The sequence below is a fragment of the Pseudomonas sp. GW821-FHT07B01 genome (assembly GCF_059419065.1).
The window spans coordinates 342,533-400,203 of the sequence record NZ_JBWKRA010000001.1; the positions used below are offsets into that span (position 1 = coordinate 342,533).

At 61.0% G+C, this 57,671-nt stretch carries 49 protein-coding genes and 1 other RNA gene (2 of these 50 running past the window's edge); 24 read left to right on the plus strand and 26 right to left on the minus strand.

Features of this window, described 5'->3' with window-relative positions; genetic code table 11:
• Positions 1 to 522 carry the 5' portion of an alpha/beta family hydrolase gene (locus AC07S6_RS01595; RefSeq protein WP_495111550.1) on the minus strand. The gene continues 171 nt to the left of window position 1, outside the view, so only the first 522 of its 693 coding nucleotides appear in the window; it begins with the start codon at positions 520 to 522; its stop codon lies beyond the left edge, outside the window.
• A gap of 79 nt (positions 523 to 601) precedes the next feature.
• Here AC07S6_RS01595 and ccoN (AC07S6_RS01600) point away from each other — a divergent pair, with 79 nt between their 5' ends.
• The 14 genes from ccoN (AC07S6_RS01600) (at position 602) to hemN (ending at position 14,943) form a co-directional block, all read left to right on the plus strand.
• The gene (gene ccoN / locus AC07S6_RS01600; RefSeq protein WP_495111551.1) at positions 602 to 2,026 is read left to right on the plus strand and encodes a cytochrome-c oxidase, cbb3-type subunit I; all 1,425 of its coding nucleotides are present in this window, start codon (positions 602 to 604) and stop codon (positions 2,024 to 2,026) included.
• A gap of 10 nt (positions 2,027 to 2,036) precedes the next feature.
• Complete coding sequence (ccoO, locus tag AC07S6_RS01605; RefSeq protein ID WP_003193159.1) at positions 2,037 to 2,645, plus strand: cytochrome-c oxidase, cbb3-type subunit II; 609 nt, start codon at positions 2,037 to 2,039, stop codon at positions 2,643 to 2,645.
• A 3-nt stretch (positions 2,646 to 2,648) separates the two neighbouring features.
• Positions 2,649 to 2,849: a cbb3-type cytochrome oxidase subunit 3 gene (locus tag AC07S6_RS01610; protein WP_003193161.1), complete on the plus strand. Its 201-nt coding sequence runs from the start codon at positions 2,649 to 2,651 to the stop codon at positions 2,847 to 2,849.
• Positions 2,846 to 3,793, plus strand: coding sequence for a cytochrome-c oxidase, cbb3-type subunit III (gene ccoP, locus AC07S6_RS01615; protein WP_495111552.1), 948 nt, complete (start codon positions 2,846 to 2,848; stop codon positions 3,791 to 3,793). The genes AC07S6_RS01610 and ccoP (AC07S6_RS01615) overlap by 4 nt, the downstream gene beginning before the upstream one ends.
• A gap of 417 nt (positions 3,794 to 4,210) precedes the next feature.
• Positions 4,211 to 5,653 (plus strand): cytochrome-c oxidase, cbb3-type subunit I, encoded by a 1,443-nt coding sequence (ccoN, locus tag AC07S6_RS01620; RefSeq protein WP_014719443.1) that lies wholly within the window; start codon positions 4,211 to 4,213, stop codon positions 5,651 to 5,653.
• Positions 5,653 to 6,261: a cytochrome-c oxidase, cbb3-type subunit II gene (gene ccoO / locus AC07S6_RS01625; protein ID WP_003193167.1), complete on the plus strand. Its 609-nt coding sequence runs from the start codon at positions 5,653 to 5,655 to the stop codon at positions 6,259 to 6,261. Before ccoN (AC07S6_RS01620) ends, ccoO (AC07S6_RS01625) begins: the two co-directional genes overlap by 1 nt.
• 5 nt (positions 6,262 to 6,266) lie before the next feature.
• Positions 6,267 to 6,452, plus strand: a complete 186-nt coding sequence (locus AC07S6_RS01630; protein ID WP_003193169.1) for a CcoQ/FixQ family Cbb3-type cytochrome c oxidase assembly chaperone — start codon at positions 6,267 to 6,269, stop codon at positions 6,450 to 6,452.
• Entirely contained in the window at positions 6,449 to 7,426 is a 978-nt protein-coding gene (gene ccoP, locus AC07S6_RS01635; protein ID WP_014719444.1) for a cytochrome-c oxidase, cbb3-type subunit III, read from the plus strand. Before AC07S6_RS01630 ends, ccoP (AC07S6_RS01635) begins: the two co-directional genes overlap by 4 nt.
• A 586-nt stretch (positions 7,427 to 8,012) precedes the next feature.
• Entirely contained in the window at positions 8,013 to 9,416 is a 1,404-nt protein-coding gene (gene ccoG / locus AC07S6_RS01640) for a cytochrome c oxidase accessory protein CcoG (protein ID WP_034128398.1), read from the plus strand.
• Between the two features lie 14 nt (positions 9,417 to 9,430).
• Entirely contained in the window at positions 9,431 to 9,970 is a 540-nt protein-coding gene (locus AC07S6_RS01645; RefSeq protein WP_014719446.1) for a FixH family protein, read from the plus strand.
• Between the two features lie 125 nt (positions 9,971 to 10,095).
• A complete protein-coding gene (locus AC07S6_RS01650; protein ID WP_495111553.1) occupies positions 10,096 to 12,546 on the plus strand; it encodes a heavy metal translocating P-type ATPase in 2,451 nt (816 codons plus the stop codon).
• Positions 12,547 to 12,568: 22 nt separating this feature from the next.
• A complete protein-coding gene (gene ccoS / locus AC07S6_RS01655) occupies positions 12,569 to 12,781 on the plus strand; it encodes a cbb3-type cytochrome oxidase assembly protein CcoS (RefSeq protein ID WP_014719448.1) in 213 nt (70 codons plus the stop codon).
• The gene (locus AC07S6_RS01660) at positions 12,774 to 13,457 is read left to right on the plus strand and encodes a sulfite exporter TauE/SafE family protein (protein WP_060764192.1); all 684 of its coding nucleotides are present in this window, start codon (positions 12,774 to 12,776) and stop codon (positions 13,455 to 13,457) included. Before ccoS ends, AC07S6_RS01660 begins: the two co-directional genes overlap by 8 nt.
• A gap of 103 nt (positions 13,458 to 13,560) precedes the next feature.
• On the plus strand, positions 13,561 to 14,943 hold the full coding sequence (gene hemN / locus AC07S6_RS01665; protein ID WP_127881121.1) for an oxygen-independent coproporphyrinogen III oxidase: 1,383 nt from the start codon (positions 13,561 to 13,563) through the stop codon (positions 14,941 to 14,943).
• Here the strand turns inward: hemN and AC07S6_RS01670 are convergent, their stop codons facing one another.
• Positions 14,944 to 15,411: a FlxA-like family protein gene (locus AC07S6_RS01670; protein WP_127881122.1), complete on the minus strand. Its 468-nt coding sequence runs from the start codon at positions 15,409 to 15,411 to the stop codon at positions 14,944 to 14,946. It abuts the gene before it with no gap.
• Between the two features lie 152 nt (positions 15,412 to 15,563).
• Between AC07S6_RS01670 and fnr the strand changes: the two genes are divergently transcribed.
• Both fnr and AC07S6_RS01680 read left to right on the plus strand, forming a co-directional pair.
• Positions 15,564 to 16,298 (plus strand): fumarate/nitrate reduction transcriptional regulator Fnr, encoded by a 735-nt coding sequence (gene fnr / locus AC07S6_RS01675; protein WP_005790290.1) that lies wholly within the window; start codon positions 15,564 to 15,566, stop codon positions 16,296 to 16,298.
• A 76-nt stretch (positions 16,299 to 16,374) separates the two neighbouring features.
• On the plus strand, positions 16,375 to 16,923 hold the full coding sequence (locus tag AC07S6_RS01680) for an adenine phosphoribosyltransferase (protein WP_003193191.1): 549 nt from the start codon (positions 16,375 to 16,377) through the stop codon (positions 16,921 to 16,923).
• Between the two features lie 109 nt (positions 16,924 to 17,032).
• On the opposite strand, the gene AC07S6_RS01685 is transcribed toward AC07S6_RS01680, so the two are convergent.
• From AC07S6_RS01685 to AC07S6_RS01710, 6 genes are all read right to left on the minus strand, one after another.
• Positions 17,033 to 18,181 carry an acyl-CoA dehydrogenase family protein gene (locus AC07S6_RS01685; protein ID WP_197881174.1) on the minus strand — a complete coding sequence of 383 codons (1,149 nt, stop codon included), beginning with the start codon at positions 18,179 to 18,181 and terminating at the stop codon, positions 17,033 to 17,035.
• Positions 18,182 to 18,392: 211 nt separating this feature from the next.
• On the minus strand, positions 18,393 to 18,995 hold the full coding sequence (recR, locus tag AC07S6_RS01690) for a recombination mediator RecR (RefSeq protein ID WP_014719453.1): 603 nt from the start codon (positions 18,993 to 18,995) through the stop codon (positions 18,393 to 18,395).
• 66 nt (positions 18,996 to 19,061) lie between these two features.
• Complete coding sequence (curA, locus tag AC07S6_RS01695; protein ID WP_073843759.1) at positions 19,062 to 20,096, minus strand: NADPH-dependent curcumin/dihydrocurcumin reductase; 1,035 nt, start codon at positions 20,094 to 20,096, stop codon at positions 19,062 to 19,064.
• Positions 20,097 to 20,236: 140 nt separating this feature from the next.
• Positions 20,237 to 20,575 carry a YbaB/EbfC family nucleoid-associated protein gene (locus tag AC07S6_RS01700; protein ID WP_003193199.1) on the minus strand — a complete coding sequence of 113 codons (339 nt, stop codon included), beginning with the start codon at positions 20,573 to 20,575 and terminating at the stop codon, positions 20,237 to 20,239.
• A 43-nt stretch (positions 20,576 to 20,618) separates the two neighbouring features.
• Positions 20,619 to 22,694: a DNA polymerase III subunit gamma/tau gene (gene dnaX, locus AC07S6_RS01705; protein ID WP_495111554.1), complete on the minus strand. Its 2,076-nt coding sequence runs from the start codon at positions 22,692 to 22,694 to the stop codon at positions 20,619 to 20,621.
• Between the two features lie 77 nt (positions 22,695 to 22,771).
• The gene (locus tag AC07S6_RS01710; protein WP_197881180.1) at positions 22,772 to 23,713 is read right to left on the minus strand and encodes a DMT family transporter; all 942 of its coding nucleotides are present in this window, start codon (positions 23,711 to 23,713) and stop codon (positions 22,772 to 22,774) included.
• A 99-nt stretch (positions 23,714 to 23,812) separates the two neighbouring features.
• On the opposite strand from AC07S6_RS01710, the gene AC07S6_RS01715 reads away from it, so the two are divergent.
• Positions 23,813 to 24,676: a LysR family transcriptional regulator gene (locus AC07S6_RS01715; RefSeq protein WP_197881182.1), complete on the plus strand. Its 864-nt coding sequence runs from the start codon at positions 23,813 to 23,815 to the stop codon at positions 24,674 to 24,676.
• Between the two features lie 18 nt (positions 24,677 to 24,694).
• Here AC07S6_RS01715 and AC07S6_RS01720 read toward each other — a convergent pair whose 3' ends face one another.
• From AC07S6_RS01720 to AC07S6_RS01760, 9 genes are all read right to left on the minus strand, one after another.
• Positions 24,695 to 25,285, minus strand: a complete 591-nt coding sequence (locus AC07S6_RS01720; protein ID WP_198862212.1) for a hypothetical protein — start codon at positions 25,283 to 25,285, stop codon at positions 24,695 to 24,697.
• Position 25,286: 1 nt separating this feature from the next.
• On the minus strand, positions 25,287 to 26,333 hold the full coding sequence (locus AC07S6_RS01725) for an N-acetylmuramidase family protein (RefSeq protein WP_034128386.1): 1,047 nt from the start codon (positions 26,331 to 26,333) through the stop codon (positions 25,287 to 25,289).
• A 158-nt stretch (positions 26,334 to 26,491) separates the two neighbouring features.
• Positions 26,492 to 28,453: a hypothetical protein gene (locus AC07S6_RS01730; RefSeq protein ID WP_495111555.1), complete on the minus strand. Its 1,962-nt coding sequence runs from the start codon at positions 28,451 to 28,453 to the stop codon at positions 26,492 to 26,494.
• Between the two features lie 150 nt (positions 28,454 to 28,603).
• Positions 28,604 to 28,700, minus strand: an RNA gene (gene ffs / locus AC07S6_RS01735) — signal recognition particle sRNA small type.
• A gap of 98 nt (positions 28,701 to 28,798) precedes the next feature.
• Entirely contained in the window at positions 28,799 to 29,965 is a 1,167-nt protein-coding gene (locus tag AC07S6_RS01740; RefSeq protein WP_495111556.1) for a zinc-binding metallopeptidase family protein, read from the minus strand.
• 160 nt (positions 29,966 to 30,125) lie between these two features.
• The gene (gene ligA / locus AC07S6_RS01745) at positions 30,126 to 32,492 is read right to left on the minus strand and encodes an NAD-dependent DNA ligase LigA (RefSeq protein WP_197881189.1); all 2,367 of its coding nucleotides are present in this window, start codon (positions 32,490 to 32,492) and stop codon (positions 30,126 to 30,128) included.
• Between the two features lie 87 nt (positions 32,493 to 32,579).
• A complete protein-coding gene (zipA, locus tag AC07S6_RS01750) occupies positions 32,580 to 33,443 on the minus strand; it encodes a cell division protein ZipA (protein WP_197881190.1) in 864 nt (287 codons plus the stop codon).
• Positions 33,444 to 33,702: 259 nt separating this feature from the next.
• Positions 33,703 to 37,191, minus strand: coding sequence for a chromosome segregation protein SMC (gene smc, locus AC07S6_RS01755; RefSeq protein WP_495111557.1), 3,489 nt, complete (start codon positions 37,189 to 37,191; stop codon positions 33,703 to 33,705).
• Between the two features lie 2 nt (positions 37,192 to 37,193).
• Positions 37,194 to 37,853 carry a GntR family transcriptional regulator gene (locus AC07S6_RS01760; RefSeq protein WP_034128379.1) on the minus strand — a complete coding sequence of 220 codons (660 nt, stop codon included), beginning with the start codon at positions 37,851 to 37,853 and terminating at the stop codon, positions 37,194 to 37,196.
• A 280-nt stretch (positions 37,854 to 38,133) separates the two neighbouring features.
• Between AC07S6_RS01760 and xdhA the strand changes: the two genes are divergently transcribed.
• From xdhA to guaD, 4 genes are all read left to right on the plus strand, one after another.
• Complete coding sequence (xdhA, locus tag AC07S6_RS01765; RefSeq protein ID WP_495111558.1) at positions 38,134 to 39,582, plus strand: xanthine dehydrogenase small subunit; 1,449 nt, start codon at positions 38,134 to 38,136, stop codon at positions 39,580 to 39,582.
• On the plus strand, positions 39,575 to 41,974 hold the full coding sequence (gene xdhB / locus AC07S6_RS01770; RefSeq protein ID WP_495111559.1) for a xanthine dehydrogenase molybdopterin binding subunit: 2,400 nt from the start codon (positions 39,575 to 39,577) through the stop codon (positions 41,972 to 41,974). Before xdhA ends, xdhB begins: the two co-directional genes overlap by 8 nt.
• Before the next feature lie 123 nt (positions 41,975 to 42,097).
• Positions 42,098 to 42,937 (plus strand): xanthine dehydrogenase accessory protein XdhC, encoded by an 840-nt coding sequence (xdhC, locus tag AC07S6_RS01775; RefSeq protein ID WP_495111560.1) that lies wholly within the window; start codon positions 42,098 to 42,100, stop codon positions 42,935 to 42,937.
• A 12-nt stretch (positions 42,938 to 42,949) separates the two neighbouring features.
• Positions 42,950 to 44,254, plus strand: coding sequence for a guanine deaminase (guaD, locus tag AC07S6_RS01780; protein WP_495111561.1), 1,305 nt, complete (start codon positions 42,950 to 42,952; stop codon positions 44,252 to 44,254).
• A gap of 149 nt (positions 44,255 to 44,403) precedes the next feature.
• On the opposite strand, the gene AC07S6_RS01785 is transcribed toward guaD, so the two are convergent.
• Positions 44,404 to 45,168: a GntR family transcriptional regulator gene (locus AC07S6_RS01785; protein ID WP_014719469.1), complete on the minus strand. Its 765-nt coding sequence runs from the start codon at positions 45,166 to 45,168 to the stop codon at positions 44,404 to 44,406.
• 222 nt (positions 45,169 to 45,390) lie between these two features.
• On the opposite strand from AC07S6_RS01785, the gene AC07S6_RS01790 reads away from it, so the two are divergent.
• A complete protein-coding gene (locus AC07S6_RS01790; protein WP_057976252.1) occupies positions 45,391 to 46,581 on the plus strand; it encodes a benzoate/H(+) symporter BenE family transporter in 1,191 nt (396 codons plus the stop codon).
• Positions 46,582 to 46,618: 37 nt separating this feature from the next.
• Here AC07S6_RS01790 and AC07S6_RS01795 read toward each other — a convergent pair whose 3' ends face one another.
• The gene (locus AC07S6_RS01795) at positions 46,619 to 46,963 is read right to left on the minus strand and encodes a YggL family protein (RefSeq protein WP_003193255.1); all 345 of its coding nucleotides are present in this window, start codon (positions 46,961 to 46,963) and stop codon (positions 46,619 to 46,621) included.
• 236 nt (positions 46,964 to 47,199) lie between these two features.
• On the opposite strand from AC07S6_RS01795, the gene dacB reads away from it, so the two are divergent.
• Positions 47,200 to 48,660, plus strand: a complete 1,461-nt coding sequence (gene dacB / locus AC07S6_RS01800) for a D-alanyl-D-alanine carboxypeptidase/D-alanyl-D-alanine endopeptidase (RefSeq protein WP_197881195.1) — start codon at positions 47,200 to 47,202, stop codon at positions 48,658 to 48,660.
• Between the two features lie 129 nt (positions 48,661 to 48,789).
• On the opposite strand, the gene AC07S6_RS01805 is transcribed toward dacB, so the two are convergent.
• Positions 48,790 to 51,174 carry a sensor domain-containing diguanylate cyclase gene (locus tag AC07S6_RS01805; RefSeq protein ID WP_495111562.1) on the minus strand — a complete coding sequence of 795 codons (2,385 nt, stop codon included), beginning with the start codon at positions 51,172 to 51,174 and terminating at the stop codon, positions 48,790 to 48,792.
• A 224-nt stretch (positions 51,175 to 51,398) separates the two neighbouring features.
• A complete protein-coding gene (rlmKL, locus tag AC07S6_RS01810) occupies positions 51,399 to 53,663 on the minus strand; it encodes a bifunctional 23S rRNA (guanine(2069)-N(7))-methyltransferase RlmK/23S rRNA (guanine(2445)-N(2))-methyltransferase RlmL (RefSeq protein WP_034128371.1) in 2,265 nt (754 codons plus the stop codon).
• Positions 53,664 to 54,195: 532 nt separating this feature from the next.
• Between rlmKL and rmf the strand changes: the two genes are divergently transcribed.
• On the plus strand, positions 54,196 to 54,411 hold the full coding sequence (rmf, locus tag AC07S6_RS01815) for a ribosome modulation factor (RefSeq protein WP_002553055.1): 216 nt from the start codon (positions 54,196 to 54,198) through the stop codon (positions 54,409 to 54,411).
• 127 nt (positions 54,412 to 54,538) lie between these two features.
• Here the strand turns inward: rmf and AC07S6_RS01820 are convergent, their stop codons facing one another.
• The 5 genes from AC07S6_RS01820 to AC07S6_RS01840 all read right to left on the minus strand — a co-directional run.
• Positions 54,539 to 55,558, minus strand: coding sequence for a quinone-dependent dihydroorotate dehydrogenase (locus AC07S6_RS01820; RefSeq protein WP_072447413.1), 1,020 nt, complete (start codon positions 55,556 to 55,558; stop codon positions 54,539 to 54,541).
• A gap of 85 nt (positions 55,559 to 55,643) precedes the next feature.
• Positions 55,644 to 56,111 carry a transglycosylase SLT domain-containing protein gene (locus AC07S6_RS01825; protein WP_034128369.1) on the minus strand — a complete coding sequence of 156 codons (468 nt, stop codon included), beginning with the start codon at positions 56,109 to 56,111 and terminating at the stop codon, positions 55,644 to 55,646.
• Positions 56,098 to 56,487 (minus strand): winged helix-turn-helix domain-containing protein, encoded by a 390-nt coding sequence (locus tag AC07S6_RS01830; protein ID WP_495111598.1) that lies wholly within the window; start codon positions 56,485 to 56,487, stop codon positions 56,098 to 56,100. Before AC07S6_RS01830 ends, AC07S6_RS01825 begins: the two co-directional genes overlap by 14 nt.
• A 163-nt stretch (positions 56,488 to 56,650) precedes the next feature.
• Positions 56,651 to 56,866, minus strand: a complete 216-nt coding sequence (locus AC07S6_RS01835; RefSeq protein WP_034128368.1) for a FliM/FliN family flagellar motor switch protein — start codon at positions 56,864 to 56,866, stop codon at positions 56,651 to 56,653.
• A 14-nt stretch (positions 56,867 to 56,880) separates the two neighbouring features.
• Positions 56,881 to 57,671, minus strand: partial view of a secretin N-terminal domain-containing protein gene (locus AC07S6_RS01840; protein WP_495111563.1) — the 3' portion only. 130 nt of this gene lie beyond the right edge of the window; 791 of the gene's 921 nt are visible here — the last part of the coding sequence; its start codon lies beyond the right edge, outside the window; the stop codon is at positions 56,881 to 56,883.

The window sequence follows — 57,671 nt, forward strand, 5'->3', positions numbered from 1 at the left end:
CGCATCGCGCTCACCCTGCACAATCAACGTCGGCGTTTTCAACCCGGCCAGATGCTCGACCCGTGGTTTCTCCGGTTTACCCACCGCATAGAACGGATAGCCCAGGCACACCAACCCATCGGCGCCCAGTTCATCGGCCAGTAAACTGGCCATCCGCCCGCCCATGGACTTGCCGCCCATCGCCAGTTTCCCAGCGACATGATGTCGCACCTCGGCATACACCTCGCGCCAGCACTCCAGCAGTTTCGGCGCCGGATTCGGGGGGCGTTTGCCGCCGTCCACGCGACGCTGGGCCATGTACGGGAACTCGAAGCGCAACACGCTCACGCCATGCCCGGCAAGGCGTGCGGCCATATCGTTCATGAACGCCGAGTCCATCGGTGCGCCAGCGCCGTGGGCCAGGATCAGCGTGACCGGCTCACCCGACGTCGCACCGGTGGCGACATCCCACAACCAGCCATGTTCCCGTACACACTGCGCCCATTGATCCCCGTCAATACTGGCCTTGTGCTCTTTGCCCATGCTTGCCTCGCTTTTTAGTCTGCCTATAACTCCAGCCCAAGTGCCGCACTTGCTTGGGTTGAACCGTGGATGGGGAACCATGAACACTACTTTAAGTACCGCCTATAACTACAAGGTGGTCCGCCAATTCGCCATTATGACGGTGGTGTGGGGCATCGTCGGCATGGGGCTCGGGGTTTTTCTCGCTGCCCAATTGGTTTGGCCTGCGCTCAACTTCGATTTGCCCTGGACCAGCTTCGGCCGTCTGCGCCCTTTGCACACCAACGCGGTGATCTTCGCGTTCGGTGGCTGTGCGCTGTTCGCCAGCTCCTTTTACTCGGTGCAACGCACCTGCCAGACGCAGCTGTTCGCGCCGAAAGTCGCCGCGTTCTGCTTCTGGGGCTGGCAGCTTGTGATCCTGCTGGCGGTAATCAGCCTGCCACTGGGCTACACCAGCTCCAAGGAATACGCCGAGCTGGAATGGCCGATCGACATCCTGATCACCATCGTCTGGGTCGCCTACGCCATCGTGTTCTTCGGCACGATCATGAAACGCAAGACCAAGCACATCTATGTGGGCAACTGGTTCTTCGGCGCGTTCATCATCACCGTGGCCATTTTGCATATCGTCAATAACCTGGAAATCCCGGTCAGCCTGACCAAGTCCTACTCGCTGTACGGCGGTGCGACGGATGCCATGGTGCAGTGGTGGTATGGGCACAACGCGGTAGGCTTTTTCCTCACTGCGGGCTTTCTGGGGATGATGTACTACTTCGTGCCCAAACAGGCCGAGCGCCCGGTGTATTCCTATCGCTTGTCGATCGTGCACTTCTGGGCGCTGATCACCCTGTACATCTGGGCCGGCCCTCACCACTTGCACTACACCGCCTTGCCGGACTGGGCGCAGTCCCTGGGCATGGTGATGTCACTGGTGCTGCTGGCGCCAAGCTGGGGCGGCATGATCAACGGCATGATGACCCTCTCGGGCGCCTGGCATAAGCTGCGCAGCGACCCGATCCTGCGCTTCCTCGTCGTCTCCCTGGCCTTCTACGGCATGTCGACCTTCGAAGGCCCGATGATGGCGATCAAGACCGTCAACGCCCTCTCCCACTACACCGACTGGACCATCGGCCACGTCCACGCCGGGGCGCTGGGCTGGGTGGCGATGATCTCCATCGGCGCGCTGTACCACATGATCCCGAAAGTCTTCGGTCGCGAGCAGATGTACAGCCTCGGCCTGATCAACGCGCATTTCTGGCTGGCCACCATCGGCACCGTGCTCTACATCGCCTCGATGTGGGTCAACGGCATCGCCCAGGGCCTGATGTGGCGTGCGGTCAACGAAGACGGCACCCTCACCTACTCCTTCGTCGAAACCCTGGTGGCCAGCCACCCAGGCTTCATCGTGCGACTGGTGGGCGGTGCGATCTTCCTCAGCGGCATGTTCCTGATGGCTTACAACACATGGCGCACCGTGCGTTCGGCGCAACCTGCCGAAGTCACCGCTGCCGCGCAGATGGCCTGAGGAGTCGATGATGAAACACGAAACGATTGAAAAGAACGTCGGCCTGTTGATGCTGCTGATGGTGCTCGCCGTGAGCATCGGCGGCCTGACCCAGATCGTCCCGCTGTTCTTCCAGGACGTGACCAACAAGCCGGTCGAAGGCATGAAGCCCTACACCGCGCTGCAACTGGAAGGCCGCGACATCTACATCCGCGAAGGCTGCGTGCAGTGCCACTCGCAGATGATCCGCCCGTTCCGCGCCGAGACCGAGCGCTACGGCCACTACTCGGTGGCTGGCGAAAGCGTGTGGGACCACCCGTTCTTGTGGGGCTCCAAGCGTACCGGGCCGGACCTGGCCCGCGTCGGCGCGCGCTACTCGGACGACTGGCACCGCGCGCACTTGTACAACCCGCGCAACGTGGTGCCAGAGTCGAAAATGCCGGCCTACCCCTGGCTGGTCACCGCCGCCGTCGACAGCAGCCACACCGAGACCAAGTTGAAAGTGATGCGCACCCTCGGCGTGCCGTACACCGACGACGACATCAATGGCGCCGTCGCCAGCCTCAAGGGCAAGACCGAGATGGACGCGCTGGTTTCCTACCTGCAAGTGCTCGGCACTGCCATCAAGAGCAAGAGGTGAGCCATGGGATTTGAATTCGATGCGGGCACCATCCGCGGCCTTGGCACGCTGGTGGTCGCCATCGCCTTTATCGGCCTGTCGCTGTGGGTGTTCAACAACCGCCGCAACGCGGAATTCGAGCAGGCCCGCCTACTGCCGTTTGCCGATGAACCTTCCCCACCCGACGCTCAAGCAGAGCCAGCCACAAGGAGCACTCGGCCATGACTACGTTCTGGAGTACATGGATCTGCGTATTGACCCTGGGCAGCCTGATCGGCCTGACCTGGCTGTTGGTCGGCACCCGCAAGGGCGAAACCAAGGGCAGCGTCGACCAGACCATGGGCCACGCCTTCGACGGTATCGAGGAATACGACAACCCGCTGCCCCAGTGGTGGTTCATGTTGTTCGCCGGCACCCTGGTGTTTGCCGTCGGCTACCTGATCCTCTACCCGGGCCTGGGCAACTGGAAAGGCGTACTGCCGGGCTATGAAGACGGCTGGACCCAGACCAAGGAATGGGACAAGGAAATGGCCAAGGCCGACGCCAGGTTCGGGCCGATCTTCGCCAAGTTCGCGGCCATGCCGGTGGAAGAAGTCGCCAAGGACCCGCAAGCGTTGAAGATGGGCGGTCGCCTGTTCGCCTCCAACTGCGCGGTATGCCACGGCTCGGACGCCAAGGGCGCCTATGGCTTCCCCAACCTGGCGGACAGCAACTGGCGCTGGGGCGGTTCGGCCGAGGCCATCAAGGCCACCATCCTGAACGGTCGCCACGCGGCGATGCCGGCCTGGGGTGAAGTGCTGGGCGAGGACGGGGTGAAGAACGTCGCCGCCTACGTGCGTCACGACCTGGCCAAGCTGCCGTTGCCCGCCGACAACACCGCCGACCTGGCAGCCGGCCAAGCCGCCTTCAGCACCACTTGCGTGGCGTGTCATGGTCCGCAAGGTCACGGCGTGGAAGCCATGGGTGCGCCCAACCTGACCGAGCCTGCCGGGTTTATCTACGGCACCAGCCTGGCGCAGTTGCAGCAGACCATCCGCCATGGTCGCCAGGGCCAGATGCCGGCCCAGGATGTGCTGCAAGGTAATGACAAGGTGCACCTGCTGGCGGCTTACGTGTACAGCCTGTCCCATAACGCTGATGGCGCAACGCCAGACAACCAACCGCAGTAAAAGCTCTACCTGTGGCGAGGGAGCTTGCTCCCGCTGGAGTGCGAAGCGCTCCCACGATTTTGGGGCCGCTGCGCAGCCCAACGGGAGCAAGCTCCCTCGCCACAGACATAAGTCGCGACCAAGTGTCGCACCCCTTCCAAACCCAACTTTCCCCTCCTCCTATTCGGGTCTACGCTTGTTCCCACAGTGGAGCAATTCTGGCGTAGACGACGGTATTCGTTGCGCCCCCTAAAATTCCTGTCCACTTGATCAGCTTTCTATTTCGGTCTTTATCCTTACACCAAACATGGAAAGGGCGCAGAATCTGGCGTGGAACGCATTGATACAGGTCAGCCATTGCGTTGCAATGGCCCCTCGGTTTCTACATACTTGCGGCCGATTTTACCTATAAAAAAACCTAAACCGTGGAACCTTAGAATGAGCACAGCAATCAGTCCGACTGCTTATAACTATAAGGTAGTCCGCCAGTTCGCCATCATGACGGTGGTCTGGGGGATCCTTGGCATGGGGCTCGGGGTGTTCATCGCCTCGCAACTGGTTTGGCCGCAATTGAATTTCGACCTGCCCTGGACGACTTTCGGCCGCCTGCGCCCACTGCACACCAACCTGGTGATCTTCGCCTTCGGCGGATGTGCACTGTTTGCCACCTCCTACTATGTCGTGCAGCGCACCTGCCAGACGCGACTGATTTCCGATGGTCTTGCCGCCTTCACCTTCTGGGGCTGGCAGGCGGTCATCGTCGGCGCCATCATCAGCCTGCCCCTGGGCTACACCACCACCAAGGAATACGCTGAGCTGGAATGGCCGATCGCCATTTTGCTTGCCATTGTGTGGGTGACCTACGGCCTGGTGTTCTTCGGCACCATCGTCAAGCGCAAGACCAAGCACATCTACGTAGGCAACTGGTTCTACGGGGCCTTTATCGTGGTCACGGCGATGCTGCACATCGTCAACCACGCCTCCCTGCCGGTGAACCTGTTCAAGTCCTATTCGGCCTATTCCGGCGCAACGGACGCGATGATCCAGTGGTGGTACGGCCACAACGCCGTAGGCTTCTTCCTCACCACCGGTTTCCTGGGGATGATGTACTACTTCGTGCCCAAGCAGGCCGAGCGTCCGATCTACTCTTATCGCCTGTCCATCGTGCACTTCTGGGCGCTGATCACCCTGTACATCTGGGCCGGCCCTCACCACCTGCACTACACCGCCTTGCCGGATTGGGCACAGTCCCTGGGCATGGCGATGTCGATCATCCTGCTGGCGCCAAGCTGGGGCGGCATGATCAACGGCATGATGACCCTCTCGGGCGCCTGGCATAAGCTGCGCACCGACCCGATCCTGCGGTTTCTGGTGGTGTCCCTGGCGTTCTACGGCATGTCGACCTTTGAAGGTCCGATGATGGCGATCAAGACCGTCAACTCGCTGTCCCACTACACCGACTGGACCATCGGCCACGTACATGCCGGCGCTCTGGGCTGGGTAGCGATGATCTCCATCGGCGCGCTGTACCACATGATCCCCAAACTGTTCGGCCGCGTGCAGATGCACAGCGTCGGGCTGATCAACGCACACTTCTGGCTGGCCACTATCGGCACCGTGCTCTACATCGCCTCGATGTGGGTCAACGGCATCACCCAGGGCCTGATGTGGCGTGCGATCAACGATGACGGCACCCTCACCTATTCCTTCGTAGAAGCGCTGCAAGCTAGCCACCCGGGCTTTATCGTACGTGCCCTGGGCGGTGCGTTCTTTGCCAGTGGCATGCTGTTGATGGCCTACAACGTCTGGCGCACCGTGCGTGCCAGCGACCCTGTAGAAGCCGAAGCCGCCGCCAAGATCGCCGTTGTGGGAGCTCACTGATGAAGCATGAAGTCGTCGAGAAGAACATCGGCCTGCTGGCCTTCTTCATGGTCATCGCCGTGAGCATTGGCGGCCTGACCCAAATCGTCCCACTGTTTTTCCAGGACGTGACCAACAAGCCGGTCGAAGGCATGAAGCCGCGCACCGCCCTTGAACTGGAAGGCCGCGACGTCTACATCGCCAACGGTTGCGTGGGCTGCCACTCGCAGATGATCCGCCCCTTCCGCGCCGAAACCGAACGCTACGGCCACTACTCGGTCGCCGGTGAAAGCGTGTGGGACCACCCGTTCCTGTGGGGTTCCAAGCGCACCGGCCCGGACCTGGCCCGTGTGGGTGGGCGTTACTCCGATGACTGGCAGCGTGCGCACCTGTACAACCCGCGCAACGTGGTACCTGAGTCGAAAATGCCGGCGTACCCGTTCCTCGTGGAAAACAAGCTCGACGGCAAGGACACCGCGAAGAAGATGGAAGTCTTGCGCACCCTGGGGGTGCCCTACACCGACGAAGACATCGCCGGTGCGGCCGCCGCCGTGAAGGGCAAGACCGAAATGGACGCATTGGTGGCCTACCTGCAAGGCCTTGGCACCATCATCAAAAGCAAACGGTGACCTACATGGATATCGGGATGATTCGTGGCCTGGGCACCGTTGTGGTGATGGTGGCCTTTATCGGCCTGGCGTTGTGGGTGTTCAGCCCACGGCGCAAGTCGGAGTTTGACGACGCGACCATGCTGCCCTTTGCAGATGATCCCGAAGCCATCAAGCACGTCGAGCAAGCTTCTAGGAGTAACAAAGAATGACTACGTTCTGGAGTCTGTACGTCACAGTCCTCAGTCTGGGTACCATCTTCGCCCTGACCTGGCTGCTGCTGTCGACCCGCAAGGGCCAGCGCACCGAGCAGACGGACGAGACCGTCGGCCACTCGTTCGACGGCATCGAGGAGTACGACAACCCGCTGCCCAAGTGGTGGTTCATGCTGTTTGTCGGCACCATCGTCTTCGCCCTTGGTTACCTGGTGCTCTACCCTGGCCTCGGCAACTGGAAGGGCCTGCTGCCAGGCTACAACTACCTCGACAACGACAAGCAAACCCCGTTCGCCAACGGCCAGACCGGCTGGACCGGCGTGCACGAGTGGGAAAAGGAAATGGCCAGGTCGGAGGCCAAGTTCGGGCCGATCTTCGCCAAATTCGCGTCGATGCCGATTGAAGAAGTCGCCAAGGACCCGCAAGCCTTGAAGATGGGCGGCCGCCTGTTCGCCTCCAACTGCTCGGTGTGCCACGGCTCCGACGCCAAGGGCGCCTACGGCTTCCCCAACCTGACCGACGCCGACTGGCGCTGGGGTGGCGAACCCAACACCATCAAGGAAACCATCATGAAGGGCCGCCACGCGGTGATGCCAGGCTGGGCCGAAGTCATCGGCGAGCAAGGCGTGGCTGACGTAGCAGGCTTTGTGGTGACCCAACTCGATGGCCGCAAACTGCCGGAAGGTGCCAAGGCCGATGTGGCCAACGGTGAAAAGCTCTTCGCCGCCAACTGCGTGGCCTGCCACGGCCCGGCCGGTAAAGGCACCCCAGCCATGGGCGCGCCCGACCTGACGCATCCGGGTGCGTTCATCTACGGTTCAAGCTTCGCGCAACTGCAGCAGACCATCCGTTATGGCCGCCAGGGCCAGATGCCGGCGCAGGAGCAGTTGCAAGGCAATGACAAAGTGCACTTGCTTGCGGCGTATGTGTATAGCTTGTCTCATGGGGATAAGAAGGCTGAGGAGCAGTAAGACCTCTGAAACAATAATGGAGCCCCGCGCAGCGAATGCTGGCGGGGCTTTTTGTTTATTGCTCTGAAACACAGCAGGCATTAAGTTTGAGCGCTGACGCTTACAATCGGGCTGATGCGTGAACGAAGACAACATCGACTTTCTCCCTGGGCGCACAACCATTATTACGAGGGCACAGTTCGATGATTGAGTCATTTAAACGGCCACAGTTCTAAAAACGCCGGGATTCAAATGGGGGGCTTGCTCGCTAATACGGAGTACCGGCTACGATTTTCATTACTGGAGACATCGCATTCGCGAGCAAGCCCGCTCCCACATCTGGACTGCTTTGTTCAAAAAAACCGGGGCTCTCAAGTGAACGCCTTTCGGACCTGCCCGACCACCACAGCGACAAAAACCGTCCATACTTGCCAAGTCAATTGATCCAGGTCATGTACACCATCAATTGATTTCCCCCAACGCGACCAAAGGTCGCACCCTTTGCGCACCATCGGGGGCGTATCATTAGGCCACTGCAACACCCTTAATTTGACCCCGGCTGGCACGTACTGGCCGAGGCAAATCTCCACCGCCGTGGGATGCAATGATGAGCGACCAGATACCGGTACATGACGTTACCCCGCCTGCCAAAACCGTCGACCTCTACGCTTCGCGTGAGAAGATTTACACCCGCGCCTTCACTGGCTTGTTCCGCAATCTGCGCATGGTCGGCGGTGCCGCTCTGTTTCTGCTGTACTTCGGCACCGTGTGGCTGAACTGGGGGGGGCACCAGGCGGTGTGGTGGAACCTGCCGGAGCGTAAATTCTTTATTTTTGGTGCAACGTTCTGGCCTCAGGATTTCATCCTGCTGTCGGGCATTCTCATTGTCGCGGCCTTTGGCCTGTTCTTTATCACCGTATACGCCGGGCGCGTGTGGTGCGGCTATACCTGCCCGCAAAGCGTGTGGACGTGGATCTTCATGTGGTGCGAAAAGGTCACCGAAGGCGACCGCAACCAACGCATCAAGCTCGACAAGGCGCCCATGAGCGCCAACAAATTCCTGCGCAAGTTCAGCAAGCACAGCCTGTGGCTGCTGATCGGCTTTGCCACCGGCATCACCTTCGTCGGCTACTTCTCACCGATTCGCGAACTGGTATTCGATTTCTTCACGGGCCAGGCCGATGGCTGGTCGTATTTCTGGGTGGGTTTCTTCACTCTCGCCACCTACGGCAACGCCGGCTGGCTGCGCGAACAGGTGTGCATCTACATGTGCCCCTATGCGCGCTTCCAGAGCGTGATGTTCGACAAGGACACCTTGATCGTGTCCTATGACCCCCGCCGTGGCGAAGTGCGTGGCCCACGTAAAAAGGGTACCGACTACAAGGCCCAGGGCCTGGGCGACTGCATCGACTGCACGATGTGCGTGCAGGTGTGTCCTACCGGTATCGATATCCGCGACGGGCTGCAAATCGAATGCATCGGCTGCGCCGCCTGCATCGATGCCTGCGATAACATCATGGACAAGATGGAGTACCCACGCGGCCTGATCAGCTACACCACCGAACACAACCTTTCGGGGCAGAAAACCCATAAGCTGCGCCCGCGCCTGATCGGTTACGCCCTGGTATTGCTGGCGATGATCAGCCTGTTGGTGGCCGCCTTCTTCATGCGCTCGCTGGTGGGTTTCGACGTCAGCAAAGACCGCGTGCTGTATCGCGAGAACGCCGAAGGACGCATCGAAAACGTCTACAGCCTGAAGATCATGAACAAAGACCAGCGCGACCACACCTACGTGCTCGACGCCGCTGGCCTGCCGGACCTCAAGCTGCAAGGCCGGCGCGAAATCAAAGTGGCCGCCGGCGATATCGTCAGCATGCCGGTGGAGTTGTCGAGTGCGCCCGAGCAGTTGCCGTCGAGCACCAACGAGGTGACCTTCATCCTCGAAGACGCCGATGACACCAGCGTCCATATTGAAGCCAAGAGCCGATTCATCGGCCCACAAGTCCGTTAACAGGGAACATACGCATGCCCGCAACTACTGCCGCCAGCCCTTGGTACAAGCACCTCTGGCCCTGGATCATCATCGCGATTCTGGCCTGCTCGGTGACCCTGACCTTGTCCATGGTGACCATCGCAGTGAACAACCCGGACAATCTGGTCAACGACAACTACTACGAGGCCGGCAAAGGCATCAACCGTTCCCTGGACCGCGAACGCCTGGCCCAGACCCTGCAACTGCGCGGCAAGCTGCACCTGGACGAACTGACCGGCGAGGTCGAGCTGCAACTGACTGGCTACAGCAATCCAAATACCCTGGAGCTGAACCTGATCTCCCCGACCCAGCCAGAGAAGGATCGCAAGATCAACCTCACCCGCAGCGACAGCGAGCCCGGCCGCTACATCGGCCAGGTCACCGACAAGGTCGAAGGTCGCCGTTTCGTGGAACTGCTTGGCGTGGAGGGCGGCAACACCTGGCGCCTGTTCGAAGAAGAAGAGGTCAGCCACGACAAGGACTTGCTGCTGGGTGACGAACCGTTGCAGGGCGCCGAGGACCTGAAGAAGTAGATGATGATCGTTCCCACGCTCTGCGTGGTAACGCCTTGCTGGACGCTCTGCGTCTGCTTTGTGACGCAGAGCGTCACGGGCAACATTCCCACGCAAAGCGTGGGAACGATCTACGGAACTGAGCAATGACCCAACCCACCCCCTGCTACCACTGCGCCCTACCCGTCCCCTCCGGCAGTCGGTTCACCGCCCAGATCCTCGGCGAACGCCGTGAACTCTGCTGCCCGGGCTGCCAGGCCGTGGCCGAGGCGATAGTGGACGGCGGGCTGGAAAGCTATTACCAACACCGCAGCGAAGCCTCGGCCAACCCCGAGGCGCTGCCCGTGCAGTTGGTGGACGAGCTGGCGCTATACGACCGCGCCGATGTGCAAAAACCCTTTGTACGCCATCAGGGCGACCTGGCCGAAACCACGCTGCTGATGGAAGGCATCAGTTGCGCCGCCTGCGGCTGGTTGATCGAGAAACACCTGCGCAGCCTGCCTGCGGTGGCCGAAGCGCGATTGAACCTGTCCAACCACCGCCTGCACGTGCGCTGGGCCGATGGGCAATTGCCGTTGAGCCAACTGCTCAGCGAGCTGCGCCATATCGGTTACGCCGCCCATCCTTATCAGGCCGACCGCGCCGCCGAACAATTGGCCAGCGAGAATCGACTGGCCCTGCGACAACTGGGAGTCGCCGGCTTGCTGTGGTTCCAGGCCATGATGGCAACCATGGCCACCTGGCCGGAATTCAATATTGACCTGAGCCCGGAGCTGCACATCATCCTGCGCTGGGTCGCAATGTTTCTGACAACGCCCATCGTGTTCTACAGCTGCGCGCCGTTCTTCAAAGGCGCCCTGCGTGACTTGCGCACCCGCCACCTGACCATGGACGTGTCGGTGTCCCTGGCGATTGGCGGCGCGTACCTGGCCGGCATCTGGACCGCGATCACTGGCGTAGGCGAGTTGTATTTCGATGCCGTGGGCATGTTTGCCCTGTTCCTGCTGGCCGGACGCTACCTTGAGCGCCGCGCCCGGGAGCGTACTGCCGCAGCCACCGCCCAACTGGTCAACCTGTTGCCCGCCTCCTGCCTGCGCCTCAAGGACGATGGCCAGAGCGAACGCATCCTGCTCAGCGAATTGGCGCTGGGTGATCGGGTGCTGGTGCACCCTGGCGCCGTGCTGCCGGCGGATGGGGTGATTCTCGACGGCCAATCCAGCATCGATGAATCCCTGCTGACCGGCGAGTACCTGCCGCAACCTCGGCGCTCGGGTGACAGCGTCACGGCTGGCACGCTGAATGTCGAAGGCGCGCTGACCGTCCAAGTGCGCGCCCTGGGGCATGACACGCGCTTGTCCGCCATCGTGCGTCTGCTGGAGCGCGCCCAGGCCGAGAAGCCGCGCCTGGCGCAGATCGCCGACCGCGCTGCGCAGTGGTTCCTGTTGTGCTCGCTGATCGCCGCCGCACTGATAGGCCTGCTGTGGTGGGAGCTGGACCCCACCCGGGCGTTCTGGATTGTGCTGGCGATGCTGGTGGCGACCTGTCCGTGCGCCCTGTCGCTGGCCACGCCCACCGCCCTTACCGCCGCCACCGGTACATTGCACAGTCTCGGGTTACTGCTGACCCGCGGCCATGTGCTGGAGGGCCTGAACCAGATTGATACGGTGATTTTCGACAAGACCGGCACCCTCACCGAAGGGCGCCTGGCGTTGCGCGCCATTCGGCCCTTGAGTACGCTGGACAGCGACCAGTGCCTGGGCCTTGCCGCCGCCCTGGAGAACCGTTCCGAACACCCGATTGCCCGTGCCTTCGGCCGTGCGCCGCTGGCCGCCGATGAAGTGCTGAGCACGCAAGGGCTGGGCCTGGAGGGTCGTGTGGGAGAACGTCTGTTGCGCATCGGCCAGCCGGGTTTTGTCTGTGAACTCAGTGGCTGCGCGATTCCCGCCTCACCGGAGGAAGCCGGGCAATGGCTGCTGCTGGGCGACCGCAGCGGGGCGCTGGCCTGGTTCGTACTCGACGACCGTCTGCGCAGCGACGCCCCCGCCTTGCTCGCCGCATGTAAGGCGCGGGGCTGGCGCACGCTGTTGCTCTCCGGCGACAGTTCGCCGATGGTGGCCAGTGTCGCCTCTGAGCTGGGTATCGACGAGGCCCACGGCAGCCTGCGCCCTGACGACAAGTTGCAGGTACTGCAAAACCTGCACAAGGAAGGTCGCAAAGTGCTGATGCTGGGCGATGGGGTCAATGATGTGCCGGTGTTGGCTGCTGCCGATATCAGTGTGGCGATGGGCTCGGCCACCGACCTGGCAAAAACCAGCGCCGATGCGGTGCTGTTGTCCAACCGCCTGGATGCGCTGGTGCAGGCCTTCAGCCTCGCGCGGCGCACCCGCCGAGTGATCATCGAGAACCTGTTGTGGGCCGGGTTGTACAATGGCCTTATGCTGCCGTTCGCCGCCCTGGGTTGGATCACTCCGATCTGGGCGGCCATCGGCATGTCCATCAGTTCGTTGACCGTGGTACTCAACGCATTGCGCCTGACTCGCCTGCCGAGCGCGCAAGCCCCGGGCACCGCCCCAGCAACCCGCCCGCTGCCGGCCTGAGCCGCGTGGGCATGGAGTACAGATGCCAGCTCTCTATGTAATGATTCCGGCGGCACTGCTGTTAGTGGGCGTGGCCATCTACATCTTCTTCTGGGCCGTGGACAGCGGCCAGTACGAAGACCTCGATGGCCCGGCCCACAGCGTGCTGTTCGACGACCAGGACCCGAACCACCTGGCCGCCATCGATGAAGCCAACAACCCCGAGCAAGCGCCCAAAGAGCCCCCTCATGCTTGAGCTGGCGCCTTTGCTGGTCTCGGCGCTGATCCTCGGCCTGCTCGGCGGCGGCCACTGCCTGGGCATGTGCGGCGGATTGATGGGCGCGCTGACCCTGGCGATTCCCAAGGAACAACGCAGCCGCCGTTTTCGCCTGCTGCTGGCGTACAACCTGGGGCGCATCCTCAGCTATGCCACCGCTGGTTTATTGATCGGCCTGGCCGGCTGGGCGGTGGCCAACAGCCCGGCGGCGATGTTCATGCGTGTGCTCGCCGGCCTGCTGTTGGTCTGCATGGGCCTGTACCTGGCCGGCTGGTGGAGCGGCCTCACCCGTATCGAAAGCCTGGGGCGCGGCCTGTGGCGGCATCTGCAGCCGGTGGCCAACCGTTTGCTGCCGGTGTCCAGCCTGCCCCGCGCCTTGTTGCTGGGTGCGCTGTGGGGCTGGTTGCCGTGCGGGCTCGTCTACAGCACCCTGCTATGGGCGGCGAGCCAGGGCAATGCGCTGGACAGCGCCTTGCTGATGCTGGCGTTCGGGCTGGGCACCTGGCCGGTGCTGCTGGCCACCGGGCTGGCCGCCGAACGGGTGACGGCGTTATTGCGCAAGCGCAGCGTACGGGTGGCCGGTGGGGTGCTGGTGATGATCTTCGGCCTCTGGACCTTGCCCGGCCCCCATCAGCACTGGCTAATGGGGCATTAACAGGCCCTGTGGCATAGCGCCGCTCCCCGTTGATGCAAATCAAGATGGCTGCACCGCCCTGCCCCTAGACTCGGCCCACTAGCCAATCCGGGGGACCGCCCGCATGCTCGACGCCATTCGTTGGGACACAGATCTGATTCACCGCTACGACTTGGCGGGGCCGCGCTACACGTCCTACCCCACCGCCGTACAATTTGACAGCCAGGTCGGCACCTTCGACCTGCTCCACGCCCTGCGTGACAGCCGCAAGGCAGTGCGGCCACTGTCGCTGTACGTGCATGTACCCTTCTGCGCCAACATTTGCTACTACTGCGCCTGCAACAAGGTGATCACCAAGGACCGGGGGCGCGCCCAGGCCTACCTGCAGCGCCTGGAGCAGGAGATCCAATTGGTGGCCTGCCACCTCGACCCGCAGCAACCCGTTGAGCAACTGCATTTCGGCGGCGGTACGCCAACGTTTCTCAGCCACGATGAACTGCGCCAGGTGATGACACGCCTGCGCCAGCATTTCAATTTGCTGGATGATGACTCGGGCGACTACGGCATCGAAATCGACCCGCGCGAAGCCGACTGGGCCACCATGGGCCTGCTACGCGAACTGGGCTTCAACCGCGTGAGCATCGGCCTGCAAGACCTCGACCCCGACGTGCAACGGGCGGTCAACCGCCTGCAAAGCCTGGAGGAAACCCGCGCCGTGATCGATGCAGCGCGCACCTTGCAATTTCGCTCGATCAATATCGACCTAATCTACGGCCTGCCCAAGCAGTCGCCGTTGAACTTTGCGCGCACCGTGGAGGAAGTTATCCGCTTGCAGCCCGACCGCCTGTCGGTGTTCAACTACGCGCACCTGCCGGAACGCTTCATGCCCCAGCGGCGGATCAACACCGACGACCTGCCCTCGCCGGCAGAAAAACTGCTGATGCTGCAAACCACCATCGAACAGCTGACCCAGGCCGGTTACCGCTACATCGGCATGGACCACTTTGCGCTGCCGGACGACGAACTGGCGGTGGCCCAGGAGGAAGGCAAGCTGCAGCGCAACTTCCAGGGTTACACCACCCACGGGCACTGCGACCTGATTGGGCTGGGGGTGTCGGCGATCAGCCAGATCGGCGACCTGTATTGCCAGAACAGCAGTGACCTGAACCAGTACCAGAATGCCTTGGCGGGCGCGCAACTGGCGACCAGCCGCGGCCTGGTCTGCACTACGGACGACCGGTTGCGACGGGACGTGATCCAGCAGTTGATCTGCAATTTCAGCCTGGTATTCGAGGGGATCGAACAGGCGTACAACATCGATTTTCGCGGCTATTTTGCCGAGTTATGGCCGCAATTGCAGACAATGGCTGATGATGGCTTGATCGAACTGGACGCCCAGGGCATTCGCGTGCTGCCGGCCGGGCGCTTGTTGGTGCGCTCGGTGTGCATGGTGTTCGATGCCTACCTGGAGCACCAGAACAGGCAACGGTTTTCGCGGGTGATTTGATTACATCGCCAGGGAGGCAGCTTTCATCGAATCCTCGGCACTCATGCCTTTCATCGCCTTGGCCAGCGACGTCTGAGCCGACATCAGGCCAGCCTGCAGCGAACCGATCTCGGTCTGCAGCGCGCTGGCCTTGGCACGCGCCTCTTCAGGGGAAAGAGTATTGTCTGCTGCCACCGCCGCCAGTTCGGCCTGTTTTTCGGCGATCTGTTGCTTCAGTTGGCGGATCATTTTCAATACCTGTTTGACGTTGTCTTCCAGGCCACTGTCATCGATGTCCGCATTGCTGCGCTGCTCAACGCCTGCAGCTTTGAATGCCGCAGCGGAAATAGTCACTGTCACACCTTCCACGACCTTGGTTTCAGCGGACTTTTCAAGGGTGGGATCTTCGTCCTTGAGCGCATTAACCGGCTTCGCGTCATGCACAACAGGGATGCGAATAGCCGGGTTGTAGGCCGCTATAACAGACATGATCCGAGCTCCGTCTAAGAGATGTGCTCTTTGTATCGACCTCAAGCAACAAATCTTTATACCTGTGCAGGTTTTCTGTACACGCTGGCTTCGCTGCCCCCCAGTGCGTTACCCTTACGTCTTATGTGTGTTTTCCCACAAGGATTTAAGAAATGTCCGAGCCAGTCAAACTGCGCGCTCACAGCCAGGCCCATTGCAAGGATTGCAGCCTGGCCCCCCTCTGCCTGCCACTTTCGTTGAATCTGGAAGACATGGATGCGCTGGACGACATCGTCAAACGCGGCCGCCCACTGAAAAAAGGCGAGTTTCTGTTTCGCCAGGGCGACAAGTTTGATTCCGTCTATGCAGTACGCTCGGGCGCGTTGAAAACCTTCAGCCTCAGCGACGGCGGCGAAGAGCAAATCACCGGTTTCCACCTGCCAAGCGAGTTGGTCGGGCTGTCGGGGATGGACACCGAGATTCATCCGGTGTCGGCCCAGGCCCTGGAAACCACGTCGGTGTGCGAAATTCCTTTCGAGCGCCTGGATGAACTGGCCCTGCAACTGCCGCAATTGCGCCGCCAGTTGATGCGCGTGATGAGCCGCGAGATTCGTGACGACCAGCAAATGATGCTGCTGCTGTCGAAGAAAACCGCCGACGAGCGTATCGCCACGTTCCTGGTCAACCTGTCGGCGCGCTTTCGCGCCCGTGGGTTCTCGGCCAACCAGTTCCGCCTGAGCATGTCGCGCAATGAGATCGGTAATTACCTGGGCCTGGCAGTGGAGACCGTGTCCCGCGTGTTTACCCGTTTCCAGCAGAACCAGTTGATTGCCGCCGAGGGTAAAGAAGTGCATATCCTCGACCCGATCCAGCTGTGTGCATTGGCTGGCGGTTCGCTGGAGGTCTGATCCAGGCTGCGGCCGCGCCAATCGGCGAGGCCGCAGGTATACTTCGAGTCCGTTTTCCGCTCTGGACTCCTCGACGATGACTTTTGATTCGTTCGACATCAAATCCCTGATTCGCCCCGTTATCGACTTCCCCAAGCCGGGTGTGATCTTTCGTGACATCACGCCGCTGTTCCAATCGCCCCGCGCCCTGCGCCTGGTGGCCGACAGCTTTGCCCAACGCTATGTCGAAGCCGATTTCACCCATATCGGTGCAATGGATGCCCGTGGCTTCCTGATCGGCTCGATCATCGCCTACCAACTCAACAAGCCGCTCATCCTGTTCCGCAAGCAAGGCAAGCTGCCGGCGGACGTGCTGGCCGAGGGTTACCAGACCGAGTACGGCGAAGCCTTCCTGGAAGTGCACGCCGACAGCCTGTGCGAAGGCGATTCGGTGCTGATGTTCGATGACCTGATCGCCACCGGCGGCACCCTGATTGCTGCAGCGAACCTGGTGCGGCGCATGGGGGCAAAGATTTTTGAGGCTGCGGCGATTATTGATTTGCCAGAGCTGGGTGGCTCGCAGCGGTTGGCAGACATGGGGATTCCGACGTTTTGCCTGACGCAATTTGGGCTGACTGAGAGATAAGGGTCGGCAGTACTGCCGTCATCGCGGGCAAGCCCGGCTCCCACCTTGGAATGCATTCCCCTGTGGGAGCTGGGCTTGCCCGCGATGAGGCACGAAAGAACACCCCGGTTTACAACCCCATCTGCTTACTGATGATTTCATTCATCACTTCGCGCGTCCCGCCACCAATCGACAAAATCCGGTTATCGCGATACAGCCGCTCCACCAGACTGCCACGCATATATCCCTGCCCGCCCAATATCTGCACCGCGTCATACGTCACCCGATCAGCGGTATCGGTGGCCAGATTCTTGGCCATGGAAATCTCTTTGATCACGCTCTTGCCGGCGGCCATCTTCGCGGCCTGGCGATAGGTGAACTCGCGGGAAACCTCCACGGCGGTAGCCATTTCCGCCAGGCGATGCTTGAGCACCTGGAATTTGCCGATGGGTTTGCCGAATGCTTCGCGCTGGGCGGCCCACTGGAGGCTTTCCTCCAAGGCCAGTTGCGCGGTCATGTTGGCCATGAGGGCCAAGGCCAGGCGCTCGCTCTGGAAGTTGCCCATGATGCAGGCAAAGCCCATGTTCTCGACACCGACGAGATTGCCCACAGGCACGCGGCAGTCATCGAAGAATAACTCGGCGGTGTCCGACGCCCACCAGCCCATCTTCTTCAGTGGCTGGCCGACGGTAAAACCGGGCGTGTCTTTTTCAATCAACAGCAGGCTGATGCCGCCAAAGCCCGGCCCGCCCGTGCGCACGGCCACGGTGTAGAAATCAGCGCGAATGCCGCTGGTGATAAAGGTCTTGGCGCCGCTCACGCGGTAATGCTCGCCTTCACGTACAGCGCGGGTTTGCAGGTTGGCTACATCCGAGCCGCCGCTGGGCTCGGTGACCGCCAGGGCGATGATCTTCTCGCCGGCGAGCACCAGAGGCGCTATGCGCTCACGCACGTCGGGCCGGGCCCATTTGACGATGGGCGGCAGGCCGATATCCAGGGAGCCGAGCCCTGCAACCACGCCGCCGGAGCCGCAGCGCATCAGCTCTTCGCTGGCGGCGACCTTGGCGAACAGATCGCCTTCGTGGCTGCCACCCAGCGTTTCGGGGTAGCCGATGCCCAGAATGCCCGCCGCACCGGCCTTGAGGTAAAGCTCGCGGGGAAAACTTTCCGCTTCCTCCCATTGCTCGATGCCGGGCAACATCTCGCGTTCGACGAAGCGGCGCACGCTGTCGCGGACCAATTGGTGGCTGGGGTCGAAGTATTCCTGATAGGCAGACATCGGCAAGCTCCATGGCGAGATGGAGCGAACTTACCAAGCGCTTGCTTGGTTATCAAGCCGAATACATTTTTTACCACCACACAAGACCAAGGTGGGAGCCGGGCTTGCCCGCGATGCCAGCACCTCGGTCTTTCAGTTACACCGTGGTGATGCTATCGCAGCGATGCGGCGACCCGACAAGCCAGCTCCCACATTGGGACTGCAGTAGGTTTTAAAGCGCGATGGGTTTGCGGCCTGCGAACGAGTGCGCCAGGGTGCCGCCGTCCACCAATTCCAGCTCGCCCCCCAACGGTACGCCATGGGCGATCCGTGAAGTAATCAAACCTTTATTGGTCAGCAACTGAGCGATGTAGTGCGCAGTGGCTTCACCTTCCACCGTCGGGTTGGTTGCCAGGATCACTTCGGTAAAGGTGCCCTGCTCTTCGATTCGCGCCACCAGTTGTGGAATACCGATGGCTTCCGGCCCCAAACCGTCGAGCGGCGACAGGTGGCCCTTGAGCACAAAGTAACGCCCGCGGTAACCGGTTTGCTCCACGGCGTACACATCCATCGGCCCTTCCACCACGCACAGCAACGTGTCGTCGCGACGCGGGTCAGCGCATTGCGGGCAGAGTTCTTCTTCGGTGAGGGTGCGGCACTGGCGGCAGTGGCCCACGCCCTCCATGGCCTGGCTCAGGGCCTGGGCCAGGCGGGTGCCGCCGCTGCGGTCACGCTCCAGCAGTTGCAGCGCCATGCGCTGGGCAGTTTTCTGGCCAACGCCGGGCAAGGTGCGCAAGGCGTCGATCAGTTGGCGAATCAGGGGGCTGAAGCTCATGGGCGAAGGGTCCGACAAAACAACGAGACGCGGTTTATACCCGCGCCCCGGATTAGCGTCAAATACTCAATCCTGCGCGACGCGCACCACCAACTTGCCGAAGTTGCGTCCTTCGAGCAGGCCGATAAAGGCTTCGGGCGCCTGCTCCAGGCCGTCGACCACGTCCTCGCGGAACTTGATCTTGCCCTCGCGCACCCAAGGCGCCATGGCACTGAGGAACTCCGGCTGGCGGTCGCCGTAGTCATCGAACACGATAAAGCCCTGGATGCGCACCCGCTTGGTCAGCAAGGTGCGTTGCAGGGCCGGCAAACGGTCAGGGCCGCTGGGCGCTTCGTGGGCGTTATAGCCGGCAATCAACCCGCACAGCGGCACGCGCGCCTTGGGGTTGAGCAAAGGCAGCACGGCATCGAAGACTTTACCGCCGACGTTTTCGAAATAAATGTCCACGCCTTTGAAACAGGCCAGGGCCAGCTCATGGGCAAAGTCTTCGCTCTTGTGGTCGATACAGGCGTCAAAGCCCAACTCATCCACCACGTAGCGGCACTTGTCTGCGCCACCGGCGATGCCCACCACGCGCAAGCCCTTGAGCTTGGCCACCTGGCCCACCACCGACCCCACCGCGCCCGACGCAGCCGCCACCACCAGGGTTTCCCCGGACTTGGGCTGGCCGATATCCATCAAGCCCATATAGGCCGTCATGCCCGGCATACCCAGTACGCCCAAGGCCATCGACGGACTCGGCAACCCCTTGGGCAGCGGGATCAGGTTATGGCCTTCGCAAATGCAGTGGCTTTGCCAGCCGGTGGCGCCGACCACCAGGTCGCCCACTTCGAATTTCGGGTTGCGCGATTGCTCGACACGGCTGACAGCCCCACCGGTCATCACCTCGCCGATTTCCACGGGCGCGGCGTAGGAAGGCGCGTCACTCATGCGTCCACGCATGTAAGGGTCCAGGGACAGGTACAGGGTCTTGAGCAACACCTGACCGTCTGCCAGGTCCGGCAGGCTCACACGTTCCAGGCGAAAGTTTTCCGGCGTGGGGGCGCCTTGAGGGCGTGAGACCAGAACGATGCGTTGGTTGAGCGTCATTTCTTGAGGCATCAGCGGGGCTCCTTTATCGGTGAGTGGTTTCAACGGTATAGGGTGCAGACCATCGGTGAAGGCCTGGGGTTCGATGTTTCGACCGGCCAAAAAAAATGCCAGGCGCGATGCCTGGCATTTGAGTCTAGCTAAAGCGTGTATCAGAACGGCAGTTTCATGCCCGGTGGCAGTTGCATGCCAGCGGTCACGCCGGACATTTTGTCCTGGCTGTTGGCTTCGATCTTGCGCACAGCGTCGTTGACGGCTGCGGCGAACAGCGCTTCGAGCATTTCCAGGTCATCTTCACCCACGCCCGGCAATACGCTTGGGTCGATGCTGACACGCTTGATGTCGTGACGACCGGTCATCACCACGCTGACCATATCGCCACCGGCTTTACCGGTGACTTCGGCGTTGGCCAGCTCTTCCTGCATCTTGGCCATTTTTTCCTGCATCTGCTGCGCCTGCTTCATCAGGCCGGCCATGCCACCTTTCATCATGGGAATCACCTCAAAAGTACGTGGATCAATGAGTAGCCCGGTGTCATGACGCTTGGGGCACCGGGGCTTCGACAGGTTCAATAGTATCGTGGCGGACGACCGCACCGAACTGTTGCATCATTTGTTGGATAAGCGGATCTGCGTGGATCGAGTCCTCGGCCTCGCGCTGGCGGTTAAGGCGCCGACGGGTCGCTGCCTGGGCCGGGGTTTCCTGCTCGGGCTTGATCAGCTCGATGGCGATGGTCAGCGTGCGCCCATGGTACTGGTTGAGCGCATCGTTGAGCCGGCGCTGCTGGGTGGCGTTGAACAAGGCGCTATGGGCCGGGTCCAGGTGCAGCAGCCAGTGGTCGCCTTCGATGGAAATCAGGGTGCAGTTGGCGGCGATACTGCCGGTCATGCCGGAGATCGGCAATTTCGGAAACAATTCCAGCCATTGCAGGGCCAGGCCGGTAGCCGGGGCCGCGGCAGGTTCTGCCTCAGGCTCGGGCGCAGGTTCCGCGGTGTGCTCACTGGCCAAATCGTCCAGGTAGCTGTAGGCCGAATCCATGTCCGGCTCGATGTAGTCTTCGTCCAGCGGCGGTTCGTCGTCCAGGTCAATGCCGGGAGTGGCCGCGTCGACCTGGGCGACCGTCGGTTCAGGAACGGGGGCCGATACCCACTCAGGGGCGTCCGGCACCACGCTGTCCGGAGTCGGCGCAGGCATCGGCGTCAGCTCGGGTTGCTCGCCGGTGGTTTCCAGCACGGGCTCCACGGCGGGCTGTTGCTCGGGCTCTACTTGCGCTTCGACCGGGTCATTCCAAGGCAAGTCGACCACGGGCTCGGGCTCGATGACCGGCTCGGGCTCGACCACCGGTGCGACGGCAACCGGCGCAGGTCCAGGCTCAGGTGCCGGCGCAACCGGCTCAGGCACAGCAACCGCAGGCGCAGTAACTACTGGCGCGACAACGGCCGCGCCAGCCACTGGTTTGGCGGAATCAACTGTGGCCTGGCTGATCCCCACTGGCTTTAGCGGCTGTCTCGGTGCGTCTGCCGAATCTGCCGGCCGGAATGCCAGCATGCGCAGCAGCACCATTTCAAAGCCACCCCGAGGGTCGGGTGCCAGTGGCAGGTCGCGGCGACCGATGAGGCCCATCTGGTAGTAGAACTGTACGTCTTCGGCCGGCAAGGCCTGGGCCAGGGCCAATACGCGATCTCGGTCGCCATGGCCGTTGTCCACGCCTTCCGGCAGGGCCTGGGCGATGGCGACGCGATGCAATACGTTGAGGATTTCCGAAAGCACGCCATTCCAGTCCGGGCCTTGCTCCGACAGGTGGCGCACCGCTTCGAGCAACGCCTTGGCGTCTCCTTCGATCAGCGCGTGCAGCACGTCGAACACCTGGCCGTGGTCCAGGGTACCGAGCATGGCGCGCACGTCGGCGGCCATGACCTTGCCTTCACCAAACGCGATGGCCTGATCGGTGAGGCTCATGGCATCGCGCATCGAACCGTCGGCGGCGCGGCCCAGCAACCACAGCGCGTCGTCTTCGAACGGTACGTTTTCGACGCCCAGCACATGGGTCAAATGCTCGACCACACGCTCGGGGGTCATGTTTTTCAGGGAGAACTGCAGGCACCGCGACAAAATCGTTGCCGGAAGTTTCTGCGGGTCGGTGGTGGCCAGGATGAATTTGACGTAGGGCGGCGGCTCTTCCAGGGTTTTCAACAAGGCGTTGAAGGAGTGGCTGGACAGCATGTGCACTTCGTCGATCAGGTAGACCTTGAAGCGGCCACGGCTCGGCGCGTACTGCACGTTGTCCAGCAGTTCGCGGGTGTCTTCGACCTTGGTTCGGCTCGCGGCATCGATCTCGATCAGGTCGACGAAACGCCCTTCGTCGATCTCACGGCACACCGAACAGGTGCCACAAGGCGTCGAGGTAATACCGGTCTCACAATTCAGGCACTTGGCGATGATGCGCGCAATCGTGGTCTTGCCCACCCCGCGCGTACCGGTGAACAGGTAGGCGTGGTGCAGCCGTTGGCTGTCCAAGGCATTGATCAGAGCCTTGAGCACATGGGTCTGGCCGACCATTTCGCGGAACGAGCGCGGGCGCCATTTACGTGCAAGAACCTGATAACTCATCGAAAACCGTCGCAACTGGGAAGCAGAAGCCGGTAATGCTAGCGGAGCAAGGGGGAAATTGCATCCGGCACGCTCGTCTAATCTGACGAAGCTTGTTCGATTGGCCTCCCAGAGGGCACCTGCGGGCGTTTTGCTGGCACCTTGGAGCGCCAATGCCCTTCCAGACTGATAGCGGCGACACTTGCCAGCACGATCACCGCGCCCAGCATCACCTGCAGGGTGACGTGTTCGCCAAGCAGCGTGGCGGCCATCAGCATGGCAACCGGTGGAATCAGGTACATCGCCACCGACGCACGACTGACCTCGACGTGCTTCAACACGTAACCCCAGGCCAGATAGGCCAAGGCACTGGGAAAAATACCCAGCACCAGCACGGCGAGATTCTCTCCCATCGGTGCCTGCACGATGGCGGCGGGCAGTCCCGGCAGGTTCACGCACAGCATCAGCGTACCGGACCACACCATGTAGCACGCCATCGTCAACGGGCTGTAGCGATGGGCGTAATATCGCTGGATGGCGAAGTACACACTCCATGAGCAGGCCGCCAACAAGATTAGCAAACCCCGTGGGTTGAGATCGCCCATGCCCTGGTCGCCCCAGATCACCACCAGTACGCCAGCCAACCCCAACAGCACGCAACCCCAGCGCCAGGCGCTGACCTGCTCTTTCAAGCAGAAAAACGCGATCAACACACTGAACAACGGCGCCGACTGTGCCAACACACTCGACGCTGCCGCCGTCACCCATTGCTGCCCATGATTGAGACTGGTGTGGTGCAGGAACACCCCGAAAAAGCCCAGCACCAACAGCCACGGCAGGTCGCGCAATGGTGGCCGTCCAATTCCCACCCCCCAGGCCACGCCGCCCATGAATACCGACGCGATCAAAAACCGCAGCAGCGCCAATTGGCCGGGGCTATAACTGTGCAGCCCCATATGTACGCCGATGGGAGAATACGCCCAGCAGAGGATGACGCTGGCAATGACTAGCGTAAGCTTCAGAGGTGACGGAGTATTCATCGACAGCATCCACGCAAAAAGGAATGCTGCCAGTCTTGGCCCAGGCCAGGCATAGGACAATTAAGCGTTTCTGACTTCTGAAATCATTGGAACTGAGCAATGGAACTGGCCCAACTGAAAATGGTGCGAGCCGTGGCGCAAACCGGCAGCGTGGCCCAGGCTGCACTGCAATTGCACTGTGTGCCGTCCAACATCACCACGCGCATCAAGCAGCTGGAAAGCGAGTTGGGCACGCCGTTGTTTATCCGTGCTGGCCGAGGGCTGGCGATCAGCGCTGCGGGAGAAATCTTCCTGGATTACTGCGAACGTATCCTGGCCTTGGTGGATGAATCCAAACGCGCGGTGGATGCCAGCGCCATTCCCCGTGGCACCTTGCGCATCGGCGCGGTGGAATCCAGTGCCAGCGGGCGCTTGCCGCCGCTGCTGGCGGAATACCACCGGCGTTATCCCGATGTCAGCCTGGAACTCGTCACCGGTGCCTGGGCGCAACTGCTGGACGACCTGCAGCACCACCGCCTGGACGTGGCGCTGGTGGCCGCCGGCGGCAAACGCACGAAGCTGGAACAGAGCGTGGTCTACAGCGAACGCCTGGTGCTGATCGCCAGCGCGTGCAGCGCGCCTATCAATAGCGCCGAGGACTTGGCCGGCCGTACATTGCTGGTATGGCCGCCGGGCTGCCCTTATCGCGCCGCCCTGGAAAACTGGCTCAAGCCCCATAACGTCAAGCCAGCGATTGCCAGCTATGCAAGCTGGGGCACGATCATCGGATGCGTGAGCGCGGGGATTGGCGTGGCGTTGGCACCCGAGGGGATCCTGGCGCGCTATGAACAGGCCAATCAGTTGGCGTCTTATCGCTTTGAAGCGCTGACGCCCGTGGACAACCTGTTGTTCTGGCATACGGACACCCAGCGGCACCTGGCGCGAGATGCGTTCGCCGGGCTACTGCGCGAGACCTTTGGCTGACTTGCTCGCTCCTACAATTTAGGGCTTCGGGGCAGCCAACCGTGCGTACTGGCCCTGGCTGATCCAGCCCGTGAACGAGCGGTCGTCAGCGTTGATGAATTCCACCTGCGCCCAGCCGTCCTTGAATGCCAGTACGCCCACTACGTCATGCTTGACGATGTAGGGCCGCTTTGCCGCTTTGGCGCCCGGCGTTTTCAACAAATAAGCCTTGTCGGCAGACACCGTCACCAAGCCGATCCATTGTTTGCTGGCGGTCTGGCTCAGCTCCAGGCCGGTGGCGATTTCCGGCATCAGCACGTTGATGCAGCCGGGGTGTTGACGGCCCTGCGCCACGGTCAGAGTCACCCCGTCGGACGCCGCTGCCACACTGCCTGGGTAGGCAGCGTCCAGCCAGGTGGTGAGCGCTTCGGGTTTGCCTTGCAGGTAGAACGAGCAACCACGGGCCACACCCTCGCCCATCGATTCCTGGTAGAAACCCTCCACCTGATGCCCCGGCGTCACCGCCAGCATCAGCCCTTCATATTTACCTGAATGCAACGCCGCCGAGCCGGCCAACGCAGGCGCCACGGCGCACCACGACAACACTCCCATCGCCAGATAACGAATCATCTTATTTCTTCCCTTCAAAGGCTTCGTAGGCTTGTTTCATCAGGACGTCATAGTTGCCGTAATCATCGCCGTTATAGTTTCGGGCCATGGCGGTAAAATCCTTGTTTTTCATCGCGCTCAACAACGCCGAGTTGTGGCTGCAAAGGCTGAGATAGGCTTTGAGTTGGTTACCGGCATTGATCTTTAATGACGCCACGAACTCAAACACCGTCTTGAATCCGCACGCAGCAAAATTGAACCCCATGATTTGAAACATGCCCCAGGAGGCCGACATCAAGGCCGCTTCCTGGTCCAGCGCAAAGGCAGTGGCCATGGTCTCCCAGGCCTTGACCTGATCCTTGTTGTTCGTCTGCCATTGCGGGCCGGCTTTTTTCTTGTAGATATACGACAGCAACGGCTGCGACTGGTCGTAGATGTGCTTGGTGTACTTGCGAAAGTGGTGCCCTTCAAAAGCGATGATCGGCAACTTGGCCGGCCCAAACCCCACTTTCCCGCCCGACTCCACCGTGGCGAACGCCTTGACCACATTCACCGAAATACCGTTGCCCAATTGCTTGGCGGCGTTCTGGAAATCCGTATCGCTCAATGTCGTCCCGCCATCGCAGGTGGACTGCATCATCAACTGCCGGTTACGCCGCTCGGCCTCGATCACCGCACGCACGCGGTCCAGGTACACATTGACCGTGGCCTGTACCGCATCGACGTTGTTATTGCCGAAAATGTTGAGAAACGTCGGAATGCGCGTATTGGGAAAAGCCCGCACCGGTACCTTCAGCGCCTCTTCGATCAGACTGTTGAACGTCCGCCCGGTGGGGTCGATCACGCCATCGGGATGAGCGTACTTGAGATGGCGAAACTGATACTGGCTGATGCATTGCACCAACTGGCCGTCGCACTTGCCGTTTTCCAGCAAGGCAAACCCCATCTTGGGAATGATCAAATTGAATAAATACTGGATGCACTGAACATCGGCGGGCAAGTTGCGGGCTTTGCCGGGCGTCCCTACCGACGCGCTGATAAGACGAGGCAACCCTTGCAGGCTTTTCATGACAGACATCCTTGTGAGTGAAAGAAGTGATAGCACTTCAATATCAAATCCACGCCCTTGTCATATTCTGAAACAAGTGGCCGGCGCAAGCTAACAAGGCGGTCTGCGGATTGTCCAGAGGACGTTATGAAAGTTGTGAAACAGCCGGATTAAATCCGTCAGTAACCGTGGGATTCACGGGTCTTTTGATACTTGTGGTAGTCGAGCCACTCGACCACATCGTAGGGCAGGTACAACTGCACCCTGGCCCGTGAAATCGCGATATACACCGCACAGAGTCGTTGATCGAACGCGTAGGCGTCCTGGAACTTCACATTGGTCAACAATTCCGGGGTGAGCAGTACCCGGTCGAACTCCATGCCGCCCGCATCCTGCGCCAGCATCAACAGGACGCGCTCGTCCGGATGGCCAATCAACCTGTTTAGACGCGTGACATCCGCCACGTTAAAGCCTTTTTCCAGCTCGGCCTCGACCCACAGAAATGCCTCATCGAACTGACAGGCTTCGCGCACCTGCTGCCAATCGGCCATGTCGCTGAAAAACGCATGGGGGCCGAGGTCATTGAACTCATTGCTATAGAAATCAGGTTTGAACAACGCGATGACCGTGTCCATGAAATGCTTGAGCGACTGCTGGGCCTCTTTGCTCGCCAAGCCGAACGCACAGCGGGCGTGGCTCAGCTGGATCGCCCACTGCATGGTGTCCCAATGGGAAGCGGTCAACACCACGCAACCTTGCGGGGGCACGAAACCCTGCGGATAAAACTCAATGCCGACATCGGCATCGCGCGCGCCCTCGAAAAGCGATTTGCTTTTTTCCGAGTGCAAGCTGATCAACGGGTTGACCAGGCGCTCGACATTGCGCCCGGAACGCACGGAGTAGCACACGTCGGTATGGCGAACCTCACGGGCGCGTTTGACCACGCCGCCACTGGCCTGCTGATACTCATCCCCCAAAGTGATCAGCACCTGGCGGCCGCGCTCGATGATTTGCAACAGCGGCGCCGGGATGTCCTGGCTCTCATCGATGAGCACGTGGGTATAGCGCTCGGGCACCACGCAGCCTGCAAGACTGGCGCGCTTGATCATCAACAAGGCTTCAAACCCGGTATGCCGGCCCCAGGCCGGGTTCGCCTCAAGGTAGCCCCACAACCGGCTGGCATATTCGAGCAGCACCCTGGCATCGACGCCGGCGAGCGGTTGCTTGAAATGCGGCAAATGCTGGGCCGACAAGCTGTACTCCCAGGAGCGGCAGTAGGCCTCAAGCACCTTGAGGCACACCTCCACCACCGCTTGCCCTTCCAGGCGGCGGAAACCAAAGATATTCAGTTCTTGAGCGAGCGCCTGCTTGGTCGGCACCCTCACTGGCGTATTCAGCGGCTTTGGCCTCGGGCCGTGCAATAGAGCATGGGCGAAGTCTTGGAAGGTATGCCCGGCCTTACGCTCCCGCGCTCCCACCATGCGCGCACGCAGGGTTTCGAGTTTTGCCGGGGTGCGTGCCAACAGCAAGGTCTTTTCCGGGCGCAGGTGCTCCAGCAAGGCCACCAGCAGGTGACTCTTGCCAATGCCTGCGTAGCCTTGCACATGCAGGTCTTCGTTCAGGTTGGCACGGAAGGTTCTGAGCAGCTTGTCCTGCTCGGCGCTCAACCAGCGCTCGCGATGCCTGGGCGTGATCACCTGCTGGCTGAACGGATCATTGGCCTTGAGATGGCGGACTTTATACTCGACGTCCCATTTGCCACTGGGTAACAGGTAGTCCCGCGCCTGGACTTCCTCCTCCAGCAGAAAGCGCAGCTTCAGGCTTTTGACCACATTGAGGCCGAAGTACAGCTTCCTCTGATCGAACAGCCGCTGCGCTTCAGAGAGCAGGGACACACTGGCCGAATGGCGGGCATCGACTGCCCAGTCAATCAGCTTGGCCAACACTTTTTCAGCACCGTTGGCACTAAGGTCGCTTTCCGGCACCTGCGCCAGGTTCTGGATCACCAGCACCGCCGCCAATTGGGGCTCGCTCAGGGCTACAAGCGCATCGAAACCCTCGCCGCCCAACAAACCCGCACAGGTGTGCTCGGTGATCGGCAAGAATACGGGGCTGGATAAGTCGAAATGTTCCGAGTGCATAGAGCCTCGTAGCCAGGGGAAGAGACGCTTGGGAGTATGCCACTAGACGCGAAATGACCGTCATGCACTGTGCAGGAAGCATCACAGATGACTGGCTGAAAATAACTTGAGTTTTAGAAGGGACTGCAGAAGGGAGCGTTATGGAGGCAACCCCACCAGCCACACCCCGGCACACAATGTTCCCGCTGTGGCTGCTGCCTTCCGGCTCTGACCAGGTTCACGGGTAATCGTTGCGGGGGGACCGATGGGGTCACCATAACGACGCTGCCTCTCGGCAAGCCGCGCCATTGTACCCATCTCATCGGAAGTTACAACCGTTGGTTCCGGATTAAAAAATGAGAAGGCTCAAGTACTTGCCATAACCCCATCAGCCCTGCCGCCTTCTTCCTGGATGACCAGGTGAATAAAGTGCAGCTTGGCAATCACCGCGGGCGGCAGCACGAAGGGGTAGAAATCCGGCTGACCCATGGCGCGGGACAGTTCGTTGAGCATGCCGGCCAGTTCGATCCAGGCATTGACGAAGGAAAGGAATGCCGGGCCTCCAGGGTGTTGCGGGTCGTAGAGCGTGGTCAGGGGGAATGGCTGGTAATCCAGGTCCATCTCGCGGGCGCTCATACCAAAGCCCAGGGCCGTGTCCACGGCGTCCATCATGTGCAAGTAGTGGGCCCAGGTTTCGGCCCAGTCTTCCCAGGGGTGCATGGTGGCGTAGGCGCTCACGCAGGTGAGTTGCCAGTCCGGGCGCGGGCCGTTCTGGTAGTGCCGGTCGAGGGCCTCGGCATAACTGGCACGTTCATCGCCGAACAGGTTGCGAAAAGGTGTGAGCCAGTGACTGTTGGCGATCAGGCGATCCCAGTAGTAATGGCCGACTTCATGGCGAAAATGGCCAAGCAAGGTCCGGTATGGCTCGCGCATCTGTACACGGACTTTTTCGCGGTGGGCGTCATCGGCTTCCTTGATGTCCAGGGTGATCAGCCCATTGGCGTGGCCAGTGGTGGGCGCGTTGCCTTCCAGGTCGATACCGATAAAGTCGAAGGCCAGGCCAGTCTCTTCGTCAACGCTCTTGGGCACCACTTGCAGGCCCAGGCTGATCAGTTGCGCCACCAAGCGGCGCTTGGCGGTTTCGACCTTGCGCCAGCGTTCGGGGTTTTCCGCAATTGATAGGTCAGGAATGGTGCGGTTCAGGCTACAGGCCACGCACAACGGCGCGGTGCTGTGGGCAGGAATCAGCCAGTTGCACGCAGCCGGTGAGTCGAGGTTGGCGCAGCGCCGAAAAGCGCCAGCATCAAGATTGTCGTCGGCCAGCCAAGTACCGACCACCGGCCCAGGTTGCAAGGACGACAGGCGGCTTTGCTGCGGCTGGTAACCCAATGCCGCCTGGCAGGCCAGGCATTGGCTGTTGCGAAAGAACAGCGACTGGCCACATCGGCATTGCCACACCTTGCTGTTGCGCGAGGTTTCGGCCATGAACGGAGCGGCGATGCGCGTGCTGAGTTGCTCGAAGTAGCGGAACATGGCGATCTCTCCCTGGGTGACAGAGACTAGATCATTTCTCGGGAGAGATCGTTCCCACGCTACGCGTGGGAATGCCGCCTTGGACGCTCTGCGTCTGCGCGAAGGCCGTGACGCGGAGCGTCACAGGATGCGTTCCCACGCGGAGCGTGGGGACGATCAATCAGACGGTGATGTTGTGCTTGGCCAGGAAGGCGACGAAGGCCTCTTCGTCCAGTACTTTCAGGCCCAGCTCATTGGCCTTGGCCAGTTTCGAGCCAGCGCCCGGTCCCGCCACCACACAGTGGGTTTTCGCCGAAACGGAACCGGCCACCTTGGCCCCCAGGCTTTCGAGCTTGTCCTTGGCCACATCGCGGCTCATCAGCTCCAGGGAGCCCGTGAGTACCCAGGTGTGCCCGGCTTCGGGCAAGCCTTCAACGACCTTTTTCTCGCTCTGCCAATGCATACCGAAGTCCTTGAGCTGCTGCTCGATGGCCAAGGCATGGCTGGCGTTGTCGGCATTATCGAAAAAGTCCCGCACAGCCTTGGCTTGCTTCTCGGGCAGCGCCTGACGCATATCGAGCCAGTCAGCCTTGATGATGCCCTCCAGCGAACCGAACTTGTCCGCGAGCTTCTGCGCAGCACCTGGCCCTACCGACGGCACGTGCAGCTTGTCGAGCAAACCGCCCAAGGTGGTGCTGGCGGCGAATTCCGCGCTGAGTTCGCCCTGCTCCTGCAATTGCAGGCCGCATTCGTCTGGCGACAACAGCGCGCCAATCACCTGCTGGTTGTGCCCGTCTTCAAAGAAGCTATGGATCTCATGGGCCACTTCCAGCCCAACATCCGGCAAGTACGTCAGCACCTCTGGCAACGCCTTTTGAACGCGCTCCAGGGACGCCAGCGAGCGTGCCAGCACCTTGGCCGTCTCCTCGCCCACATCGGGAATGCCCAAGGCGTAGATAAAGCGTGCCAGGGTCGGGGTCTTGCTGTTTTCGATGGCGCTGATCAGCTTCTTGCTGGAGATATCGGCAAAGCCTTCCAGGTCGATGATCTGTTCATATTTGAGCTTGTAGAGATCGGCCGGCGAACCGATGAGCTGTTCATCCACCAGTTGCTCGATGGTCTTGTCGCCCAGGCCGTCGATGTCCATGGCCCGGCGCGAGACGAAATGAATGATTGCCTGCTTGAGTTGCGCACCGCAGGCCAGGCGCCCGACGCAACGGTACACCGCGCCTTCGCTGACGGTTTCCTTGCCCTTGCTACGCTTGACCAGTTGCGTACGCTCCACATGGGAACCGCACACCGGGCAATTTTGCGGGATCTGCACGGCGCGGGCGTTTTCCGGGCGGCGTTCGGTGACCACCGAGACCACCTGCGGAATCACATCACCGGCACGGCGGATGATCACGGTGTCGCCAATCATCAGCCCCAGGCGTGCCACTTCGTCCATGTTGTGCAGGGTGGCATTGGACACGGTCACGCCGGCCACCTTGACCGGCTTGAGGCGCGCCACCGGCGTGACCGCACCGGTACGACCGACCTGGAACTCCACGTCGAGCAGCTCGGTGAGTTCTTCCATGGCCGGGAATTTGTGCGCGATCGCCCAGCGCGGCTCGCGGGCACGGAAGCCCAGTTCACGCTGGTAGGCAATGCTGTTGACCTTGAACACCACGCCGTCGATTTCATAGCCCAGCGCATTGCGGCGCTCGCCGATGTCGCGGTAGTAGTCCAGACATTCCTGGATACCCTTGGCCAGCTTCAATTCGTGGCTGATCGGCATACCCCACTTCTGCAACTGCTTGAGGTTGCCGATATGGGTGTCGCTGATATCCGCGGTCACCTGGCCGATGCCATAGCAGCAGAATTCCAGCGGGCGACTGGCGGTGATCTTCGAGTCCAGTTGGCGCAGGCTGCCCGCCGCGGCGTTGCGCGGGTTGGCGAAGGTCTTGCCGCCCACTTCCAGTTGCGAGGCGTTCAGCCGCTCGAAACCGGCCTTGGACATGAACACTTCACCGCGCACTTCCAGGGTGGCTGGCCAGCCCGTGCCGTGCAGTTTCAGGGGGATATTGCGCACGGTGCGCACATTGACGCTGATGTCCTCGCCGGTGGTGCCGTCGCCCCGGGTGGCACCGCGCACCAGCTCGCCATCCTGGTACAGCAGGCTGACCGCCAGGCCATCCAGCTTCGGCTCGCAGCTGTATTCCACCGCCGCGCCAGCGCCAAACAGATCGCCCACCGGCAGATCAAGGCCCTCGGTGACCCGGCGATCAAACTCCAGCATGGTGGTTTCATCGAAGGCGTTGCCCAGGCTGAGCATCGGGATCTCGTGCTTGACCTGGGTGAACGCCGACAATGCCGCACTGCCGACCCGCTGCGTCGGTGAATCACGCGTCACCAGTTCCGGGTGCTCGGCCTCCAGGGCCTTGAGTTCATGGAACAGGCGGTCGTACTCGGCGTCCGGGATGCTCGGCTCGTCGAGGACGTGGTAGCGGTAGTTATGCTGATCCAGTTCAGCACGCAGTTCGAGGATGCGGGTTTGGGCGGCGGTCATGGGTGTTCTCTCATAAAGCAAAAGAGCAGCCGAAGCTGCTCAATATGTTAGTGCACGGATTCTACAGACAACGCTTAAGATCGATCCTCAGCGTTTCTGTGTCAGGGCGCGACGCTCGAACTCGACGATGCGCTGACGGTAGTGTTCGATGGTCTGGGCGGTGAGCACGCTGCGCTGGTCGTCCTTGAGCTCGCCGTTGAGCTCCTGGGACAGCTTGCGGGCAGCGGCCACCATCACGTCGAACGCTTGTTTGGGGTGACGCGGGCCTGGCAGGCCAAGGAAGAAACTCACCGCCGGGGTGCTGAACAGGTCGATATCGTCCAGATCGAACGTGCCCGGCTTGACCGCGTTGGCCATGGAGAACAGCACTTCGCCGTTACCGGCCATGCTTTCGTGACGATGGAAGATATCCATCTCGCCAAAACGCAGGCCGCTTTCGAGGATGTTCTGCAAGAGTGCCGGGCCTTTGAAACCGCCGGCGTCGCGGCAGATCACGCTGATGACCAGGACTTCTTCGGCAGCCGGCTGATCGTTGACCGATTGGCGCGCCGCACTCTTGGCGGACGTCTCGTCCGGGAAATCGTCATCGCGGCTGCTGAAGCTCGGGCCATCATCGACGTCAAGGTTCAGGTCGCCCTGGTGCGGCTCGGCAACCGCCGCGCTAGCGCGCTTGCCACGCTTGGACGACGGCTCGCGGGCTTCACGCAGCGGGGCGCTCATCGACGGCAGGTCGTGCTCGTCCAGTTGCGGCTCTTTATGGGTATCCAGCACACGGGGCGGCCCCAGCAGCTCGGCGGCGCCGTCGTCGTCAGGCAAGTTGGACAGGTTTCGGTCCAGCCGGAACTTGAGCTTGCCCTTGCCACCGCGCATGCGGCGCCAGCCATCGAAAAGAATACCGGCAATGACAATAATGCCGATGACGATCAGCCACTCGCGCAGACCGATTTCCATGTAATCCCGTGCCTCTAATAAAAAATGCTGAAAAATAAGGGGTTTAGCACCGTGCAAACCGCTTTAAAACGTGGCGCCAACTCTATGTTCTGACTGACGTTTTGCCCACGCACACGAAAAATTGACATTAAACTAGCACGACCAAAGATAACTTTACACCGTCTGTCAAAATGCCTTGAACAAATATGTCCATTTGCCACTTTCCCCAGGCCGGTAAATCGCCCTACAGCGTGCTGTAAATTCTCTCTCCCAGCGTGGCTCAGGATTCCACCATCGCCATCGCCTCTTCCACATCCACTGCGACCAATCGCGAACAGCCGGGCTCATGCATCGTCACCCCCATCAACTGGTCGGCCATTTCCATGGCGATCTTGTTGTGGGTGATATAGATGAACTGCACCGTCTGGGACATCTCTTTGACCAACCGAGCGTAGCGTCCAACGTTAGCGTCATCCAGCGGTGCGTCAACCTCGTCGAGCATGCAGAACGGGGCCGGGTTCAACTTGAAGATGGCAAATACCAGGGCCAATGCGGTCAGGGCTTTTTCGCCGCCGGACAATAAATGGATGGTGCTGTTCTTCTTGCCCGGAGGCCGCGCCATGATCGTTACCCCTGTATCGAGTAGATCTTCGCCCGTCAGTTCCAAGTAGGCGCTGCCACCACCGAAAACTTTTGGGAATAACGCCTGTAAACCGCCATTAATCTGATCAAAGGTATCTTTGAAGCGGTTGCGGGTTTCCTTGTCGATCTTGCGGATCACGTTTTCGAGGGTGTCCAGGGCTTCAACCAGATCAGCGTCCTGGGCATCCAGATAACGTTTACGCTCGGACTGCTGCTGGTACTCATCGATAGCGGCGAGGTTGATCGCGCCCAGGCGTTGAATACGTACGGCAATTCGCTCAAGTTCTTCTTCGGCGTCTTTCTCGTTGGCCTGGGCGGTCAGGGTGTTGAGCACGCCGTGCAGGTCATAGCCATCTTCCAGCAATTGGTCTTGCAAGGTCTTGCGGCGCACGCTGAGGGCTTGCCATTCCATACGCTGTTGTTCGAGCTGGCCGCGGATCAACTGCGATTGCTGCTCGGCCATGGTGCGACGCTTTTCGGCGTCGCGCAGTTCACGGTCGGCGTCTTCCAGGGCGATCTGGGCGGTCTTGAGTTCGACATCGACGGTCATGCGCTTGTCGAGCAATTCCTCAAGCTTGAGGCGCAGCTCTTCCAGCGGCGCCTCGCCCTCCTCCAGGTTGAGGCTCAGTTGCTCGCGCTTTTCGGTCAGGCGTTCGGACTGCATCTCCAGGCGCTCAAGGGCCTGGCGCGTGGAATCATGCTGGGCGCGCAACGAGCCCAAGCGTACGGCCAACTGATGGGCGTGGTCCTTGTGCTGCCGGGCTTCCTGGCGCACGCGGTCAAGGCGCTCACGCAGGCTGTCGCGCTGGGCCAGCAGCAACTCGCGCTGCTCGGTGTCCAGGGCCATGCTGTCGAGGGCTTCCTGCAAGTGCAGGCGCGCTTCACCGATCTGTTCATGTTCCAGGGCGCGCTGTTCGCCCATCTCGGCCACTTCTTCGTCAAGACGGGTGCGGCGCAGGGTCAATTGCTCCACCTTGGCCCTGCTCGCAGACAACTGGGCTTTCAATTCGCCTTGCTGGCGCGCTTCGTCCTGCAACAGCCGACGCAGGTGTTCGCGGCCGGTTTCCTGCTGGCGCTGGGTAGCGCGCAGGGTTTGCAGTTCGGTTTCCAGGCTTTCCAGTGTGGCTTCGCGTTCTTCACGCTCAGCGCTCAGGTTGACGATTTCCTGGCCACGGGCCAATACGCCACTTTCCGCCTCACTGGCGCGGCGCACGCGCAGGAAGTGGCGGCCGACCCAATAACCATCGCGGCTGATCAAGCTTTCGCCGGCCGCCAATTGGCCACGTTGGGCCAAGGCTTGTTCAAGGGACTCCACGGGCCTGACCTGGCCCAGCCATGGCGCCAGATCCATCGCCGCCTCGACCTTGTCCAGCAAGCTGCCCGGTACCCGAGCACCCTCGGGCGCCGGGCTGAGAAGGCGCAAATCGCCCTGGGCAAACCCGGCCAGGTCAAAGCCGCCGAAATCATCTACCAGCACCGCTTGCAGATCGGCACCCAGCACGGTTTCCACCGCCAGTTCCCAGCCGGCTTCGACTTTCAAGCCTTCGGCCAGGCGTGGGCGCTCGGCCAAATGCTGGTCGCGCAGCCATTCGGCGGTGCCGGTGCCGGGGTCGAGCGCGGCTTGCTGCAAGGCTTCCAACGAAGCCAACCGACCATTGAGCCGCTGCAAGTCGCCCTGGGCTTGCTGCTGCGCCTGGGTCGCGGTGTGCAATTGCTGGCGCAGTTGCTCCAGGCGCTCCACTTGCTGTTCTTCGCTGGCCTCCAGCTCTTCCAGGGTCATTTCGCTTTCGGCCAGTTGTTCGCTCAGCGCCATGATCGCCGCGTCTTCCGGATCGGCAGCGAGCAATACGCGCTCCTCCTGCAACCGACGCTGGCGCTCGGCCAGACGTTCCATGCTGGTTTCCAACTGCTGGATGCGCGACTGCTGCACCTCGGCCTGGCGGCGTGGCTCGGCGGATCGCAGGTTGAAGGCGTCCCACTGTTCCTGCCAGCCGTGCATGGTGGCTTCGGATTCTTCCAGGGCGGCGGCGGCTTCTTCGGCGGCGGCGCTGGTGATTTCCTGCTCGGGGGTGAGCATGTCCAGCTCTTCGCCCAGGGTCAGCAGCAAGGTACGGTCATGGCCCAGGTGCGATTCGGTTTCCAGGCGTGCGCGTTCGGCTTCCTTCAAGTCATCCTGCAACTGGCGCAAACGCTGCTGGCCGTGCTGGATACTCTGCTCGACCCGGGCAATGTCACCGCCCACCGAATAGAAGCGGCCTTGCACCAGATTGAAGCGTTCGGACAACTCATGGTGACCGTCACGCAGGCGCTCAATGCTGGCGTCGGCATTGCGCTGCTCGGCCACCAGCGCTTCAAAGCTGACTTCCTGGGTGCCAATAATCGCTTCGCGCTGGCCCACCTGGTCATTCAATGCTTGCCAGCGCAGGGCCGACAATTGCGCCTTGAGCTGGCGCTCTTCACCCTTGTATTCCTGATACTTCTCGGCGGCCTGGGCCTGGCGGTGCAGGCGTTCGAGCTGGCGCTCCAGCTCTTCGCGCAGGTCGGTCAGGCGGGCGAGGTTTTCGTGGGTGCGGCGGATACGGTTTTCAGTCTCGCGGCGGCGCTCCTTGTATTTGGAGATGCCAGCCGCTTCTTCGATAAAGTTGCGCAGGTCTTCGGGCTTGGCTTCGATCAGCTTGGAGATCATGCCCTGCTCGATGATCGAGTAGCTGCGCGGGCCCAGGCCAGTGCCAAGGAAGATATCGGTGATATCGCGACGGCGACACTTGGTGCCGTTGAGGAAGTAACTGTTCTGGCTGTCGCGGGTGACTTTACGACGGATGGAAATTTCCGCGTAGGCTGCGTATTCGCCGATCAGGGTGCCGTCGGAATTATCGAATACCAGTTCGATACTGGCCTGGCTCACCGGCTTGCGGCTGGTGGAGCCGTTGAAGATGACGTCGGTCATCGACTCGCCGCGCAGGTTTTTCGCCGAGCTCTCGCCCATCACCCAGCGCACGGCGTCGATGATGTTCGACTTGCCGCAGCCATTGGGCCCCACCACCGCCGCCATGTTGCTGGGGAAGTTGACGGTGGTCGGGTCGACGAAGGATTTGAACCCCGCCAACTTGATGCACTTGAGCCGCACGCTTAGGCGTCCGCCAAGGCTGCGATGACCAGCGAACTGCTGCGCTGGCAATAGGCTGTGAGCACCAGGCGAATCTGCACCAGGTCACGGGCCAGTACTGCGGCGAGCAATTGCTCGAACAGCGCCAGGAACTCGCTCATGGACGCCTTGCGCTGATCCAGCGCCAGGTAATAGGCGCGGTTCATCGCCGGTTGCAGGTTTTCGACGGTTTCCTGCAAATACGGGTTGTTGGCGAAGGGGTACGCAGCGCGCATCACATTGAAGCTTTCTTCGACGAAAGCGCGGATGTCCTCACGCTCCAGGCTCAATTGAAGGCGTTGCTGGATCTGCAGAAACGGCGCCATGTCGGCCTGGGTCTGCCAGCCTTCGGCAACCGCATTGCCGAGCAGGATGTACATCTCGCCCATCAACGTACACAGGCTCTGCACCTTGTGCGCGGTGAGTTCGGTGACGTGGGCGCCACGGCGCGGCAGGATCGCAATCAGATGGCGGCGCTCAAGGATCAGCAAAGCTTCGCGCACGGAACCACGGCTGACGTTGAGCGCCAGCGTGACCTTCTGTTCCTGGATCCGCTCCCCAGGCATGAGATCGCCGCGAATGATACGTTCGGCGAGGTGGTGAGCAATTTGCTCGGCGAGACTGTCCGGCGCCTTGAACGTCATGTTTTCCCTTCAAAATCTGCTATCGGTACAAGCGCGGCAGTGTAGCGCATTGGCCCGCTGATGGCGCTACGCCCACCTTGGCGAATTTGGCACGAAATAAGCTACGTTGAAAGCCTGTAAGCCGCCAAAAACGCCGGTTCCAGAAGACTGGACCATAATTGAAAGTGTTGTGATCGTATTTTCTTGACCCTTAGGTCAGAAAACCATTGACCGAAAAGTCAGACATGACTAGATTCGGCGCAAAGCGGTTAACAACAATAATGAGTCTGCGAGGCCTTCCGTGATCCAGTTTTTACTTAACCAGGAACTCCGTAGCGAGCACGCCCTGGACCCCAACCTGACCGTGCTCAACTATCTGCGCGAGCATGTGGGCAAATCCGGTACCAAGGAAGGCTGCGCCAGCGGCGACTGTGGCGCGTGCACCGTGGTGGTCGGCGAGTTGCATACCGACGAGCAAGGCGTCGAGCAGATTCGTTATCGCAGCCTCAATTCCTGCCTGACGTTCGTGTCGTCACTGCACGGCAAACAACTGATCAGCGTCGAAGACCTCAAGCACCAGGGCCAACTGCACAGCGTGCAACAGGCCATGGTCGAGTGCCACGGTTCGCAGTGCGGCTTTTGCACCCCAGGTTTTGTGATGTCGCTGTTTGCCCTGCAAAAGAACAGCGATGCCCCCGACAGCCAGAAAGCCCATGAAGCCCTGGCCGGCAACCTGTGTCGTTGCACCGGTTATCGCCCGATCCTCGCCGCCGCCGAACAGGCCTGCTGCAACAAGCCCCAGGATCAATTCGACAGCCGCCAGGCTGAAACCATCGCCCGCCTCAAGGCCATCGCGCCGACGCAAACCGGTGAACTCAACAGCGGTGACAAGCGCTGCCTGGTGCCACTGACCGTCGCCGACCTGGCCGACCTCTATGACGCCTATCCGCAAGCCCGCCTGCTGGCCGGCGGCACTGACCTGGCGCTGGAGGTCACCCAGTTCCACCGCACCCTGCCGGTGATGATCTACGTCGGCAACATTGAAGCCATGAAGCGCATCGAGCAGTTCGACGACCGCCTGGAAATCGGCGCGGCCACCGCCCTCTCCGACTGCTACGCCGCGCTGCACCACGAATACCCGGACTTCGGCGAACTGCTGCAGCGCTTCGCCTCCCTGCAAATCCGCAACCAGGGCACACTGGGCGGCAATATTGGCAACGCTTCGCCCATTGGTGATTCGCCGCCGCTGCTGATTGCCCTGGGCGCCCAGATCGTGCTGTGCAAAGGCAACACACGCCGCACCCTGGCGCTGGAAGATTATTTCGTCGACTACCGCGTCACCGCGCGCCTGGACAGCGAGTTCATCGAGACCATCATCGTGCCCAAGGGCCACACGCTGTTCCGGGCCTACAAAGTGTCCAAGCGCCTGGACGACGATATTTCCGCGGTGTGCGCAGCGTTCAACCTGAACATCGACAACGGTGTGATCAGCGCGGCTCGCGTTGCCTTCGGAGGCATGGCCGCCACACCAAAACGCGCAAAAAATTGCGAGGCCGCGTTGGTGGGCGCCATCTGGAACTTGGCCACGATCGAGAAAGCCTGCGCCGCCCTGGCACAGGACTTCACCCCACTCTCGGACTTCCGCGCCAGCAAGGAATACCGCCTGCTCAGCGCGCAGAACCTGCTGCGCAAATACTTCATCGAACTGCAAACGCCGCACATCGAAACTCGGGTGACCGCTTATGTCTAACCATCACACCGTGGTAAAAACCGAGGCCGAACTTGCCGCACTCTTTGCCCAGGACCTCACCACCGGGGTAGGTCGCAGCGTCAAGCATGACAGCGCCGCCAAGCACGTCAGCGGTGAAGCGCAGTACATCGACGACCGCCTGGAATTTCCCAACCAGTTGCACCTGTATGCGCGCATGTCCGACCGCGCCCATGCCCGGATCATCAGCATCGACACCGCGCCCTGCTACGCCTTCGACGGCGTACGCATTGCCATCACCCATGAAGACGTACCGGGCCTGAAAGACATCGGGCCGTTGATGCCCGGCGACCCGCTGCTGGCCATCGACACCGTGCAGTTCGTCGGCCAGGTGGTACTGGCCGTGGCCGCCCGCGACCTGGAGACCGCACGCAAGGCGGCGATGGCGGCGGTGATCGAATATGAAGACCTGGAATCGGTACTGGATGTGGTCGAGGCGTTTCGCAACAAGCACTTCGTGCTCGACAGCCACACCCACCAGCGCGGCGATTCGGCCACTGCGCTGGCAAGCGCCAAGCACCGTATCCAGGGCACCTTGCATATCGGTGGCCAGGAACACTTCTATCTGGAAACCCAGATCTCTTCGGTGATGCCCACCGAAGACGGCGGCATGATCGTCTACTGTTCCACGCAAAACCCCACCGAAGTGCAGAAGCTGGTGGCCGAAGTGCTTGACGTGTCGATGAACAAGATCGTCGTGGACATGCGCCGCATGGGCGGCGGGTTCGGCGGCAAGGAAACCCAGGCCGCCAGCCCGGCGTGCCTGTGCGCCGTGGTGGCGCGCCTCACTGGCCAGCCGACCAAGATGCGCCTGCCACGGGTCGAAGACATGCTGATGACCGGCAAGCGTCACCCCTTCTATATCGAATACGACGTAGGGTTTGACGACAACGGCCGACTGCACGGCATCAACCTGGAACTGGCGGGTAACTGCGGTTGTTCGCCGGACCTGTCCAACTCGATTGTCGACCGCGCCATGTTCCACGCCGACAACTCGTATTACCTGGGCGACGCCACGGTCAATGGCCATCGCTGCAAGACCAACACTGCCTCCAACACGGCCTATCGCGGCTTCGGCGGCCCCCAAGGCATGGTCGCCATCGAGGAAGTGATGGACGCCATTGCGCGCCATCTGGGCCAAGACCCGTTGGCGGTGCGCAAGGCCAACTACTACGGCAAGACCGAACGCAACGTCACCCACTACTACCAGACCGTCGAGCACAACATGCTCGAAGAAATGACCGCCGAACTGGAAGCCAGCAGCCAATATGCCGAGCGCCGCGAAGCGATCCGCCTCTACAACGCCCACAGCCCGATCCTGAAAAAAGGCCTGGCGCTGACCCCGGTGAAATTCGGTATTTCGTTCACCGCCAGCTTCCTCAACCAGGCCGGCGCGCTGATCCATATCTACACCGATGGCAGCATCCACCTGAACCACGGCGGCACCGAGATGGGCCAGGGCTTGAATACCAAGGTCGCGCAAGTCGTGGCCGAGGTATTCCAGGTAGAAATCGACCGCGTCCAGATCACCGCCACCAACACCGACAAGGTACCCAACACCTCGCCCACCGCTGCCTCCAGCGGCGCCGACCTGAACGGCAAGGCCGCGCAGAATGCGGCCGAAACCATCAAGCAGCGCCTGGTGGAATTTGCGGCGCGCAAGTACGACGTAAGCGAGGCGGACGTGGAGTTTCGCAACGGCCATGTGCGCGTGCGCGAGCAGATCCTGAGCTTCGAGGCGTTGATCCAGCAGGCGTATTTCGCCCAGGTATCGCTCTCCAGCACAGGTTTCTACAAAACCCCGAAAATCTTCTACGACCGCAGCCAGTCACGCGGGCGGCCGTTCTACTACTACGCGTTCGGCGCGGCCTGCTGCGAAGTGATCGTCGACACCCTGACCGGCGAATACAAAATGCTGCGCACCGACATCCTGCATGACGTGGGCGCCTCGCTGAACCCGGCCATCGACATCGGCCAGGTGGAAGGCGGCTTCATCCAGGGCATGGGCTGGCTGACCATGGAAGAGCTGGTGTGGAACAACAAGGGCAAGCTGATGACCAACGGCCCGGCCAGCTACAAGATCCCGGCAGTGGCCGACATGCCGCTGGACCTGCGGGTGAAGCTGGTAGAGAACCGCAAGAACCCGGAAGACACGGTGTTCCATTCCAAGGCCGTGGGCGAGCCGCCGTTCATGCTAGGGATTGCGTCGTGGTGTGCGATCAAGGACGCGGTGGCGAGTTTGGCTGACTATCGCCAGCAGCCCAAGATCGATGCGCCGGCCACGCCCGAGCGGGTGTTGTGGGGGTGTGAGCAGATGCGGCAGTTGCGGGCAGCGAAAGCTGTCGAGGCTGACACTGAATTGGCTTCGCTCTAGACCCAGGCGCTGCCATCGCGGGCAAGCCCGGCTCCCACATTTTGAGGTGCTAACCCGATCAAATGTGGGAGCTGGCTTGCCTGCGATAGCGGCCGAACTAACAGCAGAAATGTTGAGGTAGACATGGACAACTGGATCAGCGCCCTCGCCACCCTGCACAATCAGGGCGAACCCTGCGTGCTCGTCACCATCATCGAAGAACTCGGCTCAACCCCGCGCAACGCCGGTTCCAAGATGGTCATCAGCGCCGCGCACACCTTCGACACCATCGGCGGCGGGCATCTGGAATACAAGGCGATGCAGATCGCCCGAGACATGTTGGTGCGCGGCCAGCAGAACACCCATCTGGAGCGCTTCAGCCTCGGCGCCAGCCTGGGCCAGTGCTGCGGTGGCGTCACCGTGCTGTTGTTCGAGCCCATGGGCCAGGCGCAGGCGCACATCGCCGTGTTTGGCGCCGGCCATGTCGGCCGTGCGTTGGTGCCATTGCTGGCAAGCCTGCCCTGCCGGGTGCGCTGGATCGATTCCCGCGAGCAGGAATTCCCGCAGCACATCCCCCAAGGCGTGCGTAAAATCGTCAGCGAAGAGCCGGTCGACGAAATTGCCGACTTGCCAGCAGGCAGTTACTGCATCGTCATGACCCACAACCACGCGCTGGACCTGGAACTGACTGCCGCCCTGCTCAAGCGCAACGACTTCGCCTACTTCGGCCTGATTGGCTCGAAAACCAAGCGGGTCAAATTCGAACACCGCCTGCGTGATCGCGGCTTTGACGCCGCGCAGTTGCAACGCATGCGTTGCCCCATGGGCCTCCCCGAGGTCAAGGGCAAGCTTCCGGTGGAGATCGCCATCTCCATCGCCGGCGAAATCATCGCCACCTATAACGCCAATTTCGGCCAGCACCTTGCCGGCGCCGAACCTATTGCCAAACTGCTGCCGGCTTCGCGCCGCAGCCACGCTATCTGAATTGAGACGATCATGCCTTTGACTCGCAAAGCCTACCGTGCCGCCATCCTGCACAGCATCGCCGACCCTGCCATCGCGGGGATCGAAGCCTCTTATGAATATTTCGAGGACGGCCTGCTGGTGATCGACAACGGCCAGATCAGTGCCCTCGGGCACGCCAGCGACCTGCTGCCGAGCCTGCCCGCCGATATCGACATCACCCATTACCAGGACGCGCTGATTACCCCTGGCTTGATCGACACCCATATCCACCTGCCACAGACCGGGATGGTCGGCGCCTATGGCGAGCAACTGCTGGACTGGCTCAACACCTACACCTTCCCTTGTGAAAGCCAGTTTGCCGACAAGGCTCACGCCGAAGAAGTCGCGGATATTTTCATCAAGGAACTGCTGCGCAACGGCACCACCACAGCGCTGGTGTTCGGCAGCGTGCACCCGCAATCGGTGAATGCATTCTTTGAAGCGGCCGAGAAACTCGACCTGCGCATGATCGCCGGCAAGGTGATGATGGACCGCAACGCGCCGGACTACCTCACCGACACCGCCGAATCCGGCTACCAGGAAAGCAAGGCGCTGATCGAGCGCTGGCACGGCAAGGGGCGCCTGCATTACGCGGTGACGCCACGCTTCGCCCCTACGAGCACGCCGGAGCAACTGACGCTGGCCGGTCAGCTGCTGGGCGAGTACCCGGATTTGTACATGCAGACCCACATCAGCGAGAACAAGCAGGAAATCGAGTGGGTCAATGAGCTGTTCCCGGAGCGCAACGGCTACCTGGATGTCTACGACCACTACAAGCTGCTCGGCGAGCGCTCGGTGTTTGCCCACGGCGTACACCTGTGCGACGACGAATGCGCACGGCTGGCAGAGACCGGCTCGGCGGTGGCGTTCTGCCCGACTTCGAACTTCTTCCTCGGTAGTGGGTTGTTCAACCTGCCGATGGCCGAGAAACACAACTTGAACGTGGGCCTGGGCACCGACGTGGGCGGCGGCACCAGCTTCTCGCTGCTGCAAACCCTGAACGAAGCCTACAAGGTCATGCAACTGCAAGGTGCGCGGCTGAGCCCGTTCAAGTCGCTGTACCTGGCCACCCTGGGCGGCGCTCGAGCGCTGCGCCTGGAAGACAAGATCGGCACGTTGCAACCAGGCACCGATGCAGACTTCCTGGTGTTGGATTACAACGCCACGCCGCTGCTGAGCTACCGCCTGAAACAGGCCAATAACATTGCCGAGACGTTGTTTGTGCTGATGACGCTTGGGGATGATCGGACGGTGTTGCAGACCTATGCAGCCGGGCAGCTGGTGCACCAGCGCTGATTCAAGCTACACAACCAAAGTGGGAGCTGGCTTGTGTGGGAGCTGGCTTGCCTGCGATAGCATCACCGCGGTGTAACTGATACACCGCGGCGCCTGCATCGCGGGCAAGCCCGGCTCCCATACAAGCCTGCTCCCACATTTGATTGGGTTTACAACTTTACAGACGAACGCCCAGGTTTTTTAGTCTGTAAAAGGTGCGAAAACACCGCATGCAAATCATCCGACGCACTCTCTTCATCGAGGTTGAGCTTGCTGTCGATGTGATCCATGTGATGCATCATCAAGTTCACCGCCAACGTCGCATCCCGGGCTTCGATCGCGTCAATCAACTGGGTGTGTTCATCGTAGGAACAGTGCGAGCGGTTGCCGCTTTCGTACTGAGCGATGATCAATGACGTCTGGGACACCAGGCTGCGCTGGAAGCTGATCAGCGGCGCGTTCTTCGCGGCTTCGGCCAGCTTCAAGTGGAACTCGCCAGAGAGACGGATACCGGCGCCACGGTCACCGCGCGAGAAGCTGTCTCGCTCGTCGTTGACCATCTGGCGCAACTCGGCCAACTGCTCGGCCGTGGCGTGCTGCACCGCCAATTCTGTGATCGCCCGCTCCACCAGGCGCCGGGCCATGAACACCTGGCGTGCTTCTTCGACGCTTGGGCTGGCAACCACCGCACCGCGATTGGGCCGCAGCAGTACCACGCTTTCATGGGCCAGGCGCGACAGCGCGCGGCGAATGATGGTGCGGCTCACGCCGAAGATCTCGCCCAGTGCCTCTTCACTCAATTTGGTTCCGGGCGCCAGGCGTTGTTCAAGGATCGCCTCGAAGATATGCGCATAGACGATATCGTCCTGGGTTCCGCTGCGACCGGCCTTGCCGGCTCGCGGTTGTTTCTTGAGAGGTTGCAACTGTTCGTTCATGGGCACTCGGGTTTGAGAACGGCGAATTAACGGTAATACGGCAACAGCGTGTCGCTGGCAAGTATCACCTAAAAACAGCGCACATTGTACACAACCCACTGCGCCAACACACTGTACGGCTGTTTGCGGGCTCGGCTGTATTGCAATGACTCGTTACGTTTGAGTTTAGGCTTGAATCAGAGCCGCCAGCGGCAAATTCCCGGCAATAAGGAACACCTCTCCATGACCGACGCCACCCAAGCGCCCTTGCGCCCACTGGCCGACACTTCTGCGTCGGCCGTCGTCGCCGGCTTTATCGCCATGATGACCGGCTACACCAGCTCCCTGGTGCTGATGTTCCAGGCCGGCCAGGCCGCCGGCTTGACCACGGCGCAGATTTCTTCGTGGATCTGGGCGATTTCCATCGGCATGGCGGTGTGCAGCATCGGCCTGTCCCTGCGCTATCGCACACCGATCACCATCGCCTGGTCCACCCCTGGCGCGGCGCTGCTGATCACCAGCCTGGGCGGCGTGAGCTATGGCGAGGCCATCGGTGCCTACATCACCTGCGCGGTACTGGTGACGCTCTGCGGTTTGACCGGCAGCTTTGAGAAACTGGTCAAGCGGATTCCGGCGTCACTGGCGGCGGCGTTGCTGGCGGGGATCCTGTTCAAGATCGGCAGCGAGATTTTCGTCGCCGCCCAGCATCGTACCGGGCTGGTGCTGGGGATGTTCTTCACCTACCTGATCATCAAGCGCCTGTCGCCGCGTTATGCCGTGCTGGCCGCCTTGCTCATCGGTACCGCCTTGTCAGGGCTGATGGGGCTGCTGGATTTCAGCGGTTTTCATCTGGAGGTGGCGACGCCTGTTTGGACGACGCCGCACTTCTCGCTGGCGGCGACCATCAGCATCGGCATTCCGCTGTTCGTGGTGGCCATGACCTCGCAGAACATGCCCGGCGTAGCCGTGCTGCGAGCCGACGGCTACACCGTGCCGGCGTCGCCGTTGATCACCATCACCGGCCTGGCGTCACTGGTGCTAGCACCGTTCGGCTCCCACGGCATCAACCTGGCGGCGATCAGCGCCGCGATCTGCACCGGGCCGCACGCCCATGAAGACCGCAACAAGCGCTACACCGCTGCGGTGTGGTGTGGGGTGTTCTATGGGATTGCCGGGGTATTCGGCGCCACGCTGGCAGCATTGTTCGCAGCCCTGCCCAAGGAACTGGTGCTGTCGATTGCGGCGTTGGCGTTGTTTGGCTCGATCATCAATGGCTTGAGCATCGCCATGAATGAGCCGAAGGAACGGGAAGCGGCGCTGATCACCTTTATGGTCACGGCGTCAGGCTTGACGTTGTTTTCCATCGGTTCGGCGTTCTGGGGGATTGTGGCGGGGGTGTTGACGCTGCTGATTCTGAATTGGCGCAAGGCATAAAAAAACGGCGACCCTCAGGTCGCCGTTTTTTTCAGTATCACTTCGCCGCGTTGATCGGCTTTTCCGGATACCACACGTCCAGCAACGGGCTGACTTCAGCCTTGGTCAGCTCGGAACGGGTTTTCAGCCAGGCTTCGACCGCAGCACGCTGCTCTTCGGAGACCGAGCCACGCTTTTGCAGGCAAACCAGACCGTAGTCATCGCCGCCGACATAGCCCAGGCCATTGGCTTCCATGGCTTCTTTGATGAATGCTTCGAGGAAAGCGTCGATAGCTTCTTCACTCAGGCCTTCGTTGAAGTCCAGGTTCAGTTCGAAACCCAGCTCTTGAAATTCATCAACGCACAGTTTTTTGCGCAGACGCTGGGAACGGTTAGTCGCCATTGGAACAATCCTCATAAGTATTAACGGGCGGCACTTTAGCAGTTTAAGGCGGCAATTGCCCGAATCTCTGGGACCGACGGGCAAATGCGCGCAAAAAAACCGCGATTAGCAGCTATCGTTCAGCTACAAGCAGCGCCAGCTTGGGGCATAATGCCGACACTTTCGTGACCACTGAGGGATTTTCTTCCATACCCCTCGCCTTTTTCACCCTCCTCAGCAGTAGGGTTTTATTTCTTATGATCAAATCTTTGCGTTCAGTGTTACTTGCCAGTGTTGTCTTGCCCCTGGCCCTTTCCGTTTCCGCTGCTCCCGTCAATAACACCCTGCCACCCAGCGTTGCGCAGGCCTTGCAGAAGGCCAAGCTGCAAAATACCGCGCTGTCCTTGGTGATGCTGCCCCTGAACGGCCCTGGTACCCCTACGGTCTTCAACGCCGACGTCTCGGTGAACCCGGCTTCCACCATGAAGCTGGTCACCACTTATGCGGCCCTGGAAATGCTCGGCCCCAACCATCAGTGGAAGACCGAGTTCTACACCGATGGCACCCTCAGCGGCGGCGTATTGCGTGGCAACCTGTACCTCAAGGGAGGCGGCGACCCCAAGCTGAACATGGAAAAGCTCTGGCTGCTGATGCGCGACCTGCGCGCCAATGGCGTTCAGCAAGTCACCGGCGATCTGGTGCTAGACCGTAACTTCTTCAACCAGCCGCAATTACCCGAGTTCAACGACGACGGCAACGATGAGAACAAGCCGTTCCTGGTCAAGCCCGACGCCTTGCTGGTCAACCTCAAGGCCCTGCGCTTCGTGACCCGCAATGATTCGGGGCGGGTGATCGTATCGGTCGAGCCGCCGATTGCCAGCATTCGCATCGACAACCAGGTGAAAGTCACCAACGCCAAGCAGTGCACCGGTGACGTGCGCTACAGCCCGGTGACCGCCGCCGACGGCAGCGTGACCGTGACCGTCAGCGGCCAATTGGGTGATGGCTGCAGCTCGCAGACTTACCTGTCGCTGCTCGACCACGCCACCTACACCGCCGGCGCCGTGCGGGCGATCTGGAAGGAGTTGGGCGGTACCATCCAGGGCCGTGATATCCAGGCTCCGGTGCCCAAGGATGCCAAGGTGCTGGCCCGCGCCTTCTCGCCGGACCTGGCGGAGATCATCCGCGACATCAACAAGTACAGTAACAACACCATGGCCCAGCAGTTATTCCTGAGCCTGGGTGCGCAATTTCGCAACGATGCCGATGGCGACGATGCCAAGGCCGCGCAACGCGTCGTGCGCCAGTGGCTGGCCAAGAAAGGCATCACCGCGCCGCACCTGGTGATGGAAAACGGCTCCGGCCTGTCCCGCGCCGAACGGGTCAGCGCCCGGGAGATGGCGGCCATGCTGCAAGCGGCGTGGAAAAGCCCTTATGCAGCAGAGTACATCAGCTCGATGCCGATCGCCGGCACCGACGGCACCATGCGTAAACGCCTGAAAACCACCGCCTTGCGCGGCGAAGCCCACGTAAAGACCGGCACCTTGAACACCGTACGCGCCATTGCCGGTTACAGCCGCGACAACAATGGCAATACCTGGGCGGTGGTGGCGATTCTCAACGACTCCAAGCCTTGGGGAGCCTCGTCGGTGTTGGATCAGGTGCTGCTGGACCTGTATCGCCAGCCGAAGGCCGTTGCGGCCGCGCCGGTCCTCTAAGCACCCCATTACCCTGTCTGATCGTTCCCACGCTCTGCGTGGGAATGCTGTTTTGGACGCTCTGCGTCCGCGCTCAAGGCGTGACGCGGAGCGTCTTAGGATGCATTCCCACGCAGAGCGTGGGAACGATCATTCAAGCATCAGGGCTTCCTCGACCCGGTCCCTGCCCGCCTGCTTGGCCACGTACACCGCCGAATCAGCGCGCAGCAGCAACCCATCAATGCCTTCGTCAATCCGCCAACTGGCCACGCCGAAACTGGCGGTAACCACCCCCACCGTTTCCATCGACGCATCACGCAACGACTGCCACAACTGTATCGCCAGGCTGTATGCCTGCGCGCCATCGGTGTTGGGGCACAGCACCACGAACTCTTCCCCACCGATCCGGCAAAACACATCGGTGCGGCGCAAGCGCTGGCCGATACGCTTGCACAACTCCTGCAACACGCTGTCGCCCACGGCATGGCCATGCTGATCGTTGATGCGCTTGAAGTGGTCGATATCGAGCATGATCAACGACAGCGCGCCAGATATACGGTTGAGCCGAAGCATTTCGCCCTTGAGACGATCCTGGAAATAGCGCCGGTTATAGATCCCTGTCAGGGAGTCGGTGATGGACAACGCGCGCAGTTCTTCCTCGACCCGTTTGAGATCAGAAATATCCGATACATAACCGTGCCAAAGCGTACCGCCTCCCGGCAACTCTTCCGGCGTCGCTTCGCCGCGAATCCAGCGCAGGCCTCGCTGGGGTAATTGCACGCGGTACTCTTCTCGCCAATGGCTCATTTGCAACGCAGAAAGGCGTATCGACGCACGCACTCGCTCCAGATCCAAAGGGTGAATGCGCTCCAGGACCGTGCGCGCATCCTTCTGCAGCATGCCCAGCTCGATTTCATAGATATCGCGCATGCCTTCGCTGGCATAGATGAAACGCCCGTTGTCCTGGGGCTCCAGGGTGAACTGGAAGATGCCACCAGGCACATGGGCGCTGAGTTTTTTCAGCAGGCGGTCGCGGACGGCAAGGGCCTCATAGGCGCGCTTTTGCTCGGTGACATCCAGGTAAATCGCCAGGTGCCCGACCCATAGGCCATGGTCATCCAAGAGCACGGTCGGCAACATGTTGACCGTCAACTGGCTGCCATCCTTGCGCACCAGCGTCCACTCACGTCCTTCATGTTGACTGTCCGGGCTCTCCACCAGCATCGCCTGACTCGCTGGAATGCGCTTGCCCAGCGCCCTGCTCAACGGCTCGGCGCGGGCGTCGAGTTCCACGGCCACATGCAAACGGTCCAAGGTCATATGCCCCAGCACCTCCTCGGCCGTAAAGCCCAACATCTGTTCGGCACCGGCATTGAAGGTGTTGATCACACCGCGCAGGTCAGTGGCAATGATCGCCACTTGAGTCGCCGCATTCAACACGCTGCGCAGTTGCCCATGGGCGCCACGCAACTCCTGCTCACGGGCACGCAATTGAACGGTGCGTTGCTCCACCAGTTTCAGTGCGCGCTGGCGCTGGCTGACCAACATGTAAAGCAGCGCACTGAGCAAGGCGCTGAGCAACACGCCCATCGCCAGAATGGTGTGCATCGAAGAATGGTTGGCCCTGTCGAACACTTCGCTGGCGCTCAGGCTCAGGGCATAGACATGATCCCCCAGGGAGAGGCGGCGTGCAGCCGTCAAGCCACTACTGCCCAACGCGTTACTGGACGCATACAACACCCGTTGCTGGGTGTCGGAGGTGTCTACGATCTGCATCACCAGGTTGTCACGGTTGGGCCTGGGCAACCCCTCGGCCACCAGCTGGCGCATGCTGATCACCGCCATCACAAAACCATAAGGCTCGGCCCCCACGACTTTGCTCACGGGCGCCACCAATAACACGCCTGCCGCATAAGCGGGCTCCACCCCCACCAATTGCATGGGCTGTGACACCGCCAACTGGCCGCTTTGTTGCGCACGCTCCAGCGCTGCACGGCGCAGGGGCTGCGCCAGCAGATCAAAGCCCAGCGGCGAGCCCAGCAAACTTTGCGTCTGGCTGTACAGCACAGGTACGTATTCATCGCGCTCGGCCGCTGGCGCCAATTCACCGGAGGTATTCAGTTCGCGGATACTGAAGGGAATGCCACGCTGGCGAGAAATGTCCTGTTCAAACAGGCTGCGCTGCGGGCGAAATATCCGTGGTGCCCAGGCATAAGCGCGAGCATGCAACAACAGCGGTTTGGCGAAACCGTCGAACTCGGTGCGGGACACCTCGCCGGAATTGACGAAGAAACGCTGCAGGCTGCCCAGGCGTTGTTCCTGGTCTTCAAAACGTTCCTGGATGCGGCTGTAGCGCTCGTTGACCAGCAACTGGAACCGCTGGCGCACCTGTTGCTGATACAGATCCGAAGCCGCCCACGCGACGACCACCGTCAGCGCGCTACCAACCACTAACACCACCAATGCCACCAGCCAAGCCGATGCCTGCTCACTGATAAAACCAAGGATTTTCGGGCGAACGACTTGCATCGGCATAGGCAACACTCACAGCGCCAGTGTGCGGGGGTGTCACTTTGGCTAGGGCTTAAGTTATAGCCATCGGTCATGGGTTTGACCAGTGCAAAACCGTCAACGGACTTATTGTGGCGAGGGAGTTTGCTCCCGCTCGGGTGCGAAGCGCCCGCAAGTTTCCGGGGCCGCTGCGTAGCCCAGCGGAAGCAAGCTCCCTCGCCACAGAAGCTCGCTCCTACAGGGGAAAATCAGCGTGCGGTGATTTTCCAGGCGCGGTGGATCTTGGCATTGCGCGCAAAATCCGGGTCGATGGTCTTGTCGCTGATTTCCTCGACCGCATAGCGTTCGCTGAGGTTGTCTTCCAGCTGGAACTTGCGGAAGTTGTTGGAGAAGTACAGCACGCCACCCGGCGCCAGGCGCGCCATGGCCAGGTCGAGCAACTGCACATGGTCACGCTGCACGTCGAAGATGCCTTCCATGCGCTTGGAGTTGGAGAAGGTCGGCGGGTCGATGAAAATCATGTCGAATTCATCGCGGCTCGCTTCCAGCCACGCCATCACGTCACCCTGTTCCAGGCGGTTCTTGTCGGAGAAGCCGTTGAGGGAGAAATTGCGACGCGCCCAGTCCAGATAGGTCTTGGACAGGTCGACGCTGGTGGTGCTGCGCGCGCCGCCCTTGGCAGCATGCACACTGGCTGTGGCGGTGTAGCAATACAGATTGAGGAAGCGCTTGCCCGCCGCTTCCTTCTGGATGCGCATGCGCATCGGGCGATGATCGAGGAACAGGCCGGTGTCCAGGTAATCGGTGAGGTTGACCAGCAACTTAACGCCGCCTTCACTGACCTCGGTGAACTTGCCTTGGGCACTCTGACGCTCGTATTGCTTGGTGCCGCTCTGACGCTCACGACGCTTGACCACCACACGGCTCTTGTCGACGTTCAGTGCCTGGGGAATTGCCGCCAAGGCATCGAACATGCGCGCCGAGGCTTTTTCCGGGTCGATGGATTTAGGCGCGGCGTATTCCTGTACGTGCACCCAATCGTGGTACAGGTCGATAGCCATGGAGTATTCAGGCATGTCAGCGTCATACACACGGTAGCAATCCACCCCTTCGCGCTTGGCCCATTTGCCCAACAGCTTGAGGTTCTTCTGCAGGCGGTTGGCGAACATCTGCCCGCCTTCGCTCAAGCGCGCCTGTTCCACCACGGGGGCCGGGGCGGGCTTGATCGGGTTGCCGTTCTTGTTGTACTGACGCTCTGCCGGCTCGCTCGGGGCCTGGTCGTAGGCCGCTTGCTCACGTTCGGCCTGGCGCTGTTCAGGAGTGCGGCGTTCGCCCGTCACGAACTGGTCCGGGTTGACCTTGATCAGCAGCAATTTGCACGGCAATGCGCCGTTCCAGAACGAATACTGTTTGTGGCTACGGATACCCATGCGCTTGCCCAGGTCCGGCGCGCCGGTAAACACCGCCGCTTCCCAGCCCATGCAGGCCTGGCGCAGGCGCTCGCCGAGGTTCTGGTAGAGGTACAGCAGGCTGGCTTCATCACCCAGGCGCTCGCCGTAAGGTGGGTTGCAGATGACCAGGCCTTTCTGGTTCTGGTCCGGGCGCGGCTCGAAAGTACCGACTTCGCCTTGGTACACCTTGATCCAATGGCTCAGCCCGGCGCGCTCGATGTTATTGCGAGCAGGCTGGATCAAGCGTGGGTCGGCTTCATAGCCACGCACCCACAACGGCGGCTTGTTCATGCCGATAGCGGCACGCTCAGTGGCTTCTGCGTGCAGTTTTTTCCACAACGCCGGGACGTGGCCCAGCCAGGTGGTGAACCCCCACAGTTCACGATTGAGGTTGGGGGCCATGTCGGCGGCGATCATCGCGCCCTCGACCAGAAAGGTACCCACACCGCACATCGGGTCTGTCAGCGCGCCGCCTTCGGCCGCAATACGCGGCCAGCCGGCGCGGATCAGGATCGCCGCCGCCAGGTTTTCCTTCAGCGGTGCCGCGCCCTGCTGCAGGCGGTAGCCGCGCTGGTGCAGGCTGTGGCCGGAAAGGTCCAGGGACAGGATGGCTTCGCCACGGTCCAGGCGCAGGTGAATGCGCAGGTCAGGGTTGATCTTGTCGATGGATGGACGTTCGCCGGTCGGGGTGCGCAGTTTGTCGACGATCGCATCCTTGACCTTCAGCGCGCCGAAGTGGGTGTTGTCGATGCCCGAGCCGTGCCCGCTGAACTCCACCGCAAGGGTACCGTCGGGGACCATGTGGTCAGCCCATTCGATGTCCAGCACGCCGTGGTAAAGATCCTCGGCGTCCTTCATCGGGAAGCGCTTGAGCACCAGCAACACACGGTTGGCCAGGCGCGACCAGAGGCACAGGCGGTAGGCGGTTTCCATGTCGGCCATGCCGCGCACGGCCGAGGTGTGCTCGCGGGCTTCCTCAAGGCCAAGCCCGACGGCTTCCTCGATCAGCAGGCCTTCGAGGCCCTTGGGGCAGGTGAGGAAGAGTTCAAAACGGTCCGACATGGGGCATTCCAGGCTTTTCAGCAATAAGTGAACAGGCGACGCATCGCCGGTTCGGTTTTCAATCAAGCACTTTTCTCGAAGAGTGCTCGCGTGGCACGAATGTGCCGTTCCACCCCGTCTGACGGGCCCTTGAGCCTTTATTGGCGAGGCAGAAGAAGAATGTTGTGCAATAAAAAGAAATATTCCGACCCTTCGTCGAATAATAACCGACTGCAACAGGCGGTCATTCTCACCAAGGGATTAAACCTTTCCTCTGTGCAGGGCACATCATAGCTGGCTTTGCCCTATAAAAGGGGCGAATAACCATCCCAGCTTATGGCTATAGCATCGTTATCGTTACGTGCTTATGACAAAACGATCATTGAATACATGTGACCTATTGGTTAGAACTCAACACAGGTTGGCGCCGTAACGGTGCCGACACATCGGCTCGCCACGCCGGCAGCGAGCCCACCAACGGCAGAAAAACTCTGCCCGGCCTTGGACAAGGCCGAAGGATATCTAGACAGTCAACAAGTGAGGGAAACACCCTATGAGAAGACTTAAGCGTGATCCGTTGGAAAGAGCATTTTTACGCGGATATCAATATGGCGTTCATGGAAAATCCCGTGAGCTTTGCCCATTTACTCTACCGTCGGTACGCCAAGCCTGGATCAACGGCTGGCGAGAAGGACGCGGCGACAACTGGGACGGTATGACTGGCACTGCGGGCATCCACAGACTCAACGAACTTCACGCCGTCGGCTAATCAGGGGCACTTTATTCCGACACACATCTCTGAACGAGTAACGACTTAACCACGCGCGCCCCATCCGGGCGGCGGGCTTCGGCCCAGGGGCTCCTTTATGGAGCCCTTTTTATTGCCCCGCAGATTGTCAGCGCAAGGCAGCGATGGCATCCACCGACTGGCGAATCAACGCCGGCCCTTTATAGATAAAGCCGGAGTACAACTGCACCAGGCTGGCGCCAGCCGCGATCTTCTCGGCCGCGTGCTTGCCTTCGGTAATACCGCCCACCGCGATGATCGGCAAACGCCCGGCCAACTCGGCCGCCAGCACCTTGACGATATGGGTACTCTTGTCACGCACTGGCGCGCCCGACAGGCCGCCCGCCTCGTCACCATGGGCCAGGCCTTCGACGCCCACGCGGCTGAGGGTGGTGTTGGTTGCAATCACCGCGTCCATCCCTGAATCCACCAGGGCCTGGGCCACCAGTACGGTTTCTTCATCGCTCATGTCCGGCGCGATCTTGATGGCCAGGGGCACACGCTTGCCGTGACGCACGGCCAGGTCTTCCTGGCGCTGGCGCAAGGCTTCGAGCAGTTGCTTGAGGGAATCGCCAAATTGCAGGCTGCGCAGGCCCGGAGTGTTGGGCGAGCTGACGTTGACGGTGACATAGCTGGCGTGGGCGTAGACCTTGTCCAGGCATATCAGGTAGTCATCCACCGCACGTTCCACAGGGGTGTCAAAGTTCTTGCCGATGTTGATACCCAGGATGCCGGTGTATTTCGCCGCCTGAACCCGCGACAGCAGATGGTCGACGCCGAGGTTATTGAAGCCCATGCGATTAATGATCGCCTCCGCTTCCGGCAGGCGGAAAATGCGGGGCTTGGGGTTGCCCGGTTGCGGTCGTGGGGTCACGGTGCCGATTTCGACAAAGCCGAAACCCAACTGCGCAAACCCGTCGATGGCGGCGCCGTTCTTGTCCAGGCCGGCTGCCAGCCCGACCGGGTTGGGGAAGTCGAGCCCCATCACCGACACCGGCATTTTCGCCGGTGCCTTGCATACCAGGCCATTGAGCCCCAGGCGGCCACCAGCGCCGATCAGGTCCAGGGACAGATCGTGGGAGGTTTCCGGGGAAAGTTTGAACAACAGCTGGCGGGCCAGGTTATACATGGGCGGGCTAGACTCGGATGGCGGTAAAAGGTGGCGGTGATTATAGCCGCGGCGGTGGGTTGCATGCGAGGCATGACACTCGATCTCATTGACGCTGCGCCATCAAGGCCTCATAGCGCACCCAGATCCTCTCGGCGTAGCGCAGGCGTAATGCCTCACGCTGAGGGCCGGGGCCGGGCCCAACGTTGTAAGCGCCCACTGCCGTCCAGTTGTAGCCAAAACGCTGTATAAAATCGGCAAGAATCGAGGCGCCTACTTCCACCGACAGGCAAGGTTCGTTCAACAACCGCTCTTCGGTAATACCCTGCTTGAGCAAACGAGGCAGGTGAATGCTGTTTATCTGCATCAAGCCAATATCCCGTGTGCCGTTTCGGTTGCTGTAGTTCATTGCTTGCGCACGGTAACCCGACTCGACTGAGGCGATAGCCTGCAGTAACTCTGGCTCGAGATCGTAGCGGCTGGCCGCCTCTTCCCAGCAATAGGCCCATGCCGGGTTACAGCCCATCAGCACACTGAACAACAGGCCTCTGCCCCCGACCCTAACCTTTAACATTACTGGCCTGACCACAGACGGCGCACAGGTGCAGGACAGCCCTCGGTTGATCACCCACCCGTACCGGGCATGTAAAGCGATAGCCCTTGCCATAAATAGTCTTGATAAAGCCTTTGTCGGCCCTCAAGTGCTTGCGCAGGGAATAAATACAACGCGTAAGTGACTCATCGGCTACCTCGCCCCGAGGCCAGGCCAGTTCCAGCAAGCGGTCCTTGGTCATCAGTGCGCCACCGGAGGCCAGCAGCAACCTCAGCACCTGCGCCTCCTTGGGAGGCAGCTGTATATCCGCATCCGCGCCTATCAACCGACCATCGCCGTGCAAGGTCCAGCGAGCGAAGACCAGGGATGCCGCCGCTTCTTGCGTCACGACGGCCATACGCACCTCTGTATCGACTACTGACATTCAAATCCTTACTGTGTGAACCGGCTCACCTGCCATTGGCACGACTATAAAAACCGCCCCGCAGACTCGCGTTAGGAAAAAACCCATTCAATGGTTTTTTTTGGGCCGCTGCCGGTCAGACAAATCGCTTGCCCCCTTATCGCGACAGCCATTCCTGAAAGGTCTCCTGCAACTCGACCCCTAGCCGGTCCTCCAACTGCACCAACTCACCTAACGCCATCAATTGTCCATTGACCCGCACCTCCACACATCGTGTGACGCCTGGGTCCAAGGGCAGCACTTTTCCCGGCGCGAACGCGGCCAAACGCTTGCGGCTGATCAATTGCTCCTGCAGCAGTATTTCCAGGTGCATGGACAAATGCCTTTTCAGGGGGAAAACTCGCGCTCCGTCCGTAGGAACGCACGTTGCACACGCTCATATTGCGCGGCGGTCAACTGAGGTGGCCCGGCCTGCGGGTCGCCACCACCGGCATGCGCCTGCCCCGGCAAGGTTTCATTCAGCACCTGGGCCACATCCAGCTCGGCGAGCAATTTCTCGATAACTTTCACTTGGGCAGGCGAGCCCTTGATCAACACACTGTTGGTATCCGGATAGGCCAGCAACGCAAGGCGGCCGTCGGCCAACTGGTCCCTCTGCGCCTGGGATAGCCGGGCCTGGATCATCGAGAGCATGCCTGGTACCCGGCCCCTGTTGGTACCCACGCCGTGCGGGTGATCTTCCACCGGGAAATTGACCACTTGCACCACGCCAAATGCAGGCGGGCGCTCTGGCGCCTTGCGAGGGGGCTGATCCATCAGTTGCGTCAGCCGCAATATATGATCGACATAGCTGGGAGGCCCGGACACGTAGAACATGCGCGCCCCGTTTGCGCGCAGCGGATAACGCGGCTCATCCAGCCCTGCACGCCGCATGATGCCACGCAGCCTGTCGACACTAATATGTTGCAGCGCCACCGCCGAGCTTCTCGCTTCGTCGGCAGCGTAGACGTGCAACACTTGGCCATCGCTGTGCCAGATCAAGCCTTCGCGCGCGGCGAGCGTTTCAATGACCTGTTGCGGCGCCGCAAAATCGAACGCTCCGCTCACCTGCCTACTAGCCACGGCACGGCTGGTCACCACGGGCAGGCCCAATGACACAGACAACGCAGCAAAGAAAG

Excerpts from the sequence above, each read along its gene's own strand:
- ccoN (WP_495111551.1), top strand. The coding sequence starts at position 602 with ATGAACACTACTTTAAGTACCGCCTATAACTACAAGGTGGTCCGCCAA.
- ccoO (WP_003193159.1), top strand. The coding sequence starts at position 2,037 with ATGAAACACGAAACGATTGAAAAGAACGTCGGCCTGTTGATGCTGCTG.
- AC07S6_RS01610 (WP_003193161.1), top strand. The coding sequence starts at position 2,649 with ATGGGATTTGAATTCGATGCGGGCACCATCCGCGGCCTTGGCACGCTG.
- ccoP (WP_495111552.1), top strand. The coding sequence starts at position 2,846 with ATGACTACGTTCTGGAGTACATGGATCTGCGTATTGACCCTGGGCAGC.
- ccoN (WP_014719443.1), top strand. The coding sequence starts at position 4,211 with ATGAGCACAGCAATCAGTCCGACTGCTTATAACTATAAGGTAGTCCGC.
- ccoO (WP_003193167.1), top strand. The coding sequence starts at position 5,653 with ATGAAGCATGAAGTCGTCGAGAAGAACATCGGCCTGCTGGCCTTCTTC.
- AC07S6_RS01630 (WP_003193169.1), top strand. The coding sequence starts at position 6,267 with ATGGATATCGGGATGATTCGTGGCCTGGGCACCGTTGTGGTGATGGTG.
- ccoP (WP_014719444.1), top strand. The coding sequence starts at position 6,449 with ATGACTACGTTCTGGAGTCTGTACGTCACAGTCCTCAGTCTGGGTACC.
- ccoG (WP_034128398.1), top strand. The coding sequence starts at position 8,013 with ATGAGCGACCAGATACCGGTACATGACGTTACCCCGCCTGCCAAAACC.
- AC07S6_RS01645 (WP_014719446.1), top strand. The coding sequence starts at position 9,431 with ATGCCCGCAACTACTGCCGCCAGCCCTTGGTACAAGCACCTCTGGCCC.
- AC07S6_RS01650 (WP_495111553.1), top strand. The coding sequence starts at position 10,096 with ATGACCCAACCCACCCCCTGCTACCACTGCGCCCTACCCGTCCCCTCC.
- ccoS (WP_014719448.1), top strand. The coding sequence starts at position 12,569 with ATGCCAGCTCTCTATGTAATGATTCCGGCGGCACTGCTGTTAGTGGGC.
- AC07S6_RS01660 (WP_060764192.1), top strand. The coding sequence starts at position 12,774 with ATGCTTGAGCTGGCGCCTTTGCTGGTCTCGGCGCTGATCCTCGGCCTG.
- hemN (WP_127881121.1), top strand. The coding sequence starts at position 13,561 with ATGCTCGACGCCATTCGTTGGGACACAGATCTGATTCACCGCTACGAC.
- AC07S6_RS01670 (WP_127881122.1), bottom strand. The coding sequence starts at position 15,411 with ATGTCTGTTATAGCGGCCTACAACCCGGCTATTCGCATCCCTGTTGTG.
- fnr (WP_005790290.1), top strand. The coding sequence starts at position 15,564 with ATGTCCGAGCCAGTCAAACTGCGCGCTCACAGCCAGGCCCATTGCAAG.
- AC07S6_RS01680 (WP_003193191.1), top strand. The coding sequence starts at position 16,375 with ATGACTTTTGATTCGTTCGACATCAAATCCCTGATTCGCCCCGTTATC.
- AC07S6_RS01685 (WP_197881174.1), bottom strand. The coding sequence starts at position 18,181 with ATGTCTGCCTATCAGGAATACTTCGACCCCAGCCACCAATTGGTCCGC.
- recR (WP_014719453.1), bottom strand. The coding sequence starts at position 18,995 with ATGAGCTTCAGCCCCCTGATTCGCCAACTGATCGACGCCTTGCGCACC.
- curA (WP_073843759.1), bottom strand. The coding sequence starts at position 20,096 with ATGCCTCAAGAAATGACGCTCAACCAACGCATCGTTCTGGTCTCACGC.
- AC07S6_RS01700 (WP_003193199.1), bottom strand. The coding sequence starts at position 20,575 with ATGATGAAAGGTGGCATGGCCGGCCTGATGAAGCAGGCGCAGCAGATG.
- dnaX (WP_495111554.1), bottom strand. The coding sequence starts at position 22,694 with ATGAGTTATCAGGTTCTTGCACGTAAATGGCGCCCGCGCTCGTTCCGC.
- AC07S6_RS01710 (WP_197881180.1), bottom strand. The coding sequence starts at position 23,713 with ATGAATACTCCGTCACCTCTGAAGCTTACGCTAGTCATTGCCAGCGTC.
- AC07S6_RS01715 (WP_197881182.1), top strand. The coding sequence starts at position 23,813 with ATGGAACTGGCCCAACTGAAAATGGTGCGAGCCGTGGCGCAAACCGGC.
- AC07S6_RS01720 (WP_198862212.1), bottom strand. The coding sequence starts at position 25,285 with ATGATTCGTTATCTGGCGATGGGAGTGTTGTCGTGGTGCGCCGTGGCG.
- AC07S6_RS01725 (WP_034128386.1), bottom strand. The coding sequence starts at position 26,333 with ATGAAAAGCCTGCAAGGGTTGCCTCGTCTTATCAGCGCGTCGGTAGGG.
- AC07S6_RS01730 (WP_495111555.1), bottom strand. The coding sequence starts at position 28,453 with ATGCACTCGGAACATTTCGACTTATCCAGCCCCGTATTCTTGCCGATC.
- AC07S6_RS01740 (WP_495111556.1), bottom strand. The coding sequence starts at position 29,965 with ATGTTCCGCTACTTCGAGCAACTCAGCACGCGCATCGCCGCTCCGTTC.
- ligA (WP_197881189.1), bottom strand. The coding sequence starts at position 32,492 with ATGACCGCCGCCCAAACCCGCATCCTCGAACTGCGTGCTGAACTGGAT.
- zipA (WP_197881190.1), bottom strand. The coding sequence starts at position 33,443 with ATGGAAATCGGTCTGCGCGAGTGGCTGATCGTCATCGGCATTATTGTC.
- AC07S6_RS01760 (WP_034128379.1), bottom strand. The coding sequence starts at position 37,853 with ATGACGTTCAAGGCGCCGGACAGTCTCGCCGAGCAAATTGCTCACCAC.
- xdhB (WP_495111559.1), top strand. The coding sequence starts at position 39,575 with ATGTCTAACCATCACACCGTGGTAAAAACCGAGGCCGAACTTGCCGCA.
- xdhC (WP_495111560.1), top strand. The coding sequence starts at position 42,098 with ATGGACAACTGGATCAGCGCCCTCGCCACCCTGCACAATCAGGGCGAA.
- guaD (WP_495111561.1), top strand. The coding sequence starts at position 42,950 with ATGCCTTTGACTCGCAAAGCCTACCGTGCCGCCATCCTGCACAGCATC.
- AC07S6_RS01785 (WP_014719469.1), bottom strand. The coding sequence starts at position 45,168 with ATGAACGAACAGTTGCAACCTCTCAAGAAACAACCGCGAGCCGGCAAG.
- AC07S6_RS01790 (WP_057976252.1), top strand. The coding sequence starts at position 45,391 with ATGACCGACGCCACCCAAGCGCCCTTGCGCCCACTGGCCGACACTTCT.
- AC07S6_RS01795 (WP_003193255.1), bottom strand. The coding sequence starts at position 46,963 with ATGGCGACTAACCGTTCCCAGCGTCTGCGCAAAAAACTGTGCGTTGAT.
- dacB (WP_197881195.1), top strand. The coding sequence starts at position 47,200 with ATGATCAAATCTTTGCGTTCAGTGTTACTTGCCAGTGTTGTCTTGCCC.
- AC07S6_RS01805 (WP_495111562.1), bottom strand. The coding sequence starts at position 51,174 with ATGCCGATGCAAGTCGTTCGCCCGAAAATCCTTGGTTTTATCAGTGAG.
- rlmKL (WP_034128371.1), bottom strand. The coding sequence starts at position 53,663 with ATGTCGGACCGTTTTGAACTCTTCCTCACCTGCCCCAAGGGCCTCGAA.
- rmf (WP_002553055.1), top strand. The coding sequence starts at position 54,196 with ATGAGAAGACTTAAGCGTGATCCGTTGGAAAGAGCATTTTTACGCGGA.
- AC07S6_RS01820 (WP_072447413.1), bottom strand. The coding sequence starts at position 55,558 with ATGTATAACCTGGCCCGCCAGCTGTTGTTCAAACTTTCCCCGGAAACC.
- AC07S6_RS01825 (WP_034128369.1), bottom strand. The coding sequence starts at position 56,111 with ATGTTAAAGGTTAGGGTCGGGGGCAGAGGCCTGTTGTTCAGTGTGCTG.
- AC07S6_RS01830 (WP_495111598.1), bottom strand. The coding sequence starts at position 56,487 with ATGGCCGTCGTGACGCAAGAAGCGGCGGCATCCCTGGTCTTCGCTCGC.
- AC07S6_RS01835 (WP_034128368.1), bottom strand. The coding sequence starts at position 56,866 with ATGCACCTGGAAATACTGCTGCAGGAGCAATTGATCAGCCGCAAGCGT.